General features: G+C 63.0%; 65 protein-coding genes, 2 tRNA genes and 1 pseudogene (1 of these 68 only partly in view). 18 read left to right on the plus strand and 50 right to left on the minus strand.

Translation table 11 applies throughout. The annotated features are described in order from the left end of the window. Positions 1 to 25: 25 nt before the first annotated feature. The 33 genes from ACZ89F_RS16220 to ACZ89F_RS16380 all read right to left on the minus strand — a co-directional run bounded on the left by ACZ89F_RS16220 (position 26) and on the right by ACZ89F_RS16380 (position 23,037). On the minus strand, positions 26 to 361 hold the full coding sequence (locus tag ACZ89F_RS16220; RefSeq protein ID WP_476092943.1) for a hypothetical protein: 336 nt from the start codon (positions 359 to 361) through the stop codon (positions 26 to 28). Between the two features lie 98 nt (positions 362 to 459). Then, on the minus strand, positions 460 to 1,101 hold the full coding sequence (locus ACZ89F_RS16225; RefSeq protein ID WP_476092944.1) for a hypothetical protein: 642 nt from the start codon (positions 1,099 to 1,101) through the stop codon (positions 460 to 462). A 53-nt stretch (positions 1,102 to 1,154) separates the two neighbouring features. After that, positions 1,155 to 1,589 (minus strand): hypothetical protein, encoded by a 435-nt coding sequence (locus tag ACZ89F_RS16230; protein WP_476092945.1) that lies wholly within the window; start codon positions 1,587 to 1,589, stop codon positions 1,155 to 1,157. Further along, a complete protein-coding gene (locus ACZ89F_RS16235) occupies positions 1,586 to 1,915 on the minus strand; it encodes a head-tail joining protein (RefSeq protein ID WP_476092946.1) in 330 nt (109 codons plus the stop codon). The genes ACZ89F_RS16230 and ACZ89F_RS16235 overlap by 4 nt, the downstream gene beginning before the upstream one ends. Before the next feature lie 27 nt (positions 1,916 to 1,942). Beyond that, positions 1,943 to 2,275: a DUF2190 family protein gene (locus ACZ89F_RS16240; protein ID WP_476092947.1), complete on the minus strand. Its 333-nt coding sequence runs from the start codon at positions 2,273 to 2,275 to the stop codon at positions 1,943 to 1,945. Positions 2,276 to 2,347: 72 nt separating this feature from the next. Beyond that, positions 2,348 to 4,417 (minus strand): ClpP-like prohead protease/major capsid protein fusion protein, encoded by a 2,070-nt coding sequence (locus ACZ89F_RS16245; protein ID WP_476092948.1) that lies wholly within the window; start codon positions 4,415 to 4,417, stop codon positions 2,348 to 2,350. A gap of 4 nt (positions 4,418 to 4,421) precedes the next feature. After that, complete coding sequence (locus tag ACZ89F_RS16250) at positions 4,422 to 5,912, minus strand: phage portal protein (RefSeq protein WP_476092949.1); 1,491 nt, start codon at positions 5,910 to 5,912, stop codon at positions 4,422 to 4,424. Next, positions 5,912 to 6,112, minus strand: coding sequence for a phage head-tail joining protein (locus ACZ89F_RS16255; RefSeq protein ID WP_476092950.1), 201 nt, complete (start codon positions 6,110 to 6,112; stop codon positions 5,912 to 5,914). The genes ACZ89F_RS16250 and ACZ89F_RS16255 overlap by 1 nt, the downstream gene beginning before the upstream one ends. Next, entirely contained in the window at positions 6,112 to 8,265 is a 2,154-nt protein-coding gene (locus ACZ89F_RS16260) for a phage terminase large subunit family protein (protein ID WP_476092951.1), read from the minus strand. The genes ACZ89F_RS16255 and ACZ89F_RS16260 overlap by 1 nt, the downstream gene beginning before the upstream one ends. Continuing rightward, positions 8,262 to 8,876: a hypothetical protein gene (locus ACZ89F_RS16265; RefSeq protein ID WP_476092952.1), complete on the minus strand. Its 615-nt coding sequence runs from the start codon at positions 8,874 to 8,876 to the stop codon at positions 8,262 to 8,264. Before ACZ89F_RS16265 ends, ACZ89F_RS16260 begins: the two co-directional genes overlap by 4 nt. Before the next feature lie 173 nt (positions 8,877 to 9,049). Beyond that, a complete protein-coding gene (locus ACZ89F_RS16270) occupies positions 9,050 to 9,814 on the minus strand; it encodes a hypothetical protein (protein ID WP_476092953.1) in 765 nt (254 codons plus the stop codon). Positions 9,815 to 9,885: 71 nt separating this feature from the next. Continuing rightward, positions 9,886 to 10,542, minus strand: coding sequence for a transcription termination/antitermination protein NusG (nusG, locus tag ACZ89F_RS16275; RefSeq protein WP_476092954.1), 657 nt, complete (start codon positions 10,540 to 10,542; stop codon positions 9,886 to 9,888). Continuing rightward, positions 10,511 to 11,644 (minus strand): helix-turn-helix domain-containing protein, encoded by a 1,134-nt coding sequence (locus tag ACZ89F_RS16280; protein ID WP_476092955.1) that lies wholly within the window; start codon positions 11,642 to 11,644, stop codon positions 10,511 to 10,513. The genes nusG and ACZ89F_RS16280 overlap by 32 nt, the downstream gene beginning before the upstream one ends. Next, positions 11,641 to 12,417 (minus strand): deazapurine DNA modification protein DpdA family protein, encoded by a 777-nt coding sequence (locus tag ACZ89F_RS16285; RefSeq protein WP_476092956.1) that lies wholly within the window; start codon positions 12,415 to 12,417, stop codon positions 11,641 to 11,643. The genes ACZ89F_RS16280 and ACZ89F_RS16285 overlap by 4 nt, the downstream gene beginning before the upstream one ends. Further along, entirely contained in the window at positions 12,417 to 13,190 is a 774-nt protein-coding gene (locus ACZ89F_RS16290) for an HNH endonuclease signature motif containing protein (protein ID WP_476092957.1), read from the minus strand. Before ACZ89F_RS16290 ends, ACZ89F_RS16285 begins: the two co-directional genes overlap by 1 nt. Positions 13,191 to 13,249: 59 nt before the next feature. After that, entirely contained in the window at positions 13,250 to 13,891 is a 642-nt protein-coding gene (locus ACZ89F_RS16295; protein ID WP_476092958.1) for an HNH endonuclease, read from the minus strand. Next, positions 13,888 to 14,178: a hypothetical protein gene (locus tag ACZ89F_RS16300; RefSeq protein ID WP_476092959.1), complete on the minus strand. Its 291-nt coding sequence runs from the start codon at positions 14,176 to 14,178 to the stop codon at positions 13,888 to 13,890. Before ACZ89F_RS16300 ends, ACZ89F_RS16295 begins: the two co-directional genes overlap by 4 nt. Beyond that, positions 14,178 to 14,732 carry a hypothetical protein gene (locus ACZ89F_RS16305; protein ID WP_476092960.1) on the minus strand — a complete coding sequence of 185 codons (555 nt, stop codon included), beginning with the start codon at positions 14,730 to 14,732 and terminating at the stop codon, positions 14,178 to 14,180. The genes ACZ89F_RS16300 and ACZ89F_RS16305 overlap by 1 nt, the downstream gene beginning before the upstream one ends. Further along, positions 14,729 to 15,022 (minus strand): hypothetical protein, encoded by a 294-nt coding sequence (locus tag ACZ89F_RS16310; protein ID WP_476092961.1) that lies wholly within the window; start codon positions 15,020 to 15,022, stop codon positions 14,729 to 14,731. The genes ACZ89F_RS16305 and ACZ89F_RS16310 overlap by 4 nt, the downstream gene beginning before the upstream one ends. Beyond that, positions 15,019 to 15,309: a hypothetical protein gene (locus ACZ89F_RS16315; protein WP_476092962.1), complete on the minus strand. Its 291-nt coding sequence runs from the start codon at positions 15,307 to 15,309 to the stop codon at positions 15,019 to 15,021. Before ACZ89F_RS16315 ends, ACZ89F_RS16310 begins: the two co-directional genes overlap by 4 nt. Continuing rightward, entirely contained in the window at positions 15,306 to 15,731 is a 426-nt protein-coding gene (locus ACZ89F_RS16320) for a hypothetical protein (protein WP_476092963.1), read from the minus strand. The genes ACZ89F_RS16315 and ACZ89F_RS16320 overlap by 4 nt, the downstream gene beginning before the upstream one ends. Further along, positions 15,731 to 16,153 (minus strand): hypothetical protein, encoded by a 423-nt coding sequence (locus ACZ89F_RS16325; protein WP_476092964.1) that lies wholly within the window; start codon positions 16,151 to 16,153, stop codon positions 15,731 to 15,733. The genes ACZ89F_RS16320 and ACZ89F_RS16325 overlap by 1 nt, the downstream gene beginning before the upstream one ends. Then, positions 16,150 to 17,037, minus strand: a complete 888-nt coding sequence (locus ACZ89F_RS16330; protein WP_476092965.1) for a DNA adenine methylase — start codon at positions 17,035 to 17,037, stop codon at positions 16,150 to 16,152. The genes ACZ89F_RS16325 and ACZ89F_RS16330 overlap by 4 nt, the downstream gene beginning before the upstream one ends. Continuing rightward, on the minus strand, positions 17,034 to 17,270 hold the full coding sequence (locus tag ACZ89F_RS16335) for a hypothetical protein (RefSeq protein WP_476092966.1): 237 nt from the start codon (positions 17,268 to 17,270) through the stop codon (positions 17,034 to 17,036). Before ACZ89F_RS16335 ends, ACZ89F_RS16330 begins: the two co-directional genes overlap by 4 nt. Further along, entirely contained in the window at positions 17,267 to 17,701 is a 435-nt protein-coding gene (locus ACZ89F_RS16340) for a GNAT family N-acetyltransferase (RefSeq protein ID WP_476092967.1), read from the minus strand. The genes ACZ89F_RS16335 and ACZ89F_RS16340 overlap by 4 nt, the downstream gene beginning before the upstream one ends. Beyond that, a complete protein-coding gene (locus ACZ89F_RS16345) occupies positions 17,698 to 19,356 on the minus strand; it encodes a hypothetical protein (protein ID WP_476092968.1) in 1,659 nt (552 codons plus the stop codon). Before ACZ89F_RS16345 ends, ACZ89F_RS16340 begins: the two co-directional genes overlap by 4 nt. After that, positions 19,356 to 20,276 (minus strand): DUF2303 family protein, encoded by a 921-nt coding sequence (locus ACZ89F_RS16350; protein WP_476092969.1) that lies wholly within the window; start codon positions 20,274 to 20,276, stop codon positions 19,356 to 19,358. The genes ACZ89F_RS16345 and ACZ89F_RS16350 overlap by 1 nt, the downstream gene beginning before the upstream one ends. Before the next feature lie 43 nt (positions 20,277 to 20,319). Continuing rightward, positions 20,320 to 20,679, minus strand: a complete 360-nt coding sequence (locus tag ACZ89F_RS16355; RefSeq protein ID WP_476092970.1) for a hypothetical protein — start codon at positions 20,677 to 20,679, stop codon at positions 20,320 to 20,322. Then, a complete protein-coding gene (locus tag ACZ89F_RS16360; RefSeq protein WP_476092971.1) occupies positions 20,676 to 21,200 on the minus strand; it encodes a hypothetical protein in 525 nt (174 codons plus the stop codon). Before ACZ89F_RS16360 ends, ACZ89F_RS16355 begins: the two co-directional genes overlap by 4 nt. Positions 21,201 to 21,204: 4 nt before the next feature. After that, a complete protein-coding gene (locus ACZ89F_RS16365; RefSeq protein ID WP_476092972.1) occupies positions 21,205 to 21,651 on the minus strand; it encodes a hypothetical protein in 447 nt (148 codons plus the stop codon). Continuing rightward, entirely contained in the window at positions 21,648 to 22,124 is a 477-nt protein-coding gene (locus ACZ89F_RS16370; protein WP_476092973.1) for a phage regulatory CII family protein, read from the minus strand. The genes ACZ89F_RS16365 and ACZ89F_RS16370 overlap by 4 nt, the downstream gene beginning before the upstream one ends. Before the next feature lie 128 nt (positions 22,125 to 22,252). Further along, on the minus strand, positions 22,253 to 22,762 hold the full coding sequence (locus ACZ89F_RS16375; RefSeq protein WP_476092974.1) for a hypothetical protein: 510 nt from the start codon (positions 22,760 to 22,762) through the stop codon (positions 22,253 to 22,255). Then, positions 22,759 to 23,037 carry a helix-turn-helix domain-containing protein gene (locus tag ACZ89F_RS16380; RefSeq protein ID WP_476092975.1) on the minus strand — a complete coding sequence of 93 codons (279 nt, stop codon included), beginning with the start codon at positions 23,035 to 23,037 and terminating at the stop codon, positions 22,759 to 22,761. The genes ACZ89F_RS16375 and ACZ89F_RS16380 overlap by 4 nt, the downstream gene beginning before the upstream one ends. 91 nt (positions 23,038 to 23,128) lie before the next feature. On the opposite strand from ACZ89F_RS16380, the gene ACZ89F_RS16385 reads away from it, so the two are divergent. From ACZ89F_RS16385 to ACZ89F_RS16420, 8 genes are all read left to right on the plus strand, one after another. Beyond that, positions 23,129 to 23,680 carry a LexA family transcriptional regulator gene (locus ACZ89F_RS16385; RefSeq protein WP_476092976.1) on the plus strand — a complete coding sequence of 184 codons (552 nt, stop codon included), beginning with the start codon at positions 23,129 to 23,131 and terminating at the stop codon, positions 23,678 to 23,680. Between the two features lie 79 nt (positions 23,681 to 23,759). After that, a complete protein-coding gene (locus ACZ89F_RS16390) occupies positions 23,760 to 23,990 on the plus strand; it encodes a hypothetical protein (RefSeq protein WP_476092977.1) in 231 nt (76 codons plus the stop codon). Between the two features lie 5 nt (positions 23,991 to 23,995). Continuing rightward, complete coding sequence (locus ACZ89F_RS16395; RefSeq protein ID WP_476092978.1) at positions 23,996 to 24,241, plus strand: hypothetical protein; 246 nt, start codon at positions 23,996 to 23,998, stop codon at positions 24,239 to 24,241. After that, on the plus strand, positions 24,238 to 24,465 hold the full coding sequence (locus tag ACZ89F_RS16400; RefSeq protein WP_476092979.1) for a hypothetical protein: 228 nt from the start codon (positions 24,238 to 24,240) through the stop codon (positions 24,463 to 24,465). The genes ACZ89F_RS16395 and ACZ89F_RS16400 overlap by 4 nt, the downstream gene beginning before the upstream one ends. 95 nt (positions 24,466 to 24,560) lie before the next feature. Continuing rightward, positions 24,561 to 24,941: a hypothetical protein gene (locus tag ACZ89F_RS16405; RefSeq protein ID WP_476092980.1), complete on the plus strand. Its 381-nt coding sequence runs from the start codon at positions 24,561 to 24,563 to the stop codon at positions 24,939 to 24,941. Next, positions 24,934 to 26,151 carry a DUF5131 family protein gene (locus tag ACZ89F_RS16410; RefSeq protein ID WP_476092981.1) on the plus strand — a complete coding sequence of 406 codons (1,218 nt, stop codon included), beginning with the start codon at positions 24,934 to 24,936 and terminating at the stop codon, positions 26,149 to 26,151. The genes ACZ89F_RS16405 and ACZ89F_RS16410 overlap by 8 nt, the downstream gene beginning before the upstream one ends. Beyond that, a complete protein-coding gene (locus tag ACZ89F_RS16415) occupies positions 26,148 to 26,549 on the plus strand; it encodes a hypothetical protein (protein WP_476092982.1) in 402 nt (133 codons plus the stop codon). Before ACZ89F_RS16410 ends, ACZ89F_RS16415 begins: the two co-directional genes overlap by 4 nt. A 169-nt stretch (positions 26,550 to 26,718) precedes the next feature. After that, positions 26,719 to 27,780, plus strand: coding sequence for a site-specific integrase (locus tag ACZ89F_RS16420; protein ID WP_476092983.1), 1,062 nt, complete (start codon positions 26,719 to 26,721; stop codon positions 27,778 to 27,780). 98 nt (positions 27,781 to 27,878) lie between these two features. Here ACZ89F_RS16420 and ACZ89F_RS16425 read toward each other — a convergent pair. Then, positions 27,879 to 27,954: transfer RNA gene (locus tag ACZ89F_RS16425), tRNA-Val, on the minus strand. Positions 27,955 to 28,170: 216 nt separating this feature from the next. Here ACZ89F_RS16425 and ACZ89F_RS16430 point away from each other — a divergent pair. Then, a tRNA-Asp gene (locus ACZ89F_RS16430) sits at positions 28,171 to 28,247 on the plus strand. A gap of 129 nt (positions 28,248 to 28,376) precedes the next feature. On the opposite strand, the gene rbsK is transcribed toward ACZ89F_RS16430, so the two are convergent. The 4 genes and pseudogenes from rbsK to ACZ89F_RS16450 all read right to left on the minus strand — a co-directional run. Next, positions 28,377 to 29,309, minus strand: coding sequence for a ribokinase (gene rbsK / locus ACZ89F_RS16435; protein WP_476092984.1), 933 nt, complete (start codon positions 29,307 to 29,309; stop codon positions 28,377 to 28,379). Positions 29,310 to 29,313: 4 nt separating this feature from the next. Further along, positions 29,314 to 29,766: an RbsD/FucU family protein gene (locus ACZ89F_RS16440; protein WP_476092985.1), complete on the minus strand. Its 453-nt coding sequence runs from the start codon at positions 29,764 to 29,766 to the stop codon at positions 29,314 to 29,316. Between the two features lie 27 nt (positions 29,767 to 29,793). Continuing rightward, on the minus strand, positions 29,794 to 30,603 hold the full coding sequence (locus tag ACZ89F_RS16445) for an ABC transporter ATP-binding protein (RefSeq protein ID WP_476092986.1): 810 nt from the start codon (positions 30,601 to 30,603) through the stop codon (positions 29,794 to 29,796). Continuing rightward, positions 30,563 to 30,853 (minus strand): annotated as a pseudogene (locus tag ACZ89F_RS16450) (ATP-binding cassette domain-containing protein); the annotation flags it as partial. The gene ACZ89F_RS16445 and the pseudogene ACZ89F_RS16450, both read right to left, overlap by 41 nt. Positions 30,854 to 31,147: 294 nt before the next feature. Here ACZ89F_RS16450 and ACZ89F_RS16455 point away from each other — a divergent pair. The 4 genes from ACZ89F_RS16455 (at position 31,148) to ACZ89F_RS16470 (ending at position 35,285) form a co-directional block, all read left to right on the plus strand. Continuing rightward, positions 31,148 to 32,812, plus strand: a complete 1,665-nt coding sequence (locus ACZ89F_RS16455) for a sugar ABC transporter substrate-binding protein (protein WP_476092987.1) — start codon at positions 31,148 to 31,150, stop codon at positions 32,810 to 32,812. Positions 32,813 to 32,901: 89 nt separating this feature from the next. Then, positions 32,902 to 34,008, plus strand: a complete 1,107-nt coding sequence (locus ACZ89F_RS16460) for a carbohydrate ABC transporter permease (protein WP_476092988.1) — start codon at positions 32,902 to 32,904, stop codon at positions 34,006 to 34,008. Between the two features lie 45 nt (positions 34,009 to 34,053). After that, positions 34,054 to 34,971, plus strand: coding sequence for a carbohydrate ABC transporter permease (locus ACZ89F_RS16465; RefSeq protein ID WP_476092989.1), 918 nt, complete (start codon positions 34,054 to 34,056; stop codon positions 34,969 to 34,971). Positions 34,972 to 34,973: 2 nt separating this feature from the next. Further along, the gene (locus tag ACZ89F_RS16470) at positions 34,974 to 35,285 is read left to right on the plus strand and encodes a hypothetical protein (RefSeq protein WP_476092990.1); all 312 of its coding nucleotides are present in this window, start codon (positions 34,974 to 34,976) and stop codon (positions 35,283 to 35,285) included. A gap of 130 nt (positions 35,286 to 35,415) precedes the next feature. Here the strand turns inward: ACZ89F_RS16470 and ACZ89F_RS16475 are convergent, their stop codons facing one another. The 3 genes from ACZ89F_RS16475 to ACZ89F_RS16485 all read right to left on the minus strand — a co-directional run bounded on the left by ACZ89F_RS16475 (position 35,416) and on the right by ACZ89F_RS16485 (position 37,292). After that, positions 35,416 to 35,898 (minus strand): hypothetical protein, encoded by a 483-nt coding sequence (locus ACZ89F_RS16475; RefSeq protein WP_476092991.1) that lies wholly within the window; start codon positions 35,896 to 35,898, stop codon positions 35,416 to 35,418. Positions 35,899 to 35,984: 86 nt separating this feature from the next. After that, the gene (locus tag ACZ89F_RS16480; protein ID WP_476092992.1) at positions 35,985 to 36,722 is read right to left on the minus strand and encodes a creatininase family protein; all 738 of its coding nucleotides are present in this window, start codon (positions 36,720 to 36,722) and stop codon (positions 35,985 to 35,987) included. A gap of 3 nt (positions 36,723 to 36,725) precedes the next feature. Continuing rightward, on the minus strand, positions 36,726 to 37,292 hold the full coding sequence (locus tag ACZ89F_RS16485; protein ID WP_476092993.1) for an SIS domain-containing protein: 567 nt from the start codon (positions 37,290 to 37,292) through the stop codon (positions 36,726 to 36,728). Between the two features lie 176 nt (positions 37,293 to 37,468). On the opposite strand from ACZ89F_RS16485, the gene ACZ89F_RS16490 reads away from it, so the two are divergent. Beyond that, the gene (locus ACZ89F_RS16490) at positions 37,469 to 38,491 is read left to right on the plus strand and encodes an aldo/keto reductase (protein WP_476092994.1); all 1,023 of its coding nucleotides are present in this window, start codon (positions 37,469 to 37,471) and stop codon (positions 38,489 to 38,491) included. Positions 38,492 to 38,635: 144 nt separating this feature from the next. Here ACZ89F_RS16490 and ACZ89F_RS16495 read toward each other — a convergent pair whose 3' ends face one another. From ACZ89F_RS16495 to clpP, 4 genes are all read right to left on the minus strand, one after another. Continuing rightward, complete coding sequence (locus ACZ89F_RS16495; RefSeq protein WP_006201846.1) at positions 38,636 to 38,908, minus strand: HU family DNA-binding protein; 273 nt, start codon at positions 38,906 to 38,908, stop codon at positions 38,636 to 38,638. Between the two features lie 299 nt (positions 38,909 to 39,207). After that, positions 39,208 to 41,619, minus strand: a complete 2,412-nt coding sequence (gene lon, locus ACZ89F_RS16500; RefSeq protein WP_476092995.1) for an endopeptidase La — start codon at positions 41,617 to 41,619, stop codon at positions 39,208 to 39,210. A gap of 306 nt (positions 41,620 to 41,925) precedes the next feature. Then, complete coding sequence (clpX, locus tag ACZ89F_RS16505) at positions 41,926 to 43,200, minus strand: ATP-dependent Clp protease ATP-binding subunit ClpX (RefSeq protein ID WP_023759839.1); 1,275 nt, start codon at positions 43,198 to 43,200, stop codon at positions 41,926 to 41,928. Positions 43,201 to 43,497: 297 nt separating this feature from the next. Beyond that, on the minus strand, positions 43,498 to 44,127 hold the full coding sequence (gene clpP, locus ACZ89F_RS16510; protein WP_476092996.1) for an ATP-dependent Clp endopeptidase proteolytic subunit ClpP: 630 nt from the start codon (positions 44,125 to 44,127) through the stop codon (positions 43,498 to 43,500). Between the two features lie 329 nt (positions 44,128 to 44,456). Here clpP and ACZ89F_RS16515 point away from each other — a divergent pair, with 329 nt between their 5' ends. After that, the gene (locus ACZ89F_RS16515; protein WP_476092997.1) at positions 44,457 to 45,047 is read left to right on the plus strand and encodes a hypothetical protein; all 591 of its coding nucleotides are present in this window, start codon (positions 44,457 to 44,459) and stop codon (positions 45,045 to 45,047) included. Between the two features lie 13 nt (positions 45,048 to 45,060). Here the strand turns inward: ACZ89F_RS16515 and ACZ89F_RS16520 are convergent, their stop codons facing one another. Continuing rightward, positions 45,061 to 46,164: an NAD(P)/FAD-dependent oxidoreductase gene (locus ACZ89F_RS16520; RefSeq protein WP_476092998.1), complete on the minus strand. Its 1,104-nt coding sequence runs from the start codon at positions 46,162 to 46,164 to the stop codon at positions 45,061 to 45,063. A 103-nt stretch (positions 46,165 to 46,267) separates the two neighbouring features. Here ACZ89F_RS16520 and ACZ89F_RS16525 point away from each other — a divergent pair, with 103 nt between their 5' ends. Genes ACZ89F_RS16525 through ACZ89F_RS16535 form a run of 3 tightly spaced genes read left to right on the plus strand, consistent with a single transcriptional unit; the run spans position 46,268 to position 49,348 of the window. Further along, positions 46,268 to 47,518: a cytochrome P450 gene (locus ACZ89F_RS16525; protein ID WP_476097295.1), complete on the plus strand. Its 1,251-nt coding sequence runs from the start codon at positions 46,268 to 46,270 to the stop codon at positions 47,516 to 47,518. A 24-nt stretch (positions 47,519 to 47,542) separates the two neighbouring features. After that, the gene (locus tag ACZ89F_RS16530; protein ID WP_476092999.1) at positions 47,543 to 48,610 is read left to right on the plus strand and encodes a hypothetical protein; all 1,068 of its coding nucleotides are present in this window, start codon (positions 47,543 to 47,545) and stop codon (positions 48,608 to 48,610) included. A gap of 21 nt (positions 48,611 to 48,631) precedes the next feature. Then, positions 48,632 to 49,348 (plus strand): transporter substrate-binding domain-containing protein, encoded by a 717-nt coding sequence (locus ACZ89F_RS16535; RefSeq protein ID WP_476093000.1) that lies wholly within the window; start codon positions 48,632 to 48,634, stop codon positions 49,346 to 49,348. A 14-nt stretch (positions 49,349 to 49,362) separates the two neighbouring features. Here ACZ89F_RS16535 and ACZ89F_RS16540 read toward each other — a convergent pair whose 3' ends face one another. The 4 genes from ACZ89F_RS16540 to ACZ89F_RS16555 all read right to left on the minus strand — a co-directional run. After that, complete coding sequence (locus ACZ89F_RS16540; RefSeq protein ID WP_476093001.1) at positions 49,363 to 49,713, minus strand: cupin domain-containing protein; 351 nt, start codon at positions 49,711 to 49,713, stop codon at positions 49,363 to 49,365. Positions 49,714 to 49,719: 6 nt separating this feature from the next. Beyond that, positions 49,720 to 51,000 carry an O-acetylhomoserine aminocarboxypropyltransferase gene (locus ACZ89F_RS16545; RefSeq protein WP_476093002.1) on the minus strand — a complete coding sequence of 427 codons (1,281 nt, stop codon included), beginning with the start codon at positions 50,998 to 51,000 and terminating at the stop codon, positions 49,720 to 49,722. Between the two features lie 159 nt (positions 51,001 to 51,159). Next, entirely contained in the window at positions 51,160 to 51,681 is a 522-nt protein-coding gene (locus ACZ89F_RS16550) for a CoA-binding protein (protein ID WP_476093003.1), read from the minus strand. Further along, positions 51,668 to 52,383: the 3' portion of a GNAT family N-acetyltransferase gene (locus ACZ89F_RS16555; protein ID WP_476093004.1), read on the minus strand. Its footprint extends 49 nt past the window's final position; 716 of the gene's 765 nt are visible here — the last part of the coding sequence; the start codon falls outside the window, past its right edge — the gene reads right to left on this strand; the stop codon is at positions 51,668 to 51,670. Before ACZ89F_RS16555 ends, ACZ89F_RS16550 begins: the two co-directional genes overlap by 14 nt.

Raw genomic sequence — 52,383 nt, forward strand, 5'->3', positions numbered from 1 at the left:
TAGGCCTCAGGCGTCAGTCGGCCGTCTAGTTCGGAGGGTTTTCTTTTCCCGACCCTCCGACTTGAGGCGGGCGACCACCGTTGGCCAGGATGCCGATGAAAGCGGTGGCGCCGGGAATGAGGCCGACAACACCTGTACGCCAGACAGCATCCTCGACATCGGACGCCTTCTTATCGAGCCCAGCGGCGATGACACCAGTGAGGACATCCACGTCGAGTTCGGAGAGACCCTTCAAGGTCGATACCAGGCCACCGGCCTGGCGTGAGATGGTTTGCGCCGCGCGCAATGTCGGCCGCAGCGTGACGGTTTCGCCATCAAGCTGGATGTCGACATTGCCGGCGCCGAGTGAAGCCTTCGACATCGCCTTACTCGCCGGCCGGCGCGACTGTGACGATGTTCGAGTTGATCTCGATCGTCGAGTTTAATGTCCGCACGGTGTTGGCGGCGCCGCCGGCATTTTCAGCCGACATGACCAGACCGATGAAGTAATTCACCGTGCCGGTCGGCTGCGTCGTGACGGTATGCGTGCCGGATTGCGTCCCTGTGGTGGTGATGGCCGAGCCACCCGCGCGTCGCGGCAAGCGTGAAGGTGTCAGCATCCGGCGCGGTCTTGACATAATAGGTGGTGCCGGCAGTTAGACCGGAGGGCAGCACACCGGTCGTTGAAAGCTTGACGGCGTCGCCGACGGACAGTCCATGATTAACCTTGGTGAAGACGCCAGGCGTGGCGATCGTAACCGTCGCGACAAAGGCACGCTCCGCAGGAGAATCGTCCCATTGGACCTTGAACGGGTAATTGTTCCTGGTGTTGGAGGCGGCGATCAGCGCGAGCTGGCCGTCGTCGCTCGAATTGATGGCAAAATTGTTCTGCATCTGGCCGGCATTGGCCGTGCCCTTCTGCTTCACGGTGCGCCCGCGATTGATGACATCGGTGCTGATCAGAGCGCTGGTGTCGCCGAAGGAACCGCACTGGATCCAGTCGGCGATTTCCGTCCAGGTAACGGCGGAAAAGTCAGCCGCCGCGACATCGGCTTCGGGCCGCGGCATCGCCACGCTGCCCATGAAAATCGAAGCGCCAGCTACGGCAAAGAGATCGGCCATGGTGGCCTCCTATCGTTCGGGGAGCCTTGCCCAAGGGCGTCAGGGCGGATGATTCAGGCGACGGCCTGCGGGTTTTCGCGGCGCGTCAGGACGGTGACATCGAAGCTCATGGCGGCGACGCACATGGGCTGATCGCCATTACCGGAAAAGACGAACTCGGTTGAGCGATACTCATACTGGCGGGCAAGGCCGCCGAAGGTCGGATCGGCGGCGATCGTGATTTCAACGAAGGTGCAAAGTTCGTCGAGCTGGTCCTGCGCCGCCTCGGAATCGCCCCTGGCGGCGGCCAGAACGCGCATGCGAATGATGCGCTGCTGCGCGCCTTTCAACGTAATGTCCTGTGACTGCTCGCTGGCAACTGCCAGATCGAGCGCGCCGGCCAAGCTTTCAGGATAGGGAGTGACGCGACGGATGGTGACGGGCGCGCCGTTCGTGACGGTGAGTGCGCCTTTCAGCCAATGCAGCAGTTGGTTGCGAACATGGGTCATGATTTCATCAGGGTAAAGCGCACCATGCCGCGACCATCCGGGTAGCGCGCGGTGACCTTGTACAATTCAACCGGTGCGGCGGATCCGTGCTGGACCGAGACACCGGCGCCGTCGTCGAGATCAGCGCTGTCAGCCTGCGGGATGTGCAGTTCGGGATTGGTTGTGGCGAAATCCATCTCGTCTACCGACGCAAACGCGCCGGCACGGCGGAAGATCGCGTTGCCGGAGACGTCGCGAGCGCTGCCCCCGACGGGCGTCACGACAACGATATCGTCTTCGTTGAAGGTGCCGGTGAAGATTGCCGGCAGGTCCGAAAACAATCCCATGACCTGCCGGTCCTTTCCGCGAACGGCTTAGAAGCTGCCGGTGTTGAGGCGGACGCAGACGGTCGGGCTGGGATTGGCGGCGACAGACGTCGCGTAGCCGATCAGGGAGTTGCCCGAGGCGGTCTTGTTGACGGCCTTGGCGGTGTTGTCCCAGTAGACCTTGTCGCCGATGGCGATCGCCAGGGCGCTGGTTTTCGGCAGTTCGAATACACCTTCGACGACCAGCGGCACGTCGGCACCGCTCAAGGCGTTGACCTGGGCGACGCCGAAGATCGAGCCGACCAGCGCGCCAGCGCCGGCAAGCAGGTCGGCCGGGGCCGGGACCGTGAGAACACGGCCATCCTGTACATAGTTCTTCATGGAAATGCTCCGTTTCAGGGGTTCAAGGTCGAGGGATGGACGCCGCGATTTCGGCGCGACGTCCTATCGGGCTTACGCGCCAACGTTCTTCTGCAGGCCAACCCAGTCGTTCGGGGCGACGCCGGCGTCGATGCGGACCTTGAATTCGGTCCCATCGATCGACCAGCCGTCCTGCTGCTCCAGCGTCGGCGACTGCTGGCCATCGAGATAAGCGACCTCGATGGTGGATGCCGAGGACGGGTTGGCCGCGAGATACCAGGCCGCGGTGCTGTTGGCATCGAGGCGCGGCTCGTCGATGACCTTGGCCATGTTCTGCACCGGGTTCGGAACGGCATTGGTCTTGGTCGGATCAACCTGGCTGGCGATCAACTGCCGCGCCGTGTCGCCGAGCGCCACCGGCGTCAGGACATAGGCCGGCGTGATGTTCAGCGTGCCCTTGCCGTCCCTCGTCTTTTGCATGCGCATCTTCGCGCGCGCCGCCGACAGACCAGCCAGCGCCATTGCCGAACCGGCGCCGGTGAGCAGGTTGTTGTGGGTGGCATGGAAGAGCGCAACACCATCCGACATGTTCGGGTTGGCGGTGAGGATGGCATAGACCAGATCGCCGATGGTGCGGATGGCAGCGCGACCCATCATCTGCGGAATGCGGGTGAAGGCGTCCATGTCATCGTTGATGATCGCCTGGCGCGAGATGGCGAACAACTCGCCATAGGTGGCCAGCACGATCGGCTCGGCGAAATCGCCGACGGTGATGTACTTGTACTCGGCGCCTTCCGGCACCTTGCGCAGTGACGGGAACACGCCCATGCCGACGCGGCTCGCCACCTTGAAATCGGACAGCGTGCCGGCACGGGTCCACTCCTGGAAAGTCTCGGCAGCCTCTTCGTAGCCGGCCGTCATCGAGCGGTTGGCGATGTTGGCGAGGATGTTGCCGAAATCGGACGTGGTGTGCATGCCGCCCGCCATCGTTGGGACGAAAGCAGCGCCAACCATGGCAAGCTTTCCAAGGCCGCCGCTTTTCAGGCCGCGTACGTCGAGCGACATGCGGGCGAGTTCCGCAAGTGTCAGGCCGGAATACTCGTTGCGCTCGCCGCCTTTGAGATGGGCGCGCATGGTGAGAGCCAAAGTCGCGCCCTGGACGAACTTGTCGCTGGCTTCGGCGGTGACGATCGCCGGGCCGGCATTGGTCTGGTTGGCACCGGCTTCGGTGTTCATCGTCGCGATCTTGTCGACGATCGCCGCCTTGGCTTCCATCAGCGACTTGCCACTGTTGATGAGATCGTCGAGGAAAGCCTGGTCGGTGAGCTTCGCAGCGCGGAAGGTGGCACTGATCTGCTTGACACGGTCGCGCTCGGCAGCAGTCGCCTGCTGCACGATGGCGGTGTTTTCTGCAGTCATGGTGACGGAAGTGGTCGTGTCCGCCGTGGTCAGTTCGGGAGGCATCTTGTTCTCCTGTTTCGGTTTTACGGGAAGCGGGGCGGACATCACCGCCACCATCGGCAGGCCTGATGCCTTCCGATTCTTGGACAGCGTCATCAGCGACGCCGGTGCTTTGTGATAGGTCGAGAAATCGAAGGTCGGATCGGCCACCTTCATCACCGGATCCTTGTCGATCTCAGCGGCGTTCTGGCCGGTGCTTGTCGCAAATCCCTTGGCAACCGCCTCCTCGCCGGAAAGCCAGGTTTCGGCTTTCATCATCGCCGCAATTTCGGCTTCCGGCAGGCCGGTGCGCTTGACATAGACCTGCGCCCAGATCGTGCCGAGCTGCTCAAGCAGGTCGGCCGTCTCGCGGTGGTCGTCGGCATTGCCGAAGGTGATGCCGCTCGGATTGTGGATCATCATCACCGTGCCTTCCGGCATGACGATCTCGTCTCCGGCCATGGCTATGACGGAGGCGGCGGAGGCGGAAATTGCGTCGATAACGATCGTGACCTTGCCGTCATGGTTCTTCAGCAGGTGATAGATCGCGACGCCTTCATAGGCGATGCCGCCGGCTGAATTGATGCGCACGGTGACGTCTCCGCCGAGCTCGGCGAGTGCGCTCATCACCTGTATGGAGGTGAAGCCAGTATCTTCCCAGAAATCGGAAATTCCGACCGGCCCATAGAGGACCAATTCGCCGTTGACGATGAGATTGGGCATCGGGTCAATCCTGTGTGTTTGCCGGGCCGCTCTGCTGGCTCTGGCCGTTGATGGTTACGCGGCGGGGATCGCTGTCGAAGATGAAGCCGGCCATGTCGGCGGCCTTGTTGTCGGCCTCGACCTCGGCATCGATCTCTTCCGGGTCAAAGCCCATTTCGCGGATCTTCCGGCGGCGCGAGGTAAAGCCGGCACGCACTTCCTTGACCATCGCCGGGATCTCCTTGGTCGGATCGACCAGCGGGCGCCGCGGCGGCGTCCAGCCGATCGCGAAAGGCTCTCGGGAGGAGGTCTCCACGAAGGCCGCTTCGGTGAACCACTCGGCGACACGAACGCACAGCTTCGGGATGACGGTCAGCCACCGCCAGGCGTCGACATTGGCATCCATATCGATCCGGCCCATGCGGCCGGAAGTGAAGTTCACATTGGACAGGTTGCCGGTGAGGCTCTCGAAGGTGATGCCGACGCCGACGGCGATGTCGCGGCCCGTGGCGTCGGAATAGGCCGTGAACTCTCCTAGACTGGGCGGGTCCGAAAAGCTGACCGTTTTGCCGACCGGCAATGTCTCGATCATGCCAGGGCCGAGTTCGTCGATCTCGCGTTCCGGCTTGCCTTCACCGCCTTGCGGCTGGGGCGTATCGCCTTCGAAATCCGGATCATGGATGAACGCGGCGAAACACGCGGCGATCTTCTGCCGGACCAGTTGCGCATCCTTGAATTCGGCGAAGTCGTTGAGCGTGACGATGACGGGAGCCAGCCACGGCACGCCGCGCACCTGTCCAGGCCGATCGACGCGAAACAGGTGGATGATATCCTTGGCGTCGATGCGCCGGGATATCGGATTGCGCAGCACCGCCAGCCCGTTCGGATGCTGGTCGAATAGCCAATAGGCGACGCGGCGGCCGATCTGATCGAACTCGACGCCCTGGATGACTGTGTTGCCGCCGGGCAGCGGGCCAGTCTTGCTGTCATCGAGATATTCCGCCTCGAGCACCTGAAGCTGGAACGGCAGCGGAAAGCCATCGGCAGCGAAACGATAGCGGCGGCGGATTATGCAATCGCCGCCTTCGAACATGGCGCCGACGGCAAGCGCCTCAAGGCCGTAGAGATTGGTGTTGCCGTCGGCGTCGATGGCTAGGCCGTCGAAATGGTCGATCAGCAGCCGGTCGATCTGTGTCTTGCGCTGCACACGGCCCGCGGTGACGCCAGGGATGATGCCGGAGCCGACGATGGCGTTGACGACGACGGACTTGGCGCGTGCCGCGAGCGGATTGTTCCGCACCAGGTCGCGGCTGGCATTGCGAAGCCTCGCCAGTTGGCCATTGGCCGCCGCATTGGCATCGGTGGCGGTGCTGCGCCAATTCTTGGTGCGATAGCTCTTCGCCGCGCCCTCGAAATGCATGACGGCATTGAGTGCCATACGGGCGCGGGCGCGCTTCAACGCACGCTGCGGCGAGACCACCGCCAGCATACGGTCGATGATGGGAAGCTTTGCCATCAGAGACCCTTGTCGACCGCGCCGAAGCGACGCTTTGAAGTGGACGTGATCAGGCCAAGGTCGCACTTCATGACGCGCTCGGCTTGGCGCATTTCATCGAGCGACCGGTAGACGACGGTTTCGCCATTATAGGTCACCGACTTCACGCCGCGCGCCATGGCGCGCTGCAGCTGCTCCAGCTCGGCAAGCGTGTAAGCCATCAGAAACCCCACTTCCTTTTGCCTATCCAAGAGCCGCCGCGTCGCTTCACCCGTGGCTGCGCCGGCGCCTCTTCGGGACGCACTTCGGCGGGTAATTCGCTGGCCGGAACCGGATCTGGTTCAGGCGTCGCGCCGGCGATAACGGTGAAGCTGTTTTCCGGCACCGAGCGCGCCCAGTCGGGCGGCATTTGCCAGTTGATCTTTTCGGCGCGCAGCACGATGGCGAGCGCGCGGCCATAGACGGCCAGGTCGAGCGCTTCGTTGCGGACCTGGCCTTCCTTCTTGCGCCAGCCCTTGTCGGTGCGACGCTCAGCGGTGAACTCCTTCAGCACCGCTTCGTCGATCCAGTCTGGGATGTGATAGCTGATCTGGCCCGTTTCATTGCGCGCCAGCGCCGCCATCACTTCATCCTTCAGTACGTCGGTGCCGACATTGACGATCAGCAGGTCACTCGGCGCCTGGCCCTTGCGACGGCGCTGGCCGATGACCTTCTCCGGCGCTTTTTCCAAGGCGCGCGGGCGGTCGAAACCGGGCTGGCCCTTGGCGATGAAGATGCGACGGCGAAAGCCTTCCTTGCGCGCCTTGCGGTAGAAGGCATAGGCGTTCGACGTGACGCCGGCGGCGCCGCCGGAATCGGCGATCAGCGCAACCGGCTGCAGCGCGCATTCCGTGCCGGCCACCGGATAGGACTGTTCAAGCAGCGGGAACAGCGCTTCCCAGTCTTCCGGAAAGCGCGCCGGGTCGATGGCGCGGTCGCTGGCATTCGGCGCGCTATCTGGCGGCGTGTGGATATCGAAGCGGTCTATCATCCAGCGCTCAAGGCCTTCGCCCCATGCCTCGACTTGGACGACGAAGCGGTTTGACTGGACATCGACCGACACGGTGATGAAGCGCGTCTCGGCCGGCGCGGTCTTCTGGATCGCTTCGGCCGCCTTGCCCTTGAGGAAATCGAGAGTGACGTCCGATCCGGAGAGATTTCGCGGCAGATAGGGCAAGCCCTGGTCGACGTTGATCGTCGACTTCAGCGCCTGCTCATCGCCGGTCAGGCGATAGTGCTCGACCGCATTGAGGTAGGTAAGGGTGAGCTGCCGCCAGTCCTGAAACGCCGCCGCCGTGCCCTTCAACCAATAGCTCACCGTGTCGACATCACGATCCATATCGCCGATCGGCAGCAGCTTGCCGCTCTTCCCTTCATGCAGCCAGCGGCCGGCCCGGTTGAGTTCCGTCTTGTGGCGATGCTCATAGACAGCGCCACAATGCGGGCATGCGGCATGCACGGTGGCGGCACGCTCAGCCGGAGACCCTGCTTTGGCAAAATGCAGGGTCGAGAAATCCGGTTCGAATTCCCGGCCGCATTCCTTGCAAGGCCAGTACCAGCGCCCGCGCGTGCCTTCGTTGAAGAGGGCCAGGATGCCGGTGCAGGGTGGCGCCCGATGCGGCTCGCTGGCGCTCGGCTTCCAGTCTTCGTCGAGGATCGGCCGGCCAGGCGAGGATTCTGCGATGACCTTGCCCAGCGAGCCGAAGGTTTGAATACGCTTGCGGCCGAGCGAAAACGGACTGCCTTCGCCGTCGACGTTCTCGGTCATGCGGTCGTAATCGGTGAAGAGCACGTCCGGCAGGTCGCGCGCCGAGAGCTGCCCAATTACCGGGTAGCCGACCGAGAGGCGCATGCCGCCCTGGAAGCGCTTGTCGAAGATGTTGTCGTTCGCCCGTCCAGGCAATTGCCGGCGCGCCACTTCCGGCGTCGCGCGGATCATCGGGCCGAGCTTTTCAAGGCTGAAGTCGCGCGCTTCGTTGCGGCCGATGTGGACGACTAGCATCTTGCGCGGCTGGCAGATCACGCGGTGCACGATGACGTTGAGCACGAGCGCGTCGGTCTTGGCGGTTCGCGCAGGGCCAGCGAAGCCGATGCAGCGGAACCGCCTGGACGTGCTCATGTCCATCGGCTCGACCATGTAGGGCGCCACGTCGTTGCGCCACGGCCCATTATAGGCCTCGTTGCTGATCCGCCGGTACTTTGCCGCCGCTTCAGAGACAACGATGCGGTCTGGCGGCTGCAAGGCCGGCCGTGCCTGCCGGAGCACGGTTGACAGACTGGCATAGCTAAGCTGACCACCGTCGCGACCGAAATCCTTGCGGTGATGGAGGTTCACGTCAGCGCCATCTCCGGCACAGGTTTCTCGGCCTTGGCGAGTTCGTCGGCGAATGTATCGACCGCACGCGCGATCTCCTGGAGGATGTCGTCGCCGGCGCGCACGGCGCGCTCCGTCTGGGCACCGTCAAGGCCGCATTCGCGTGCCATCGTGTCCGGCAACGTCTCGATGCCCTGCCGCATCAGGCCGAAGATCGTTTCGACCAGGTCGAGCACGGCAGAGGCCTCGACCAGTTCGCCGCGGCGCAGCGCAAGTTCCTGCCACTGCGATTCCGCCGCGTAGACCTTCATACGTTCCGAGGGCGGAAGACTGCGCTCGGTGTCGCCTTCCTTGCCACCGATCAGCGCAAGCTGCATCTGGCGAACGATGCGCTCCTGTGCCTCTTCCTGATGGCGAGACGCCTCATCACGCGCCTGCATCCAGGCGAAGCACTGCGAAAGCTGGAAGGCGTAGGCCTTGCCGTTCGACCCCTCATCGAGGACCGGCATGCCTTCCTGCATCCAGCGATCGATTGTCGGCTCTGTCTTCCCGAGCGCGCGCGCCAACTGGCCCTTGTTCAGAACCCCGTCGGCAACGCCTTGCGGCAATGGAAAGCGCGTGCTGTCGCTCATCGCTCCAACAACAAAAACAACAACATCATCCGAACGTGTTTGCCCGCCCCAAAATCGCAAAAGTCCCGGGGTCCGAATTACCCGTGGGCGGTCGACCCCCCGGGAGGACCCAACCTGGCGGGTCCATCGAGCAGGCCAGCAGGTTAGGCCTCATAACTTTTCTAATTTTCGCCCTATCGAGCCGTGCTGATCGCTTGGGTCAGGGCAGCCTGGAACTGGCGCGGGAACGACTTCTCTGCGATGCGCGCCGAGATGTCGAAGAATGAGTAGCGCACGGTGTAGTCAACCGACCTGACGAACACGAACACAGGCTCGACCTTGCCTTTACCAGTCCGCCGCCAGATGCCACGCCTAAGCTTGCTCCCGGCTTTCGGGATGAAGTATCGCGATCGATCGGCACCAGCTCGCTTGCGTGACTTGGCAGTCTCCCACTGCATCGCATCTGGTGATGCTGCAAGCTGTGAGAGGATCTGAGTGATGACGCCAGGCGAGACGTTGCCGTAAGCGTTGGTCCTCAACCCAGCAGCGGGGACGGCATACTCACTGTTCGACATCGCACCCTTGCCGATGAGCCACTTCTCAAAGCCCTTGTGCGGTCGGCTGCCGCCTTCGACCTGTGGCATGAGATAGTGCTTGCGGCTGCGAGTACTCTCTCGAAAGCCAACGACAGCATTGAGCTGCTGCTTGGTTGCAGGCGTTACCTGCAGACTGTTGAGCGTGAACGGCGTTGGCCGGTCGAAGACAAGCGGGAGCAAATCCCTTTGATCCGCCCTCACCTCGTTGGCCGTCGCTGTGAGCGCCTTTGCCGTGGCAAACGGCACCTGCGACGCAAAGCGATCAAGCCCATTTGTCCACGCAGCAATGTTGCTCTCGAGAGAGATGAAACCTGCCATGATGTCTGGAATCTTTTCCATCGCGGTGAAGCTGGGGTGCTTCACCTGGGTCCTGCTGGCGCTGCCACCGTGATCGGCGTGCGACTCTGTCAGGGCGTCCTGGGTGGGATTCGCTACTACCCTTTGTCGATCTGATCAAGACCCAGCGTGATCGGCACGGCACGACCGAACAGCATCACCTCGACCCGTGCGCGACCATCCTCACACAACTCGCTTACGATGCCGTTGTGGGTAGCGAACGGGCCATCGTTCACCCTCACCATCTCACCCACCTTGAGGCCCTTGGCGATCTCGCCGATGGCAATCACGTTGCCTTCAAGGAAAACCCGCAATTGCAAGACTTTCTCGTGCTTTACCGGAAACGGCTTCTCATCAGCACCAAGCACGCCGACGATGCCTTTCACCGTCCGCAACCCTGCCCAAGCCTCCGGCGACGGCACCACGCGAACGAACATGTAGCCAGGCCAGGCAAGCATGCTGACAGCCTCGCGGCAGGCTCTTTTGCGACCGCCACGACGCCGATCAGCCACCTTCATGAACGGCAGCCAGTGCTCGACATTGGCTTTGACCAGAAGGTTATCCACATCCATTTCGGCATGCGCATCGGTTCTGATCACGTACCAGTGCAGCGCCGATTCGCTTTGACCTGCTGCTGCAAGCAGCGCCTGGCTGCGACGAGACATCGAGCGCACCCTGTCAATAGCGGCAGTCTGCCGATCGGTCGGGCCGATCACTTCAGCCTCACTCAGCCGCTTCACGTCCGCCCGCATCATGGTTCCCTCGCAATGCCTGTTCGAATTCCGCCAGTCCTGCCGGCCCGCCAGCCGGGAAGTACGCCACGCGTCCCGGATCCGGCAGCCAGGGCCAGCCCTGCCTTGCGAAGTGGTCGCGCCATTCGATCCATTGCGGCGTGCTGACAGGTACCGCCACCATCAGGCCCTTGAGCGCATGCCAGCGCTCGCTGAAGCGGTAGCCCGTGCCCCTCAGTGCCATTCGGTAGAGCGCATCGAGCTTCGGCCAGCGCTCAGCCTGTGTGGCCCCGCCGGCGTTCTCCGGCCCGCCGATGACGGCAGCGATGACCCATCCCATCCACACCGGCCCGAAAGGCGGCGCATAGTCGTCGGCGCGGCCGGCGACCTCGACCTTCGGCGGCAGCTTCTCCCAGCGCTTTTCCGCCAAGTACACGGCAAAGGTGCAGATCACGGTACGCCCGCCGACCTTGGCGCTGGCGACGTACTCGGCCATGCGATCGGCCGCCATCTCACGCTCGTCGGCGGTCAGTGCCATCGCCGCCGACACCGCTTTCGGTACGCTGTCGCTGATGTAGCTCGGCCAGCCCGGATGCGTTTTCTTCACCCAGCGCTCGACCGCTTTCTGATCATCCTCGCGTCCGCGCTCTCTCTCGACGTTAAGAGGGGTCGTTAGAGAAGTGTCGTTAATAGGTGCCGGTCCTGGACCGGCAGGGGGTGCCGGTTCTGGACCGGCAGGGGGTGCCGATATACCGGCAGGGGTGCCGACTGGTCGGCAGGGTATTTCGGCGGCTGAATCGGCCGGTTCGTCGACATGTTTCACTGCCGCAAGATTAGGGTGCACAGGGTCGAGAATGACCCGATACCAGTGCGCCGCGTCGCGCCCGGACGTCGTCTCCTCGACATGCCGTTCGAGATACCTGGCCTTTACCAGACGCTCGATCGCCTCGAACACGGTCGAGCGCGCGCAGCCCATCTCGTCGGCCATCTTGACCTGGCTGCGCGTGCACCAGCCAAGCTCGTCGGTATGTCTCCCGAGCACACACAGCACCTGCAGGTCGCGCGGCTTCAGCGCCCTGTCCGTGGCGGCGCGCGCCGGGATGATGGAGAGGCGAGGCCCTGTCATGCTGGCACCCGTTCCGGAAGCGGCAGAGACATCTGCCAAGGTGCGGGCGGACGCGCCACTGCGGCGAGAACGGCATCCCGATAGCCAGCAGCTTCAGTCCAACAGTTGGCATTACGCCCCTGCTTCCGCGCCGCATCGCTCCAGGCCATGCTGTCGGAGCTGTAGAGCTGCGCCCGCACGCCAGGATGGCCAAGCGCCGTCAACTTGATGCCGAAGCCGTGCAGGCGCAGATCGAGGCGCACGGCATGAATCGCACTCAGCACGTCGACGATGCGCGCGGGATCGCCATTGCGCTTGCATACCGACCCGACACCGACCCACATGCCGGGCTTGAGTCGGTCGCCGTACATCTCGATATGCCGGACATAGTCGGCTGGCGCATATCCCTGCAGGACCGGGATAATCGGAAACGGCAGGGCCTCGTCTACCAGCGCGTCATAGCGCTCTATGGTGAGGCGCTGATGTTCGAGGATCGTGAGGCCAGTCCGCTCCAGCGCGATCGGTTCGCACATATAATCCTGCGCCACGGCCGCGACGATCGATGCGACGCCATCGGCATGCAGGCGACGCAGTTCGGCAGCATATTCGGCCACACTGCACCGATAGCCGCCATGTTTTACGACTTCAGTGAACGCGCCGCTGTCGATTATCACCTCGGCGCACCCAAGGGGCTTCTTGCGCCTGAGAAGGCGACGCCAGCTGATGCAGGCACGCTCGAAATGAAGTCCGTCAGACGGCTGATGCAGGCCGACGTAGAAGAGAACTTCGCTCATCAGGCAACCTCACGATTTCGCTTGGCCCGAGCCCGATGTTCCAGCTTCGCGATCGCCATGATGACCGGCTTGAGTTCAGCAGGCGCCACGTCGTAGTTGCCGCCGGACTTGCCGTTCAGCCGCGGCAGAAGCCCTTGCGGCACCAGCGCCCAATTCGACGGATCGCTGTTCAATTTGTTGCCGTCCAAGCATTTGAGAACGTGGCCATCAGGCACCGGGCCGTTGGCCTGCTCCCAGAGCCAGCGATGCTTGTGGACCCGCCAGGTTGACGCGCCCGTCCATGGGTTGCGCCTATCGGTGACGATCCAGACATAGCCGTCGTCACCAATCGACTCGTGCCCAGGGCCAATCCGGTTATGCGCAAGCTGTCCCGGCTTGAACTGTGTCGCGCGCGCGTTTGGATGACGACCGCCACGCCCTGGCGGGCATGTCTTGCCTTTGTTGATCGAGACCGAACCTTTCTTGAACTGCCCCGTTCGACCTGTCTTCCAGGCCATCCGCTTGCGCAGGGCATGCAGCGCGGCTTCGGACACGTCTTGTCGCCCGAAGTAGGCGCAGAACGCGCGATGATACTCGCCAATGACCATGGTGCGGTTGTCGCGCAGCCAGTCGATCTCAGCGGTGGAGTAGCGCAGATGTCGGCCCGCGAATCGGCCAGGCGCACGCCCAACCTTCCAGCCTTTGCGCTTGCGCAGCCCATGCAGATTGATGGCCGCGACATCGTCGCGACCGAATTCGGCAACGAACGCCCGGTGATAGTCGCTGATGACCATCGTGCGATTGGCCTCAAGCCAGTCCATCTCGGCGACGCTGTAGTGGATGCGGGCTCCCTTCATGATGCGCGCTGCTCCCGCTCACGTTCCCGGGCAGCATGCTCCAACTCAGATATCGCCAGTATTGTCGGCTTGAGTTCCGAGGGCGCGGCATCATAGCCGCGCCCATAGCGTCCGCCGAGGCGCGCAAGGAGCGCTCGGGGAACTGCCCGCCAATTCGATGGTTCAGTATTCCGACGATTGCCGTCCAGACACTTGAGAGCCGATCCTTCAGGAAGCGGACCATTCAATGCTTCCCAGCGAAGAACATGCACCAGGCGCCAGCGCGACTGGTGCGGCATGCCATCGTGTACCTTGCGCTCAAGGTAGCCGTCCTTGTTGAAGCGCTCGGTTCCGATTGGCTTATACTTTGCAGCCGCCGCCCCCGACATACCGCCCTTTTTGAACTGCGTTTCGGCAGCCCTGCCCCGTGTAGGATGCGGCTTGCCCTTATTGAACGGAGTAGTGCCCCTCTCGAAGCAACCAGTGCGACCGGTAGACCAGCCCTTGCGGGAGCACAGCGCCTTGATCTGCTCGAGTGTCACTTCCGGGCGCCCAAACTCCACGACGAACGCGGCATGAAGCTCACGGCGGCTGAACGCCTGCCGCTCCTCCAGGAAGGAAAGTTCCTCATCGCAATATCGGATTTGCCGGCCTCTCATTGGGCACCCTCAACCTTTTTCTTGAAGTCCAGCGACTGCGCAGGCACATCGGGCGCACCGATCATCGGCAAGTGCTTCATGAAACGGTCACCATGCTTGGCGACAAGCTCGCAGGCCTGGAGGTTCAGACGGGCGTTGTCGACGATCTTGTCGGCCACCTTTACGATGGCCTCGGTGCGGGCTACCTCGCTAGCGATCTGCTCGGCGGTGAGGGTCGCATCGTCGAGCCGCTCCAACTGCATGAAGAGATGATCGTTGAGATCGGATAGTCTGTTCTTCGTAGCCATTATCTGTCCGCCTTCTTCCATGCCGCGAAATCGGCGCGCAGCGCTTTCCATGCGTCGCTGGCCCGTCCGCCGTCGTTGAGTTGTTTTCGTGAGGTGACGCCGAGCAGCGAGCGCACCTTTTGCGCGACGCGCTCCGGCGTCAGCGGGCGTTCAAGCCCGTGCCGTTCTTCGAGGAACACCTTGAACGCCGGTTCGCCGCATTTCATGCCGCACTCGGCGGCGAAATTCTTGACGTCTGTCGCCGCCGGTTCGCCGGCAGGCTGGTTGCGATGCGGCGGCTCGCCCTTCAGGTCGCGTATCGCGGCAAAGGCGTTCGTCACCAGCCGCAGCAGGAACCGCACATTGTCGGCCGCATCGCAGATGAAGCTGATCTCGTCCGTCGTTGCTTCCTCGAAGCGCAGCAGCACGGGCAGTTCGCCCATCTCGCCGCGCGCCTCGAGGAAGGCGCCGGCATCGCCATGCACGCGCGTCCACACCGCCGGCTCGATCGCCGCCAGCGCCGCGCGGATGTCGCGCAGCTTTGTCGCATCGGGCGAGAGCACGGCGGCGTTCATGGCATGCGCCCGTGGCGTTCCATGGCCCGGCGAAGACCGTTCGCCGCATTCTCCAGCGACTTGCGGGCGGCAATCTCGCCAGGTCCGTATTTCGCCTGCGCCAAGCGGTCGGCGGCACTGGCCACCACGCGGCAGGCTTTCATGATGTCGGAATCAGCGGCGCTGGCCTTTGTCTTGGTTGTCGCCGGAATCGACGCCGCTATGCGCTCGACCTCCGCCATCAGCATTTCGCGCACCACTGGTGCCAAGGCACGGGCTAGCGGATCGACCTGTCTGCCGAGCGCGCTCATGTGCCACCCGCGGCGAATTCGGCCATGCCGACCCGAAACTCTTCCGCCATGATTGCCAGTTCCGCCGGCGGCAAGCCGGCGTCGGAGCGAACCGCCAGCGACAGCGACACCCGCACCGCCAGGAACTTCGAGCCGGTCTCGAACCCGGCCCGGCGGCAGGCGGCATCGATGACATCGTGATACTTCAGCATGACGGAATCCGGCATGCGCAGCAGCACGCCGGCGCGCACGCGGTCACCATCGGCATCGTGCAACTGGCGCAGGATGGGCAGCATGGAATCGGTCACGACCGAAGCGCCTCCAGAAGCTCATCGACGCTGATGCAGATTTGATCAGCCAGCAGCGCCATCAGTTCCGGCTCTTCACCGTCTTGCGTGACGATCAGCGTGCGCTTGCCAGCACCAGCCATCCAGCCCAGTTCCAGATGTGCCGAGCGGCCGCAAGGCAGCAGCAGAACGCCGGTGTCGGCCCAGCGCATCGCCGAGAAATCAGCGTTGAAGCCTTGTGCGGCGCGCGGATGCGTGAGGAGCGCGGTGCGATACTCGGCGGCGGTGAACGGCGCCACCAGCGCCACATCCTTCCAGCCGAAGCCGGTTGAATGCGGCGGGTTGCGGAAATCATAGACCTGGTGCCCGGCTTGCCGGAGAAGGTCGACCATGGCGGGCTGGTTTGCGTTGCGCCAGGACGAAGCGAGATAGATACGTGCCATTAGATTGAAACTCCTGTTTCAGTGCTTTTCCCGTGAAACACCAAGCCGCGACGAGGACGCTTGCGCGGCGGCGGCGCGCCGACCGGCGCTCGATAGAAGGCGCGGGCATCGAGCCCGGCCCAGTCGCAGATGGCGAAGACCTTTTGCGCGGCGATGTCCTGCCCGGCCATGACGCGGGACAGGTCGGGCGAGGTGACGCCGATCTCATCGGCCAGCGCGCGCCAGCCACGGCCGTCATATTCCAGCATCGGACGCAGCTTGCGTCCCAGTCCGGCGGTGTCAAAAGCAGCCAGCGTGCCGGCCCGGATTGGCCGGCACGCACGCGCGCGAAGCTCCTCGGCGCGATCGTCGATGCGCATGCGCTTTTCCAGCGCCTTGCGCAGGCGGGACATGGCACGGAGGATGGAGGGATCGGACGTCATGCCGACATCCTCGCGAACAGCGGAGAGCAGGCACCGCCGTGGCGGGCATCAAGAGCTGCTACACATGCCGGGTTTAGCCATAGCACTTCGGTACGAGGCCGAGCGCCGTCGGCCAGTGCTTCGCGCTCAACCCGATGCCAGTCCGGCAGAGCGTCATCATAGAGCGCGCACGGATAGCCGGAAAGCACCACCATGCCAGCCAGACCGCGCAGCGCCTCGAGCAATTCGACATGGTCGGCGTCGTTCAGTTCGTGGCGGTATTGGTGCTTCGGATCGTAGGGGTTGCGGCGGTTGCGCGTCGCATGGACGTAGGGAGGGTCGACATAGTGCAGCGTGTCGGCCCAGTCGTGCGACCGCATTACCTGCAGCGCCGGACGGTTCTCGACTGCGACGCCGCGCATGCGCGCGATGACGGCGGCAAGCGCTTGCGGATAGCTCGACCAATCATGCGCCGGCGTGGTGCCCGAGCGCGACGAGTTCGCCCGAAAACCGGTCGTCTTGTGGCCGCGCCCCATGTCTGAGTGAGCATTCGAGCCGAAGCCCATGAAGGCACGGATGATCAGCCGCCGAGCGCGTTCCACATGGTCGTCAGTAGCATCCCAGCCGAGTTCGAATTCGGCGCGGGCAAAGGGCGTGAGTTCGAGCCTACGCATAAGCTCGCCCCCCCCAATAGGGTCTTGCAGGACGCGGAACAGGTTGACGACGTCACCGTCGAGGTCGTTGTAGACCTCGGCATAGGCGCGGGGTTTGCGCAGCAGCACCGATGCCGCACCGCCGAACGGCTCGACATAGATCCGGTGCGCCGGAAAATGCTCGATGATCCACGGCGCTAGCAGCCACTTGCCGCCATGCCAGCGCAGAACGGGGCGGGTCGGCGCGCTCATGCCGATTCCCCGACCTTGGAGACATCGACGCGCAGGCCGACCTCGGTGACGCGCAGGCGGCGCTTGTTGTTGTAGCGCTCGACGAAACCCATGAGTTCGAGCCGCGACCAGGTCGAGCGCCGCACCGGCGCGCTTTCGCCGGCCGCGACCAGCACCTGGTAGCGATCGAAGACGCCGTCGCCGTTGCGATTGCGCAGCCATTTCAGGGCGGCGAGATGGGCGGCGGCGTTCATGCCGGCACCGCCTTGATGTCGCGCCCGAACTGCACCGCCGTTTGGGCAAAGCCGCATTTTTCAGCCAGCGCAAACATCCGCGTGTTGTGGCAGAGAGCGCCGAAGTCGAGACGCGCTGCGCCCCATGCCGCACCGGCGGCTGCCGTTTGTTCGATCAGCGATGTTGCGATGCCCAGCCCGCGATGCGAAGGCTCGACATAGAGAAGGTCGAGCCAGACCAGGTCGTGACCTTCCGGCTGATAGTAGATCGCCATGCCGACCGGTCTTGACCTTCGGCCCTTGCCTTCAAGCGCAAAGACGCCCCACTCGAATCCGGTCAATTCAGGCCGGCCGGCATCGATCGCCTTTTCCGCGATCATGCTAGTGAAGAAGCGTCGAGTGATCTTCATCCAGTCGGGCGCCAGCGGCACGTTCATGTAGCGGATCGTCATGCCGACACCTCCTTGCGGCCGCGCTTCTTTGGCGGCGGTTCGTCGGCGACTGGCGCGGTCTCAGCCTCGACGATAGGCCGGAGCGCTTCGAGGCGCGCGATCTCGTCGGGATTGAGATCGTCACGCGCCTTCAGCCGCCTGAATTCTGTCCAATCGGACAAGGCGTCGACGAAGCCTCGCTTCTTGTCGCCAACAACATTGACGGCATCGCCATTGGACGCGGCGTCAATCAGTCTTCCCAGTTCGGCGAGACGCTTGCCGCCGCCGACAGACAATTCCTTGCCTGCCCAGATCAGGCCCTGCTCCTTGAGGGTTTCGAACAGCGGCCCGGAAACCTTGATGCCATCGGCAACCGCGCCGAGCATTTTGAATTCGGCGAACTCTGCTGACGTCACCGATGGGCGATCGTCATCCGCTGGCGGGACATTGCCCCCCTCTGGCCGCATCTCCCCCACGGGTGCGGAGATTGGCAGCGGCGGCGTCTCGTCATCGAGCGGCCCGCATGGCTTCGAGTTCTCGAACACTTTCCAGTCGACGCGCAAGATCTGGTGCGGGCCGTCATAGCCTTCACTGCCATCCGGCTGCATGCGCAGTTCCCAGACGAACCAGGCTGTGTTCATCCGGCTCGACGCTTCCGGGCCGTCCCATCCATCGCGGTGCATCATCGGCAGCCGCCGGCTGAAGACGTAGGTCCAAGACGGCGGGCATTCATCCAAGACAAAGCAGCGGTCGGGATCGTCGAAGCCGCACAGGAAATTTAGGTTGAGCAGCAGCGCCATCCGGCGCGGCCGGTGGGCGCGCAGCGCATGCGCAACGAAGGCGTTGAGGTCGACGCCATAGGGCGGATTGGTGACGATATCGGGCCGATCCGAATTGTCGGCACGCGGCACGGTGACCAGGAAATTTTCGGACCGTTGCAGCTCGCCGTGACGATCGACGGTTCCATAGTCGACGAGGTCGGACAGCTCGACCTCATAGCCGGCATCCTCCAGCATGCGTGAGATAGCACCCTTGCCGCAGGCGGGCTCCCAGACCTTGGCCGAGAAGCGCATGAACGACAGCAGCGTGCGCATCGCCTCAGGCGGCGTTTCATAGAGATTGTTGCCGCGCTCGGCTGCCGTGGCGCTGTCAGTGCCTATCGCCGCGCGCAGGTTAGCGGCGCGCTTCAGACCGGCGCGCGTCGGCTCGCTGCCGGCGGCAAGCATCTGGTCGAGCGCGCGGCGCACGATGCCCGGATCCTGTTCGATGACGTCGCGCATCTGCCGCGCCTCGAACACTTCCTTGCGCGTCATGCCGGCGTCTTCGGCTGTTGGAACCTTGTTCGAGGCTGGAACGAGGTCGGTGCGCTGGCCCTTTTTGCCTATCTCACCACGTTGCTGAGCGGCATCGTACTCATCAGCGAGCCGGCGCTTGGCCAGGCTTTCGATTTCGAGCGAATCGGCCTGCACGCGATAGGTCGCGGCGACCAGTTCGTCATGCGCTCCCTTCGCCCTTTTCAGGCGGGCTGAGCGCTTGGCCGCATCGTAGGTCGCCGTCGCCATATCGCGCGCGGCCAATACTTCTGCAGCGCTCTGGGCCCGCGCGAGCGCCGCCGCCGCCTCTTTGACGAGAGACGGCAGCAGCGCGTCGGCAGCTATGGCGAGTGCCCCGGGCATCAGGCTTCCGGCGCGCCTTCGAAGGCCGGCAGGCCGGTCTTTTCGGCGGCTTCCTTGAGGTCGTAGCCGACCTGTTCGCGCAGATAGAATTCCCAGCGGTAAAGTTGGTAGAACCAGACGACCTTTGCCCCGGCGACGCGATAGCGAAGCCGCGCAGGAATGCGCACCGCATCGCCGTCGACGAACGCCGGCACCGACACCATGAACACGCCAGGCACGACGATCGACTCGCCCTTGGCGTTCTGGTGCTCTTCGGAGAACTCGACCACGCGTTCGCCGGTCTGCAGGCGCACACCCTGCTTGGCTCGGGCGGCAACGAACACTTCCAGATGCCGCGACAGGGCAACCACCTCAGAAGGCGTTGCCATCTTCTCGTTGAACAGCCGCTCGTATTCGCTGATCTCGCCTGCGGTCGGCGCCGAGAGTTCCGCCGAGTGCTCTTCGAGGAAGGCCGCGAAGATTTCCTGTTCCATCGGCTTGGCATTGGTCGCGACCCAGGACTTGAACTCTTCGGTCAGCGGGAAGGCGTAGACGATGCGATGTGAGCGGTTGCGCGCCGGCACGCCTTCCTTATCGTAGTCAAGAACGGCGGTCAGCTTCGGATCGGGCCAGACGGTCTTGCCGAACAGCGCCGAGTTTTCATCCTTGTGCCGGTCGACCAGCCCAATGAAGCTGGCCAGCGTCTCGACCGTGGCCGTGCCTTTGCGACGGTCGGGCGCCAGACGATAGTCTTCGATCAACGGCTTCAGCGACTTGAACGCCTGGTTCTTGCGATCGAAGGCGATTGGCACGCTGGTCGGCAGGCCGCCGCCAAGGCCGCTGATGCTGATGGAAACGGTCGAGGCGGATGCGGCTTCGGTCGTCAGGGCTTTGATGAGTTCGATGGCATGCGCGTCGAGAGGCTGATTTGGGTCGGACATGTTGGAAAATCCTCGTTGGGTTGGACGTCAGGTGGAAAAGTGGTCAGGCGGTTTCGCGCTCGTCGTCGTCTCCTTCCGCCTGCTCGCCGCGCTTGCGCTGCGGCGGGAACATGTCGATCTGGTTCGGGTGCTCGACCGAAAGCTGGCCGTCCATCGTCCAAAACGGCGTCTTCATGAACTTGACCGTGTCGGGCAGCTTGCTCTTGGCGTCGGCCTTGATGTCGATGCGGCCAAGCTCATAGTCGAGCGTGATCTTGACGATGATCTCGGCCTTGCACTTGTCGGCCGGGCATTCCTCGACCGCCAGGATGGCTTCGTTCAGCAGCTTGTCGCAGTGGCGCGAGAAATCGCCACGCGACAGAAGGCCAAGCATTTCACGGAAGGTGCGGAGCACGCGGCTCATGGTCCAGTCCTTTCGGGGTTGAGCAGATCGTCGATGGAGGCATCCGGAAGCGGATCGGCAGGCGTAAACCGGATCGGAATCTTGTCGCCGGCGATGCGCGCTTCCAGTCGCGCAATCACGGCTTCAGCCTCTTCAAGCCGCGCATGCATCGAGCGCACCCGCAGGTTCGCTTCATGGGCGCATGCGTTGGCAGTCGACAGGCTCTGGCGCAGGTCGTCGATCTCTCGCGCAGCGACATCCGTCCCGGCGTTTGACAGCCCGGCTTGCGCCAACAGCGAGAGCGTCAAGGCTCCGGCGCTGGTCAGCCGCCATTCGAGGTGCTGTTCGTCATGTTCGAACAGCGGGTCCTTCTCAGGCCGCGCATTGATCGGTTCGATCAGCCCCTTGCGCTCAAGTGAGCCGGTGACGCCAAAAAGACGGCGCTCGCCACCGGCGGCGAAGGCCAGCTCGGAAATCTGGTTGCGTGTCAGGGTGAGGCTGAACGCCCCGCTCGTCACATAGTCGGAGAAGCGCGGGTTCACAGTCTCACCCCACCCTCACCACGCGATATGTCCCGCCGCCGCGTCCGCCTGGGCGCACGATGGTGCGGATCAATTCCGCGTCTACGAGTTCGGCGAAGTAGTCGCTGCCATGGCCGGTGCTGACCTTGGCCGCGGCGGCAAAGTCGCGCACGCCGCCGCTGATCACGCCGGCGCCGTCAGCGCCCAGCCGCATCGCGTTCCACATCCGCGCTGCCTGCCTGGATATCCGGTGCGCGCGCCCGAAGGTGTCGGCGCAAAAGCCGGTGTCATCGGCCGGCTCGTCGAGGATGGTTTCGAAATGCCGCTGCACGAACGTCGTAACGCTGACGCCGGCGGTGCGTGCCGCAGTCTCAAGCCGCGCGTTCATCGTGCGGTCGCATTTGACCGAGAACCGATAAAAGCTGTCGACGCGCTCTTCGGGGTCGCGGCGGGCAAGGCTGACCATCGTCACTCCCCCACCACCTTCAGCCCGCCGGCGGCGCGGATGCCGGCCAGCGCCTGGCGGTATTGCGAAAGCCCGCGCTCCAGTTGGGCGGCGGCGCGGTCGATGGTGGTCGCTTCGTTCGGCGTCACCTTGCCGTCGGCAAAGGCGGCAGCGCCCGCCGCCATCAGTTCTCCGGCCTGGATGATGGCGTCGGCATGGCGCGCCATCACGGTTCCTTGGTTCACCGTCTCCGCATCAGGATCGGACAGCCTCCGCCCGTTCACTTCGGCAAGGGCGCCCGTCACGATCGGCTGGCCGCAATGCGCCTCGAGCGCCATGAGCGCGCCAAGCGGCATCAGCGTCGGGTCGCCGAGATCCGCCCAGCGGCCGACCGTGGAGCGGCCGAAATTGCCGATCTCCGCCGAGCCGTCGAGGCCACCGCACAAGGCGATGAGCTGGTTCTGCGCGGATTTGATGCGAAGCACGCGGGCTGTGGTCATGGCTCAAGTCCTCGAAAAGCAAAATCCGTCCCGCGCCGGGACGAACCGGCGGAAAATCCCGTGGCGGGATCGATGCGAAAGATTCAAAAAGCGGGCGTCAGTTCACGGAGGCCCGCAAGCAGATGCACTCATGGTCCGCCACCTCGAAATCGGTTTGCCGCCAGGCGCGCATGCGCGGGCACCTCGGCGAACTCGTCATCCAGATCGGCCACGGCACGGGCCAACACCCCTGCCCCGATCGCCGTGGCGTATTCAGTCAGCGCCAGCGCAACGGCACGATCATTGGTGCAGCGCTCATAGGCGGCGACCGCGCGCACCAGCACCATCACATGGTCGGGCAGCAGGATAGCGGTGTGGGCGAGCGCGCCGGCCGAAGAGGCATCAACCGCCGGCGCGCTGTCACCCTCGTCGCGTGCCCCCACGGACAAGGATCCGGTGAACTGAAAAGCCGCGCCGCCCAAGGAGGAACCGGACGGCGCGGCAGGCTCTGCGCGGTCAGGCTCTTGGGGAACCGGCGCAGCGGGGAATTCATAATCAACGGCGCCGACCTGGCGCGGCACGAGGCGGTCAGTGAAACCGACGCCGGCAAGGCGCGCGCCACGATCGGCGAGTGCGGGCGAAGACAAGCGCGGGCTCATGCTGCGGCCTCCGTCTCGGGTGTCGGCATAGGTGCACTGAATTTTTCCGGACGGTTTCCCTTCAGCCATGCAAGCCGCACGGCGTGCATGTCGGCTGCCGTCACGTCGCCGCTGGTGACGATAAAAATCCGCTCGCACATGTCGGCATCAGGCTGGCGCTCGCCACTCATCCATTTGCGCACGCCGGAACCCGAGACGCCGCCAAGTTTGTTGGCAAAGTCTTCGGGCGAAAGGTCGTGACCAGTGATCCAGGCAGCGAGCAACATGGCGCGCATACTTCCCCAATCCGGGGAATATTGTCAACCCCAATATGGGGAACGACACGGATATGCGGATCGTGCCACGTTCCCCGATATGGGAAATCGGTTGAAAGAACTGCGAGAAGCGGCTGGTTGGACGCACGAAAAGGCCGCGCAAGAGATGGGTGTCTCGCGCGGCCAGTTCATAAAGCTGGAGCGTGGCGAGCGGCGCATGACGAGCGACTACATGGCACTGGCGGCGAAGGCCTTTGGCGTTCTGCCGTCGGCGATCATGGAAGAGATGACCGCTCCGCTAATGGGATATGTCGGCGCAGGCGCTGCGGCGCACTTCTATGGGGAATCCCAAGGCCATCTCGACGAGGTTCCGATGCCGCCAGGAGGGAATGAAAACACGGTGGCGCTCGAAGTTCGCGGTGATTCGCTCGGTTCATTCTTCAACCAGTGGCTGGTCTACTATGACGAGGTCAGAAATCCAGTCACGATGGACCTGGTCGGCAAGCTCGTCATCTGCGAGACGGTCGATGGACGTGTGCTCGTGAAGAAGCTCATGCGCGGCCCAAGGCCCGGATATTTCAACCTGCATTCTCAAACTGAAAGCCCGATCGAAGACGTCGAGCTAGTATGGGCAGCGCGCGTTACGCACATGTCGCCGAGATAGTTTCCCCATATTGGGGTTGACATATTACCCATAATGGGAAAGATTTGCCGCCAATCGCAATCCTGCGATGGAGGCAGACATGATCACTTTTCAGCATCCGCCCGTTGGCGCGCTTTCAACGCCGCCAAAGTTCGAACGGTCGCTTGTCGAGCGCATGGCCGATCGCGTGCTCGAACTCGGCATGAACGGCACCGCCGTCACCAAGGACGTTCTGGCCGAGCACACCGACTTCACCCGCGCCGAGATCGACCAGTACGCGCCGGACGCCTGCGACCTCGCTAAGTCGCGCGCCGTCCGCCAGCAGAGCTGACGGCAATGAAGAACGTCGCTGAGAGGCTGATCGCGGTGGCTGGCCAGTCGCCCGAGGTGGAAGCCTGGATTTCCCGCCAGCTCATCGCCGGCCAGAAGCCGTCGCAGATCCTGCAGACGCTGGACGGCAACGACAATGCGCTCGACCGCGCATGCCATTTCATTTCGCGGGACCTGCGCACCGACATCGCCCTGACGGCATCGCTGGTCTTCGCCTTTGTGTTCGTCTGCGGCTGGATGCTGCCGGCATGAGCGCGCGTCTCAACCAGGTGCCGCGCAGTCTGGAGCGCATGACCGTGCCGCCCGGCGGCAAGGTGCAGATGGTCTGCCAACGCTGGCCCGACTGCCTGTGCGGCGACGACTGCATCGATCGCGCGCCGGAAGAATCGCCGGCGGCGCGACGGCTTCTCAACGCCATGATGATCGGTGTCGCCGTCATTGGCGCGGGGTTGGTGTGGTGGAGTTTCCGGCCATGACCAATGCTAGATGGGAAAGCGACGTAGACGACCTCGTGCAAAGCATCGCTGAGTGGGACGATAGAACCTCGCCTGACGACTATCCCGGACACCTCTTGATCACGCCGGACGAACTGAAAGAGTTTGCGCGCGAAGTCGCGGCGTTCCAGACGGCAGGAAGAGCGATTGCCGATATCGGGGCCGAGCGGCGACGGCAGATCGACGCCGAAGGCTGGACGCCAGAGCATGACGACGAGCACAAGCAAGGTGAACTTGCTAGGGCTGCCGCCGCGTACGCTGTCCATCTAACCGTGAGCGGCTATCGGGTTTGGTTCGGTGAGAACATCTGGCCGTGGGCCAAGGAGTGGTGGAAGCCAGATCCTGCGCCACGCCGCCGCCGAAACCTCATCAAGGCCGGCGCGCTGATAGCCGCAGAAATCGAACGCATCGATCGCCTCGAACTGATCACCGGCGCTGGGGTGAAATCCAATGGCTGACAAATCCGCCATCGAATGGACGGACGCGACGTGGAATCCCGTCGTCGGCTGCTCCATCGTCTCGCCAGGCTGCACGCACTGCTACGCCATGGGCATGGCCGCGCGCATCGAGGCGATGACGGCATCGCTGCAGGCCAAGGGTCAGACTGGCGCCCCGCACTACAAAGGCACCACGCGCAAGGTGAACGGCAACACCGTCTGGACCGGCAAGCTGGCCATGGCGCCAAATCACATCGTGCTGGAGCCGCTGACCTGGCGCGCCCCGCGCCGCATCTTCGTCAACTCCATGGGCGACCTGTTTCACGAAGACGTGCCCGATTCGTGGATCGACATAGTGTTCGCCGTCATGGCGCTCTGCCCGCAGCACACCTTCCAGGTGCTGACCAAGCGCGCGAGGCGCATGCGAGAGTACCTGTCCAACCCCCTCGCAATCCGCCGCATCTATACGCTCGTTTGCGACCTAACGACTGAGCTTGAGCCGGGCGTGGTGCTGATCGCCGCGCCGGACCACGAGCAGCACGCGCCGCCGGAACCACGCGTGTATCTCGACCAGTGGCCACTGCCGAATGTCTGGCTTGGCGTCTCCGCCGAGCGCCAGCAGGAAGCCGACGAGCGCGTGCCTGATCTTCTGGCGACGCCGGCAGCAGTGCGCTTCGTCTCCGCAGAGCCGCTGCTGGGGCCGATCAATTTCAACTGCATTACGGTCGACGGCGACAGCGAAATGGATGCTGTAAAGCCGGACGATTGGGAGGATGAGGTTTCAAACTGGCGCGACACCGAGCGTGAGTGGGAAGAAGCGTTTCTCGATTGGTATGGGCTGACGGTGATGCCGGCGCCAGGGCCGATGTACCAGGGCCTTGACTGGATCATCGTCGGCGGCGAGAGCGGCCCTGATGCCCGGCCGATGCATCCAGTCTGGCCGCGCGCGATACGCGACCAGTGCCAGGCGGCAGGTGTGCCGTTCTTCTTCAAGCAATGGGGCGCATGGGCGCCGCCTGCCGATCTCGACACCTATGACACGTCGAAAGGCCGTCGAGGCAATCCACCGGCCTTCCTGGTGGCGCAGGACGGCAATGTCCACTGTTTCCTCGACACCGCCGGCGTCGAACCGCACGCGATGCTGATGCGCGGCAAGAAAGCTGCCGGCCGGCTGCTCGACGGCGTCGAGCACAACGCCATGCCCGAGATGCGCGAGGTGCTGGCGCTATGAAAAGCAAACGGCTTGTCATCGCGCCAGATCTTGAGCGCTACCTCTACAATGGCGGCGCCAAAGACTTTTTTGAATGGGCCGACCATTCTGCCAACAAGATCGCCGAGGCGACAAATCCCCGCGAGCGCGCCTGCGCCGAACTGATGCGCGTCTTCTGCGTGGCGGCCGTTGAGACCGGCAACAGGCTGCAAAGCCAAGGCATCGACGAGCGCGACATTTTCCTCCTGATGGCGCGCGTCGCCAACATTGCGACCGCTGCCGCCCTGATCTCCTGCCTGAAGGAGGACACGCCGACCCATCTGCTCAAGGAGTTGATGGTTAGCCAGGCCAGGGAAGCCGTCGACATCATGGCGCCCGGAAAGCTGATAAGAGATACGAGGGGCGAGGCGAGGCCGTGACCGAAGACGACACGCCGATTCGCCTCCAGGAGGCCTGCGACCGCTTCTTCGGTGGTCGGCTGACGCCGAAGGCGCTGCGGGCAGAGGCGCGCAAGGGCAATTTGACAATCGAACAGATTGCCAACAAGGATTTCGTGACCCCGTCTGCCATCAGGGAAATGCGCCTCAAATGCCGCGTCGGAAAAGCCCTCCCCGCCTCGTCCCCCGGCTCGACCGGGACGGCGTCCAGCGGCTCGTCATCCGGGACGGGGCCGTTTACAAGCGAACGGGATGCCTTGTTGGCGAAACTGAAATCGCGGCGGAAAAGCTCGCGGAATACATCGGGCAAAAAAAGCAAAAGCCCGTCGCCGTCGAACGTGGTCCCGATCACATCTCGTGCGCAGCAGCGCTAGAATACTATCTCGCGGCCAAGCAGGCGCGCGACGAGGACACCGGCCCGCTTGAGGGCCGTATTGCTTTCCTCACGACCTTCTGGGGCGACAAGCCGCTAAGCGCAGTTGACGGCGAAACCTGCCGCGACTACGCCGAGACCCGAGCCCGCCAAGCGGCAGCACGGCGAGAGCTCGAGGATCTGCGCGCCGCCGTCTACATGTTCTGCAAGGAAAAGCGGCTCAACTTCCGCCCGTACTTCGACCTACCCGACAAACCGGTGGCGCGCGAACGCTGGCTGACCAGGCAGGAAGCCGCCGAGCTGCTGCGCGGCGCCTTGCGGCTGCGGCGCGCCAGGCCGAAAACCTATGAGTGCCTGCCGCGCTTCATTCTCATTGGCCTCTACACCGGCACCCGCCACGCCGCGATCCTCGACCTCAACTGGAACCGTGGCCCGGCCGGCGGCTGGCCCGACCTTGACGCCGGCGTGCTCTACCGCCGCGGCGAGCGCGTGCGCGAGACCACGAAGCGCCGGCCGCCAATGCGGCTGCCACGCCGCCTGATGGCCCATCTCAGAAGGTGGAGGCTGAAGGATGGCGGCAAGGGTCCGGTCATCCACGCCAAGGGCGGCGAGCCGATCGGCCTGATGCGCAAATCCTTCGATGCCGCGCGCGTCGAAGCCAAGCTCGGCGACGAGGTCACGCCGCACATCCTGCGCCACACCCGCGCCACCTGGTTGATGCAGCGCCGCGTGCCGATCTGGGATGCCGCCGGCTCTCTCGGCATGACGGTAAAACAAATGGAATCGACCTACGGTCACCACCATCCGGACTTCCAGCAGGCCGCCGCAGATGCCTATTAAGCGCCCGAAATCGGTCGTTTCTGGGCGCATAGCTGGGCGCAAAGCGGCGCGCCAGCCTCAGAAGGCCAGCGGACGCCGTTGATTACATTGAGAAAAAGTGGTGGGCGATGACGGGCTCGAACCGCCGACATCTTCGGTGTAAACGAAGCGCTCTACCAACTGAGCTAATCGCCCGCTCCGGGCCGGACCTTTAAGCGGTCAGGGTCGGCTTCGCAAGGCCAAATGAGTGCAGGACGCCCTGGTTGGATGCCGGTTTTGCCAACAAAACGCCGGCTGTCAAAAAACCTTCTCCTGTTTGCTGTTATGCTGTCCTGTCACGCTTGACACCCGGTGGCGAACCCCTTATCCAGCGCCCCAACGACGAACACGGCTGACACGTGTTCGCCATGCGCGGGTGTAGCTCAGTTGGTTAGAGTGCCGGCCTGTCACGCCGGAGGTCGCGGGTTCGAGCCCCGTCACTCGCGCCATTTCTCTCAAGGGATACAAGCCCTTGGCTTCAGAGAAATGTCGACATTGGTTGTCAAAAGTATTGTCTTGCAAGAGACCTGAGGAAGCTCAGGTTCTTCCAGCCTGTGCCTGTGTCTGGCCCCGCAAGATCACCTTCCCGCCAGCAGCGCCTCGACCTCCTGCAGCGTCGGCATCGACGGCGCGGTCCCTGGTCGCGTCACGGAAATGCCGGCGACGGCACAAGCAAAGCGCACGGCTTGCAGCGGCTCCACGCCCCGCGACAGGGCGGCGGCCAGCCCGCCATTGAAGGCATCCCCCGCCCCGGTGGTCTCGACCACCGGTCCCGCACTGATGGCGGGAACATGGTCGGAGCGCTGCTTCGAGTGCAAAAGCGCGCCTTTGTCGCCCAGCGTGACGATGACCGTGCCGACGCCCTTTTCGAGCAGACTGTCCGCAGCGCGCCGCGCGTCGTCGACCGAGGAGACCTTCATCCCGGTCAGTTCCTCCGTCTCGGTCTCATTGGGCGTGAGATAGTCGCACAGCGTGTAGATGCGGTCGGGAAGCTTTGCCGCCGGGGCCGGATTGAGGATCGTCGTCACCCCTGCCCCACGCGCGATCTCCAGCGCCCGCGTCGCTGCATCGATCGGCTGCTCAAGCTGCGTGACGAAGACGCCGGCACTGCTGATCAGCGCGGCATTGGCTTCGATATCGGCAGGCGAGATCAGCATGGCAGCACCTGGGCTGACGATGATGGCGTTGTTGCCGGTGGTCTCCTCGACGAAAATGTAGGCCGCACCGGTGTAGCTTTCCGGTGTGTCGATGACGGCATTCTTGACGCCCGCCTGCGCCCAGGTCTGCCTGGCCATGTCGGCGAAGGGGTCTACGCCGAGGCGGGTGAGGAAGGTGACGTTGGCGCCGAGCTTGCCGGCGGCGACCGCCTGGTTCGAGCCCTTGCCGCCCGGCCCCAGCGTGAAGGATGTACCGAGGATGGTTTCGCCCATGCGCGGCTGCCGCTGCGCCCTGTAGGCGGTGTCGGCGACGAACACACCCAGGATGACGACAGGCTTGCCCGAGGAGGCCATGCCGCTACTCCGCATCCGGCGGCACGACGCCCTTGCGGAAGGCGAAGCAGCCATAGAAGCGGCGTTCGCCGGTCTGGATGACGCAATAGGCTTTTTTGGCGCGCTCGTAGAAGGCGTAGCGCTCGACCGCCACCATCGGCCAGGACTTGCCCTCGGCCGCGTCGACTTCCTTTTGCACTTCCCTCTGAACGGGAGGGATCTCGTCGGGCTTGCCGACAATCTCCATGCGCGCGGCGGAGTCGTCGACGAACGTGTCCAGCGGGTAGAGCGACAGCACCGCCTTTGCCACCTGAGCGGCCGATGCATCGATGCGCAGCAGGCGGCCGAGCGCGGTCTGGCGCGCCACCGAATCGGACGGAAAATTGGTGTCGGCGATGATCAGATCATCGCCATGGCCCATTGCCCGCAATGCCTGCAGCACGTCGGCATTGAGCAGCGGGTTGATGCCTTTGAGCATGATGGTCCTCTTGAAGTCCGGTTGAGATCAGAGACGCTTGCCGGTCTCGGCGTCGAAAAGATGGATCTGGTCGAGCCGCGGCTTCAGGGTCAGCGTGTCGCCCGGCTTGAAGTCGTGGCGCTCGCGAAACAGCGCCACCATCTCGCCGTCGCCGAAGCGCAGGAACACCAGCGTTTCCGAGCCGGTCGGCTCGACCACCGAAATCTTCGCCGGCACGCCATCGGGGTGGATCTCGAGATGTTCCGGGCGCACGCCATAGACGACAGCCTGGCCGTCCTGCGCGGCATTGCCTGGTGCAATCGGGAACAGCGTGCCTGCGATCTCGACACCGGGCTTGTCGCCCTTGCGCATGACGCCCTTGAGCAGGTTCATCGAAGGCGAACCGATGAAGCCGGCGACAAACAGATTGGCCGGCCGGTCGAACAGTTCGAGCGGCGCGCCGACCTGCTCGATTCGGCCATCGCGCATGACGACGATCTTGTCGGCCATGGTCATGGCCTCGATCTGGTCGTGGGTGACGTAGATGGTGGTGGTCTTCAGCCGCTGGTGCAGTTCCTTGATTTCGGTGCGCATCTGCACGCGCAGCTTGGCGTCGAGATTGGAGAGCGGCTCGTCGAACAGGAACACCTGCGGATTGCGCACAATGGCGCGGCCCATGGCCACGCGCTGGCGCTGGCCGCCCGAAAGCTGCCGGGGATAGCGCTTCAGATAGGGATTGAGATCGAGGATGTCGGCGGCGCGCTTGACCCGCTCGGCGACCACGGCCGGATCGGTTTTCCGCAGCTTGAGCGCGAAGGCCATGGTTCTGTTCGACCGTCTTGTGCGGATAGAGCGCATAGTTCTGGAACACCATGGCGATGTCGCGCTTGGCCGGCGGCAGATGATTGACGACACGGTCGCCGATGGCAATCGTGCCAGCGGAGACGGTCTCCAGCCCGGCCACCATCCTGAGCAGCGTGGACTTGCCGCAACCCGAAGGGCCAACCAGCACCACGAACTGTCCATCGGCAATGTCGACGCTGACTTCGTGCAGAACCTTGACCGTTCCGAACGCCTTGGCCACCTTGCTGATTGCGACTTGAGCCATATACTCCCCTTCCGGCTCCACTGGCCGTAGGCGAAGAAGCTAACCAACGCGACCGATCAGGGCAAGTCAGTCTCTTATAGATAAAAACCTGTTCTCGTTGACACGGCGTTTGGTTGTGAGAATAGTGGCGGACGCTGGTCCGAATGCCGGTTACCCGATCCGCAAAATCGGAACTTCAATCGAGCAGGTGGGGTCCTGCGCAGTTCGTTTCCGAGCCGGGAGAATCGTTGGCGCTCCAGCGTCCGACAAGGTTGGTCATATCCATTCACGCTGATGTTCTGGGAGGAATAGTCGATGAGAACAGGTCTTTACGAACAACTGGTCCGTGCCGGTGCCACAAGGCGCGACCTCTTGAAGGGTGCGGCCAGCATGGCCGCGCTCTCGGCAGCATCCAGCGCCGGTCTCGGCGCGTTGACGCGTCCGGCATGGGCCGCCGATGATCTGCGCGCGCAGATCCTGCAGGTCCCGGGTGTTGGCAAGGGTCAGCCAACCGACGCCGATTTCCAGAAGGTCGGCGAGATGTGCCTTGGCGCCACCAAGGCCAGCGTCAAGCAAGGTGAGTTCGCCGGCGTCGAACTCACCTTCATGGGTCTCAACAACCAGAACCTGCACAATGTGCTGTACCGTGGTTTCCTGAAGTCGTGGGAAGACTATACCGGGGCCAAGTTCAACTGGATCGACCTGGCGCAGGCTGATTACGGCGCCCGCCTGCAGCAATCGATCGCCACCGGCACCGTCGACTTCGACGTCATCGAGATGGGTGCGCCGTTCGAAGGCGACGTCTGCGGCAAGGGGTTGGCCTCCGAGATGCCGGACTGGGTCAAGAAGCAAATCGACATGGACGATCTGGTCAACTATCTGAAGCCGCCTGTCGGCACCTGGGATGGCAAGCAGTATCGCGTGACCGTCGATGGCGACGCGCACAACTTCAATTACCGTACGGATGTGTTCGCCGATGCCGACCTTGCCAAGGCGTGGAAAGATGGCGGCGGTGACGGTGAGTGGGGCGTGCCGAAGACCTGGCAGCAGGTGCAGGCCGTAACCAAGTTCCTCAAAGGCAAGAAATTCAAGGGCCAGGACGTTTACGGCTATCTCGATGCGCCAAAGCCCTGGGGCGGGTTCGGCTTCTACTTCCTCGGCAGCCGTGCCACCGCATACGCCAAGCATCCCGACGACAAGGCGTGGCTGTTCGACGCCGACACAATGAAGCCGCGCATCAACAATCCGGCCTGGGTGCGCGCCATCCAGGACGTGATCGACGCGCTGCCCTCGGAACCCGCCGACCAGATCAATGCCGATCCGAACACCACTGCTTTCCAGCAGTTCCTCGCCGGTATCGGTTCGATGATCCCTTGGTGGGGTGACGTCGGCTCGAACGTCAAGACGAACGACACTTCGGTCATCGGCGACGTCACCGGCTTCTCGATCCTGCCGGGCTCGGACGATGTCTACAATTCCAAGACCGGCAAGTGGGACAAGCTTGCCAGTGGGCCGAACTATGCGCCGAACTGCGCCTATCTCGGCTGGGGCGTCTATGTGATGGCCCGCGTCGATGCCGACGAGAAGAAGAAGAAGGCGGCCTGGTCCGCCGCAGCCCATCTCGGCGGCAAGGACCTGTCGCTCTGGTGCGCGGCGTATCCGTCGGGCTTCCAGCCCTACCGCAACAGCCATTTCAACATTCCGGAATGGGTGGCGGCGGGCTATGACGAGGCGTTCATCACCTCGTATCTCAAGTCGGAATCCGACAGCTACAACCATCCGAACGCGGCGATCGAGCCGCGCATCCCCGGCATCTTCCAGTACTACAGCGCCGCCGAGGACATTTTGGCCAACACCTTCGCCGGCAAGATGAAGGCGCAGGAAGGCGCCGACGCCATTGCGGCGGCCTGGGAGAAGCTGACCGACCAGCTTGGCCGCGACAACCAGGTCAAGCTCTACAAGGCCTCGCTCGGCATGTAGGCTGTGTGAACCCGTGGTCCGGCAGCGAAGGCCTGCCGGACCACAAATGACCTGCTTCCTCGCGGGAGCCTCTTGAACGGGCGAGATTTGTGGCTGACCAGACTTCGACCGCAAACCAGTGGCCGGCAGACGCCGCCCCTTACGACCCGATTTCACCGGCCCGTAAGCGGCTTGGCTTTGCATTGATGGCCGCGGCGACGCTTGGCCTGCTGGCGGTGATTGCGTTCGAGATTTTCTACAAGGCTGAAGCCGAAACCTGGCGCCCTGTCGTCTATGCCTATGTTTTGTGGGGCGTGGCGCTCGGCATCGGCCAGGTGCTGACGCGCGGCGAGGACGGCCAGCGTGCCCTGTTCCTGCTGCCGGCGCTGTTGTTCACCATCGCCATGGTGATCTTTCCGACGCTGTTCGGCTTCTACATCGCGCTCACCGACTGGAACCTAAGCTCCTTGAGCGGCCGCAAGTTCAACGGGCTCGCCAATTTCTGGCAGATGCTGGGCGATCCCTACTACCGCAATGCGCTGTTCAACATGGTGCTCTATGTGCTGGCGGTAGCGGTCGAATATGTGATCGCCTTTGGCCTGGCGCTGCTGCTCAACGCCCAGATCCGGGCGCGAAAATTCTTCCGCGTCGTCTTCCTGATGCCGCTGATGCTGTCGCCGGTCGCGGTGTCGTGGATGATCGGCAAATCGCTGATGGAATACAGGTTCGGACCGGCCGCAACGCTGGCGCGCCATCTCGGTTGGGAAAATCCGGCCTTCTTCAGCGACCCGATCACCGCGCGCATCGCGATCATGGTTCTGGATGCCTGGACGTTCATCCCGTTCATGATGATCATGCTGCTGGCCGGGCTGCAGGCGATGTCGCGCGAGGTGCTCGAAGCCGCACGCGTCGACGGCGCCAATGCGTGGCAGACCTTCTGGCAGGTCACCTTCCCGCTGATGCTGCCGGTATCGGTGACGGCGGTGATCCTGCGCATCATCTTCAAGCTGAAGCTTGCCGACATCATCATCACGGTGACCTCGGGCGGTCCGGGCGGCGCCACCGATTCGGTGTCGAGCTTCATCTACCGCGAATATCGCGACCGCTCGAACGTCGGCTACGGAACCATGCTGGCGATGGCCTATCTGGTGATCATCGTCGTGTTCGTCACCTGGCTGCTGAAATTTGCCAACCGCTTCGTGCGCAATGTGAATTGAAGCGGGATGGGTCAATTGAAGCAAGATGGGGTGAATTGAGCCAAGATGAGCGTTCAGACCACTGAATATGTCGCCTCGGAAATCCGCTCGCCGGCGAGCTTCCTCGCCAGCCGTGTCTTCATCTATGGGGCGCTGGCCTTCTGGGCGTTCATCTGCCTGTTCCCGATCTACTGGACGGTGACAACCTCGTTCAAGACCGCGGTCGATGTCACGCAGGGCCATCTCATTCCCTTCGTCGACTTCCAGCCGGACTGGAAGGGCTGGCGCTCGCTCGGCCTGTCGCCGGACTCGATCTTCCAGACCTCGACGGTGCGCGAGGAGTTCCTCAAGCGCTTCATGAACTCGGTGATCACCTCGGTCGGCGCATCGAGCCTCGCCATCGTCATCGGCAGCCTCGCCGCCTACGGGCTCACCCGCTATCGCTACCATTTCGCCTGGTTCAAGAACGAGGACATCTCGTTCTTCTTCCTGTCGCAGCTGATCCTGCCGCCGGTTGTGCTGGCGCTGCCCTTCCTGGTGCTCTACCGCGAAGTGGGCCTGCTCGACACGCGCGTCGGGCTGATCCTGCTCTACACGCTGATGGTGCTGCCGATCGTCATCTGGATCATGCGCGACCAGTTCAACTCGATCCCGGTCGAGCTCGAGGAAGCAGCCCTTGTCGACGGGTTGTCGATCTGGGGCGCCTTCTTCCGCATCGTCATGCCGATCGCGCTGCCGGGCATGGTCGCCGCCTTCATCCTGGCGATGGTGCTGTGTTGGAACGAATATTTCTTCGCCGCCCTTTTGACCTCGACCGACGCCAAGACCATCCCCGTCATGGTGGCGAGTCAAACCGGCTCGCAAGGCATCAACTGGTGGTCGATGGCATCACTCGCGACCGCGGCCATCGCGCCTCTCGCCGTCATCGGCATTGCGCTTGAGCGCTATCTGATCATGGGCATGACCGCGGGAGCGGTGAAGTAGCCATGGCCGGCCAGTACTGGTTCGCCCGCAACATCCGCCACAACTACAGGGGTCATGACCGCTACCGCAAAGGCGCCATGCCGTTGCGCTGGGAGGGCCGCGCCGTCATCGCGGGCTTCGTCACGGCGATGCTGGGAGGCGCCCTCCTCATGGCCCTGCTGGGCTTCTACGGCAGCCTGGCCCTCGGCGTGGTGCTCTACGCTATCCTGGCTACGGCCGGTGCCAGCATCTTCATATGGGCGGTGGTGACCAAGAGCGATCCGGACAAATCGATCGCCGAGTATCGGGCGGAGCGGCAGAGAAAACGCGCCTAGAGCAATTCCAGGAAAAGTCTGAAACGGTTTTCCCGGGAAAAGCGCATAGCGCTTTCCCTTGGGAATTGCGTCAAAACAAAGAGTTAGAGCGGTTTGCCGTTTCCGTGAAACGGTGAACTGCTCAAAGGGATCACGACCCCAGGAGAACGGATTTTATCCGGTCGCGAAACATCTCGGCGGTCTTTGTCGTGCCGAAGTCCCGTGTCTCAAACCGCTCCCCCTTCAGTGTCGTCAGGACGACCGTATAGGTCGGACCGCCACTGTCCCACTCGATCGTGCGCAGGCTGAAATCGGCGACGTCATCCGGCCGCAGACGGTGCCGGCGCAGAAAGACCGGATTGCGCAACACAATGTCGATGCGGCCGCGCCTGACGATCCAGCGCACTGCCGGGCTGAACACGGCGGCATAGACGAGCGGGATGCCGACCGCATAAGCGCCCAGGATGATGAACAGGAAGAATGGACTGAAAATGCTCAACGGCCAAACGCCGCGATAAAGCTCCCACGTCGGCATGACAATGCAGAAGAGGCCGGCAAGTCCGAAGAACAGGCGCTTGGCGATATGCATGGGAATGTCGTGCCGCAACAGGCCGTCGCTGCCGATCTCATCCATGCGCACCCCTCCGACACGACCGTGCGCCTGAAATGTGAAGCCCGCGTAACGATGCAATCTACGATGAGACTTGTCGGTCGTCAGGCTTACAAAATGGCGCGCAGGTGATCCATGATCATAACGACGCCCTTCTGCCCAAGCTCCGCCGAAGCATCCTTGGCGCTCGCCGTATACCAGCCGGTATTGTCAGCAAAGTGATTGGCATCGACAGCCTCCGGGCATAGCGCCAGCATCAGCGAGGTCTCGCCAATGCCGGCATGATCGAACGGGTATTTGCCGTTCATCTCAGCCGGCATCAGCGGATGCACCTGCACCCAATTGAAGAAATTTTCCCCCGCGGCGTGTCCCGAATAGTAGTCGGCCATCGCCTGTGAGCCCCACCAGCCCTCGCCGCGTTCCTTCTCAAGAAAGCGGAAGATCGCCTGGCGACCCGCGGTCTTGAAGGCCAGATCGGTCGGCATGCCGGCGGCAAAGTTCTCGGTCTGGTGGTGGATGATGGCGTGGATGTTGCGAAAGCCGATGCGCAGCAGGCTGTAGAACAGCTCTTCGCCGAAGGACGCCAGCGCGTTGCCGCCGACCTGCACCGAGCCGCTGCCTTCCGGTGGCGCTACGGCGTAGCTTGCCGCGCCGTAGTAAAACGGCGGCAGGATGACGATGTCGGCTTCCTTCTCGAACAGCTCCAGCGTCTTGATGACGGCCAGCGTGTCCATGCCGACGGCCATGTGCTCGCCATGGTATTCCAGCACGCCGAGCGGCAGTGCGACCGGCCAGTTCTCGGCGATCGCCTTGCGGATCTGGTGTGGCAGCATCAGTTCGTAGCGCATGATCTATTCCATGTTGGTGTGGCGGGCGCGCATCGCTTCCGGCGACGCGCCGATCAAATCCTTGAGCTTCAGCACCATTACCTCGAACAGCAGGAACAGTGCGCCTTCGAACACCGAGCCCATCGGCAGCACCGATGTCTTCTGCGCCCCCTGATCGTTGGCCATGGTCTGCGCGGGGATGAGCAGCGTGAAATCGGCGCGCTGTGCGGCATTGCTTTCGGCCTGGGCGGTCAGCAGCAGGTTGGTTGCACCGGCATCGTGCGCGACCTGCATGAGGGTCAGCACGGTCGAGGTTTCTCCTGGCCCGGAGCTGGCCAGGAAGACATCGCCCGGCCCCAGGGGCGGCGTGGTCATGTCGCCGACCACGGAAACCGGCAGGCCCAAATGGTAGAGCCGCATGGCAAAACCCTTGACCTGCAAGGCCTCGCGCCCACAGCCGTAGACGACGATCCGACTGGCGCCGGCCAGTATCTTGCAGGCGGCGTCGATCCGGCTCTCGTCGATGCGCGCCAGCACGCCGCCGAGTTCGTCAAGCGCGGTCTCGAACAGGTTTTTGCTCTTGTCGCTCACCGCGAACCTGCCATTGAAATCATCCTGGGATTTGCCGCCCTTGCCGCCACGAACAGCTTGATTTTGCTCATGCTAGCAACCGCGAAAATGCGAGTCCAACGCGCAGCTACGCTTTTGCCTGATCACAGGCATGATAGTGTCATGTCAGACAAATTAAGCGAGGCAAACGGCAGGATATGAAGACACGGCATTTCGACCGCATCGGCAATGGCGGCATCAGTTTCACCGAACTCGGCTTCGGCACGGCGCCGCTCGGCAACCTCTATCGTGCCGTTTCGGACGAGGACGCCAATGCCACGCTTGAGGCCGCCTGGGCGACCGGCTGCCGTTACTACGATACCGCGCCGCTCTACGGGCTCGGCCTGTCGGAAACGCGGCTCAACCCGTTCCTGCGCGGCAAGAAGCGCGACGACTACGTGCTGTCGAGCAAGGTCGGTCGCATCATGCGCGCCTGCCCGCCGGAAGAGCGCACCGGCATCGGCAAGTTCTTCGACACGCCGTCGCGCCGCGAGGTGTACGACTACAGCTATGACGGCGTCATGCGCTCGTTCGAAGCCTCGCTGGAGCGCCTCGGCGTCGACCGTATCGACATCCTCTTCGTGCATGACGTCGACATCTTCACCCATGGCAGCAAGGAAGCGTCCGACCGGCGCATCGAGGAGTTCATGCGCTCGGGCTATTATGGCTTGCTCTCGCTCCGCGACCAGGGCGTCATCAAGGCGTTCGGTGGCGGCATAAACGAATGGCAGGTTGCGCAGACGCTGGCTGAGCGCGGCGACTTCGACCTGTTCCTGCTCGCCGGGCGCTATACGCTGCTGGAACAGGAGGCGCTGACATCCTTCCTGCCGCTCTGCCAGGCACGCGGCATCGGTATCGTTCTCGGCGGGCCCTACAACTCCGGCATCCTCGCTACAGGGCCGAAGCCAGGCGCCTACTACAACTACTCCGAAGCACCAAAGGACATCCTCGACCGGGTCGCCGGCATCGAGAGCGTCTGCAAGCGCCATGGCGTGCGACTGATCGAGGCCGCCCTGCAATTCCCATTGCTGCATCCGTCGGTCGTCTCGGTGATCCCCGGCGGCCAGCGGCCGAGCGAAGTCGAGAGCAACCGCTCGCTACTCGATGCGAGACTGCCGGCAGCACTTTGGGCCGATCTCAAGAAGGAAGGCCTTATGCACCCTGAAGCGCCGACCGCATAAGCCAGCCGCCATCGCGTCGGCGTCGGGCACAAAAATGAAAAGCCGGGCAAGCCCGGCTTTTCCGGTCGCGTGTCCCTGTATAGGCCACGAAAATGAAAAGCCGGGCAAGCCCGGCTTTTCTGGTCTCTGAAAAGAAAAAGTCGCTTAGTTAACTGCGTCCTTGAGGCCTTTGCCGGCCGAGAACTTCGGCACGGTGCGTGCCGGAATCTTCACTTCGGCGCCAGTCTGAGGATTGCGGCCGGTCGACGCCGCACGCTTTGACACGGTGAAATTGCCAAAGCCGACAAGCCGGACATCGCCGCCCTTCTTCAGTTCGCCGGTGATCACGGAAAATACCGCATCGACCGCCGACTGCGCGTCACCCTTCGAAATGCTCGCGGCGTCGGCGACAGCGGACACCAGTTCGTTCTTGTTCATAAAAATTCCCTTCCATGAGAACACCGGAACTATCGACTCATCCGGCAGGAAACGGACTTTAGAAAGAAGCGTTCCCGCAACCAAGTCGAAAAGGCAGGAAAAAAGCGGAAAAAGCCCGGAAATGCTGGGTTTTTCACATGAAAAAGCCGGGCGCTAGGCCCGGCTCTCTGTTTGTGCACTGCAACCTTGGCGAAAACCGACGCACGGCCCCGAAAACCGTGGCCGGTTTTCGGAAAGGACCATGCGCAAGTCCAAAGCGTTAGAGCGTCCTTTGCGCGTCCAAGTGGACCCGCAGCGCTTTAATGCGCCAGAGGCTTTCCAGCGTCGTCGGCACTGTCTGTCGCGGCCGGCGGATTGACCGGTTCGACCCATTCGATCGGCTCCGGCATACGCACCAGCGCGTGGCGCAACACCTCACCGACCCGTGAGACCGGAATGATCTCCATGCCGTTCTTCACGTTGTCCGGAATCTCCGCCAGGTCCTTGGCGTTGTCTTCCGGGATCAGCACCTTCTTGATGCCACCGCGCAGTGCGGCGAGCAGCTTCTCCTTGAGCCCGCCGATCGGCAAGATGCGGCCGCGAAGCGTTATCTCGCCAGTCATCGCCACATCCGCCCGGACCGGAATACCCGTCAGCACCGACACAATGGCTGTCGCCATGGCAGCACCTGCGGACGGGCCGTCCTTCGGCGTGGCGCCTTCCGGCAAGTGCACGTGGATGTCGCGCTTGTCGAACAGCGGCGGCTCGATGCCGAAATCGACGGCGCGCGAGCGGACATAGGAGGCCGCCGCCGAAATCGATTCCTTCATCACGTCGCGCAGATTGCCGGTCACCGTCATGCGGCCCTTGCCGGGCATCATGACGCCTTCGACCGTCAGCAACTCACCGCCGACTTCCGTCCAGGCAAGCCCGGTAACGACACCGACCTGATCGTCAGCCTCGACCTGGCCGAAGCGGTAACGCTGAACACCGAGGTAATCGGCGAGGTTCGCCGCCGTGATGCTTACCGTCTTCGTCTTCGTCTTCAGGATCTCGGTCACCGCCTTGCGCCCGAGCTTCATCAGCTCGCGCTCCAGGCTCCTGACGCCCGCTTCACGGGTGTAGGTCTGGACGATGGCGCGGATCGCGTCCTCACCGACGGAAAACTCCTTCGGCTGCAGCGCGTGATCGCGGATCACCTTCGGCATCAGGTGCCGCTTGGCGATCTCGATCTTCTCGTCCTCGGTGTAGCCGGCGATACGGATGATCTCCATGCGGTCCATCAGGGGCGCCGGGATGTTCAGCGTGTTCGCCGTCGTCACGAACATCACGCTCGACAGGTCGTATTCGACCTCGAGGTAATGGTCCATGAACGTCGAGTTCTGTTCGGGATCGAGCACCTCGAGCAGCGCCGACGACGGATCACCACGGAAGTCCTGGCCCATCTTGTCGATCTCGTCGAGCAGGAAGAGCGGGTTGGACTTCTTAGCCTTCTTCATCGACTGGATGACCTTGCCGGGCATCGAGCCGATATAGGTGCGCCGGTGGCCACGGATCTCGGCCTCATCGCGCACGCCGCCAAGCGCCATGCGGATGAATTCGCGACCGGTCGCCTTGGCGATCGACTTGCCGAGCGAGGTCTTGCCGACGCCGGGAGGGCCGACGAGGCACAGGATCGGCCCCTTCAGCTTCTTCTGGCGGCTTTGCACGGCGAGATACTCGACGATGCGCTCCTTGACCTTGTCGAGGCCGAAATGATCGGTGTCGAGCACGTTCTGCGCGAAAGCCAGGTCCTGCTTGACCTTGGAGTTCTTGCCCCACGGGATCGACAGGATCCAGTCGAGATAGTTGCGCACGACGGTCGATTCAGCCGACATCGGCGACATCGTCCTGAGCTTCTTCAATTCGGCTTCCGCCTTTTCGCGGGCCTCCTTGGAGAGCTTGGTCTTCTTGATGCGCGCCTCGATCTCGGCGGCTTCGTCGCGGCCGTCCTCGCCCTCGCCGAGCTCCTTCTGGATCGCCTTCATCTGCTCGTTGAGGTAGTATTCGCGCTGCGTCTTCTCCATCTGGCGCTTGACGCGCGAGCGGATGCGCTTCTCCACCTGCAGGACGGAGATTTCGGCTTCCATGAAGCCCATCGCCTTTTCCAGCCGCTCCTTGACAGAGAGCGTGGCCAGCATTTCCTGCTTTTCAGGGATCTTGATGGCGAGATGCGAGGCAACCGTGTCGGCGAGCTTGGAGTAGTCGTCGATCTGGCTGGCTGCACCCACCACTTCGGGCGAGATCTTCTTGTTCAGCTTGACGTAGTTCTCGAAGTCGGTAACGACCGAACGGGCCAGCGCCTCGACCTCGACCTCTTCCTCCTCCGGCTCGACCAGCGCCGCGGCGCGAGCCTCGTGGAAGTCGGGACGGTCGGTGAACGCGACGATTTTCGCACGCGAGGCGCCCTCGACCAGAACCTTGACGGTGCCGTCGGGCAGCTTCAGCAATTGCAGCACGTTGGCGAGCGTGCCGATGTCAAAGATGGCATCGGGCTCGGGATCGTCGTCGGCGGCATTCATCTGGGTGGCAAGCAGGATCTGCTTTTCCTGACCCATCACCTCTTCCAGCGCCTTGATCGACTTCTCACGCCCGACGAAGAGCGGAACGATCATGTGCGGAAACACCACGATGTCGCGCAGTGGGAGGACTGCGAAGACGCCGTCGCTGGGTGCCTTGGATACTTTGGCCATTGTCCAACCTTTCATGTCGCGGCCGCCAATCAGCCAACCGCGAATCCTATATTAACGACCGGGGATCGTTCCGCCTACCACCGTTTGTGACGGGAGTTTTACAGCACAGAAATCGGGCACCACGGCCTTCTCCAATTAGTTGGATGCACGATCCACAAAGATCAAGGGGCGAGCACAAATCCGCACCTCCAACCTGCCCTGAAGTGACACATTTGCGACGCCAGGACCGGACCCGCCCGCAAAATCCCGGGCGACAGCAAAACGGCGCCTTGCGGCGCCGTTTCAGAATTTCGCTGCGGGCTCATGTCAGGCGCTGACATTGCCCTTCTTTTCCTTCTGCTCGGAGTAGATGTAGAGCGGCCGGGCACTGCCGGTCACCACCTCCTCAGAAATCACCACTTCGCGCACGCCTTCAAGCGCGGGAAGTTCGAACATCGTGTCGAGCAGGATCGCTTCCATGATCGAACGCAGGCCACGGGCGCCGGTCTTGCGCTCGATGGCGCGCTTGGCGATGGCCGAAAGGGCGTTCTCGTGGAAGGTCAGGTCGACATTCTCCATCTCGAACAGCCGCTGGTACTGCTTGACCAGAGCGTTCTTCGGCTCGGTCAGGATCTGGATCAGCGCCGGCTCGTCGAGATCCTCCAGCGTCGCCAGAACCGGCAGACGGCCGACGAACTCGGGGATAAGACCGAACTTCAACAAATCCTCGGGCTCGACCAGGCGGAACACGTCACCGGTGCGGCGATCCTCCGGCGAAGCGACGATGGCGCCGAAGCCGATCGAGGTCTTGCGGCCGCGATCCGAGATGATCTTGTCCAGCCCGGCGAACGCGCCGCCACAGATGAACAGGATGTTGGCGGTGTCGACCTGCAGGAATTCCTGCTGCGGATGCTTCCTGCCGCCCTGCGGCGGCACGGAGGCAACCGTGCCTTCCATGATCTTCAGCAAAGCCTGCTGCACACCCTCGCCCGAGACGTCGCGGGTGATCGAGGGATTGTCGGACTTGCGCGAAATCTTGTCGATTTCGTCGATGTAGACGATGCCGCGCTGGGCCCGCTCGACATTGTAGTCGGCCGACTGCAACAGCTTCAGGATGATGTTTTCGACGTCCTCGCCGACATAGCCGGCTTCGGTCAGCGTCGTGGCATCAGCCATGGTGAAGGGCACGTCGATGATGCGGGCCAGCGTCTGCGCAAGCAGCGTCTTGCCGCAACCGGTCGGGCCGATCAGCAGGATGTTGGACTTCGCCAGCTCGACATCGTTGTTCTTGCCGGCATGCGCGAGGCGCTTGTAGTGGTTGTGGACCGCCACCGACAGCACGCGCTTGGCGTAGGGCTGGCCGATGACGTAATCGTCGAGAACCTTGAGGATCTCCTGCGGTGTCGGCACGCCCTCGCGCGACTTCACCATCGAGGTCTTGTTCTCCTCACGGATGATGTCCATGCAGAGCTCGACGCACTCGTCGCAGATGAAGACCGTCGGACCGGCGATCAGCTTGCGCACTTCGTGCTGGCTTTTGCCGCAAAACGAGCAGTAAAGCGTGTTCTTGGAATCGCCGCTGTTGTTGCCGACCTTGCTCATTTTCATGTCCTTTCATGGCCGCCCGCCGATGGTCTGGCTGAAAGGGCGCATACTCTATCTATCGCGGGAATCCGCCGCCGCCAGTGTGTCCCGGCTCCCGCAACGCATTCCGTACGAAACACAAATCAGAAAACGTGGCAATGATTCGCGACAACCCCGCATAAAGCTAAGCCGCCGAAACTCAACATAGCCTTAACGTAGGCAATCCTGTCCCCCGAGGGAACAGCCAATTGTGGCCGAAATGCCGCAAGACGCACCAAAAGCGCGTGATGCCGCCATCCAACTGCCAACAAGCCCTTATGCCACGACACCTTCAGCCGGCTCGCGCGACGAAATGACCTTGTCGATGAGGCCGAAATCCCTGGCTTCGTCGGCGGTCATGAAATGGTCGCGGTCGAGCGTCTTCTCGATCTCTTCGTAGCTCTTGCCGGTGTGCTTGACGTAGACCTCGTTGAGGCGACGCTTCAGCTTGATGATGTCCTGGGCATGGCGCTCGATATCGGACGCCTGGCCCTGGAAGCCGCCGGAAGGCTGGTGAACCATGATGCGGGCGTTCGGCGTGGCAAAGCGCATGTCCTTGTGGCCCGCAGTCAAGAGCAGCGAACCCATCGAGGCCGCCTGGCCGATGCAGAGCGTCGATACCGCCGGCTTGATGAACTGCATGGTGTCGTAGATCGCCATGCCCGAGGTGACGACGCCGCCCGGCGAATTGATGTAGAGGTTGATTTCCTTCTTCGGATTCTCGGCTTCGAGGAACAGCAGCTGCGCGCAGACCAGCGTCGCCATGCCGTCCTCGACCGGACCGGTGATGAAAATGATGCGCTCCTTGAGGAGGCGCGAGAAAATGTCGTAGGCCCGCTCGCCGCGATTGGTCTGTTCGACCACCATCGGAACGAGGTTCATGTAGGTTTCGACGGGGTTCTTCATCAGTTATCTCTTATCTCGCGGTGGGATTCCGGCGCCGGGAAGGCTGGCAGATCGGGCAGAATCGGTTCTGGATCGTTGTTCCGTAAATAGGATGCCGGCTCATCCTTGTGCAAGGCCGACCCCTCCTAGCCATCTGGGTAAGTCGAATCAAGGTTACATTTCACGGGATTCATCGACCTGTGCCGTGATCGTTCGGCGGCGTCGTCACCACCGTAGCAATTTCTTAACCGCATCGCTTAACGAAATGCGCCGAAATCGCTTTTCTCCGAGGCGGCTTCCCCTACAATTCAGCGTTGAACCTATGCGTAGAGTTCAACAGGGGGAGTGTCATGTCTGGGAAAACCGCATGCTTCGCCATTGCCGGGCTGGCCATGCTCGGCACGATTTCGCAGACGGCGGCCGGCGGCCGCGCCGTCGAATGCTATGAACCCGTCCGAACGCCTGATGTCTACGACACGGTCTATGAAGACGTGCTGGTCAGTCCGCCCGGCCAGCAGGTCGATTATACCCCCGCCATCTACGGCACCCGCGAACGCGTGGTGATGACCGTTCCGGCACAGGTGACCTACGAGGTCGTGCCCGCCGTCACCCGCACCGTCTACCGTACGGTCCGGGTCGATGGCGGCGGCTATTCCTGGGAATGGCGCGTCATCCATGGCCGCAAGGTGCTGTGCAAGATCTGGCACAAGGCGCGCTATGAACGCGTCGCCGAAACCGTGGTGATCCAGCCGGAGCGGACGCGCCGTATCGTCATTCCCGCACAGTATGACAAGATCGCCCAAGAGGTGCTGGTGCAGCCGGAACAGAGACGCGTCATCGATGTACCCGCCTCATATCAGACCGTCGCGCGCCGCGTGCTGGTCCGTGAAGGGTCTTCAGGCTGGCGGCGCGTGCATATTCCGAGGCACTGCCAGGATTAGGCCCGGAAAGCGCTCAGGCCTCTTCCGCCCGCAGCCATGCTTTCAGGCCGGCGATATCGCCGTCGCCGACGGCGGCGGCAACGCGCCGGCCGACCGCCGCGCCGAACTTGTAGCCATGGCCGGAGCAGGCCGAGACGATCAGGCACTTGCCCTTAACGTGCGCCATGAATTTCTCGTCGGCGGTGAAAGTGTAGGCGCAGGTGACGACCTCGATCACCTTGTACTCCTCGATCCGCGCGATCGGCGGCGAAAACAGGTTGCGGATCGCCTCGCCTTCGCCCGCCACCGGGTCACGGTTCCAGTCGGCGTCGCTGGTCGGCACCCTGTGCAGCCCGGAACCGAATTTCATGCCGGCGCCACCCGAGGGCGGGATCACATAGCCATCGACCGCGCCGCCGACATCGAGGACGACCGGTGAAGCCTGCCAGGCGGCCTCGAGGTCGGCCGGCGGTTCGACATAAGCCAGTGCGGTTCGATAGGTCTTCAACTCGCCGTCCAGCTCCGGGAACAGTTTCAGCACCCAGGCGCCGGCGGTGACGACGATGCGGTCGGCCTGCATGGTCTCGCCGCTTTCGAGCACGATATGGCCGGCCTCGGAGTCGATCGCGGTGACCTTGCTGTGTTCGTAGACATTGGCGCCGTTGGCGCGCAGCCACTTTGCCAGCCCCGCCGCGATCTTGCGGCAATGCAGTGCGCCACCTTCAGTCGAAAAATAGGCATAGCGGAACGAACCGGCTTCGAGAAACGGCCAGCGCTCCACGGCTGCATCCGGTTCCAGCAATTCGAACGGAAAATTGCCCGCTTCCAGGCCCTCGCGATATTCCTCGGCCTCGTCGCCCGGCTCGCGCGAAATGCAGACAAATCCGCGCGCATCGAGGTGGCTTTCGCCAAGATCGGCCCACATCTCGTCCCAGGCCTGATAGGCTTCGGTGATCAGCCGGCCATAGCCGGTCCCGGCCCGATAGGCGCGGCGGATGATGCGATGGTGGTCGCCCGACGCTGCCAGCGGATTGGGGATCGGCCCCTGTTCGACGATCGAAACGCTGTGGCCGGTCTTGACCAGCGACCACGCCGTGGAAAGACCAGCAATGCCCGCGCCGACAACGATCACATTCATCAAGTCAGACTTTCCGCAGCCGGTCGGCTGGCTCAACGCATCGGGTTGCGGCCCCCAACATACGGTCTGGAAACAGGCTGGCAAGCCGCGCTATTGGTCTGGCATGAGCAAATTGACGCCACCCGCCCTGGCCTTTGATCCAGCCACTCGCCGCCTGCAGCTGGACCCGCACGAGCCGGCCTTTTTTCAAAATCCTTATGAGGCCTATGCCTTTCTGCACGGCGCATCGAACGCCTTCTTCTGGGAGGAATTCGGCTTCTGGTGCTTTGGCGGCTTCGACGACGTCAACCGGCTGCTGCGCGACCGCCGTTTCGGCCGCCAGAACCCGGCCGGCATTCCGGACAGCCGCGGCATCGGCCAGGATCGCAGCCATCTCAGCGCTTTCGACGGCATCGAAGCCAATTCTATGCTGGAGCTGGAGCCGCCGGTGCACACGCGGCTCAGAACGCTGGTCAACCGCGCCTTCGTCTCCCGCCAGGTCGAACGGCTGCGGCCGCGTGTCGAAGCGCTCGCCAACGAACTGATCGACCGTTTCGAACCGGGCAGGGCCGTCGACCTGCTGCCGGCCTTCGCGGCGCCGCTGCCGATCACCATCATTGCCGAAATGCTTGGCGTGCCGGTCGCGATGGGACCTCAACTGCTCGACTGGTCACACCAGATGGTCGCCATGTACATCCACGGCCGCACCCGCGAAACCGAGGAAACCGCCAATCGCGCGGCGAGCGAATTTGCCGATTTCCTGCGTTTCCATGTCACCGAGCGGCGCAAGAACCCCGGCGACGACCTGCTGTCGCTGCTGATCGCGGCGCAGGAGGACGGCCAGAAACTGTCGGAGGACGAGATGGTGTCCTCGGCGATCCTGTTGCTCAATGCCGGTCATGAAGCGACGGTGCATCAGACCGGCAACGCTGTCCGCTCCATCCTTATGCAAGGCGGCGATGTCAGCCGCTTCTTCGGTTCACCCGAAGCGGCCGCGGCAACGGTCGAGGAATGCCTGCGCTTCGACGCGCCGCTGCATATGTTCACGCGCTACGCTTATCAGGAGATCGAAGTCGCGCCCGGCATCGTCGTGCGGCCGGGCCAGACGATCGGGCTGCTGCTCGGCATGGCCAATCATGATCCACGCGCCTTCGCCGAACCGCAAGCCTTCCAGCCCGGCCGTGCGGACCAGAAGAATGTATCCTTCGGCGCCGGCATCCATTTCTGCATCGGTGCGCCGCTGGCCCGGCTCGAATTGCAGGTGTCGCTGAAAACCCTGTTCGAGCGCCACCCAAAGCTGCATCTTGCCGAAAGCCCAAGCTTCCGCGACACTTACCACTTCCATGGGCTGGAAACGCTCGCCGTCGCCTTCTGACGATCGCGGGCCTGGGGCTGCGATATGAGACTGTTTTCGATACGGGCGATAGTGTTCGCCCTGGTGCTGGCGTGCGCATTCCCTGACATGGCGGCCGCCCAGCAGCAGCCGGAAAACATCCCATGGGAAAACAGCATGGCCATCGCCCAGAAAATGGCGACGGTTCTGCTGGAGCGGCAGACCGGGTCGAAGGGCCTGCCGCTAACATCGTTTGCCATCGAGGTCGATCTCAACCTTGACGGTTTTCCGGAGATTTTCGCCTATCGCTATGCACCGGGCTGCGACGGCGTCAGCTGTGGCAACTTCCTGTTCGTGCTGGAAGGCGACAGCTATCAGGAGGTTCTCGGCGACATTCCGGGCGCAAGGCTGGTGCCGCAGGACAAGATCGGGCTCAGCGCCTTCAAACGAAACGGTTTTCTCGACATCCAGTCCGACCAGATGACGATCGGCTGGGACGGCAAGCGCTATGTCGACGCCTCCACATTTCCGGCCTCGTCGCTCGACGGCGCGGCCTTCCTGGCGGCTTGCCAGAAAAGCAAATCCAACGAGCAAGCCGAGGAGGGCGAGGCGGAACGCGTAGCCGCTGAATGCCAATGCCAGTTCAACCGCTTTCAGGTGACCAGCTTCACGCAGGCCGATCTCGACATGTACACCGCGTCGCTGGGCGAGACTTTCGACTATCCGGCGGGCGGGAAGGAGATTGCCTGGCAGGCGCTTCTGAAAAATGCCGAGGATGCCGGCACCGGCTGCAATGTCGCCAGCGGCAAGAGCCAATGGCCGCCGGCCTATTTCAATCATGGCGACCAGCCGCAACAGAGGCTGAATTTCGACGGCTTCCTCGATGCCTGTCCGGCACAGGCCTTCATCCTCACCAACCACAAGGTCGGCTCACCGGACCGTGCGCTCAGCCTTTGCGGCTGCCTTGCCCGCGAAGTGCCTACCCAGGGCATCGGACAGGAAGGGCTCGATCTGCTGACACAGTATTATCGCGACGAGATCTCCGACGCGGATATCGAGGCGCAGGACGCCGACGTGCTGACCTTCCACGACAAGGCGTCGGATGCCTGCCTTAGCCAGTTTCCGGCAAAATAGGACGGCGACACTTTGCCTGACATGACCGAGTTGAAATTCGCCTTCCTGGAAGAGCCGCCATTCTGCTTCACCGGCGCATCGGGCGAGGTTTCCGGCTGTGACGTCGAGCTTGCGCGCCGCCTCGGTGACATGCTCGGATTGGCGGGCTTCAGCCCGATCGAAACCGAATTCGCTGAACTGCTGCCGGGGCTGGTCGCGGGCCGCTGGACCATGACGACCGGCCTGTTCGTCTCCGAAGAGCGCAGGCAGCTTGTCGACTTCACGCGGCCGATCTGGGCGTTGCAGGACGGGTTGCTGGTCGCGAAAGACAATCCGCGCGGCTTTCGCGGCTACCAATCCATCGCCGAGGACCGAAGAGCGTTGATCGGCATCATAACCGGTCAGATTCAGCATCTTACGGCGTTGCACAACGGAATCGCGCCTGAGCAGGTCAGGATGTTTGCAACGCAGGCGGACGCGGCACAGGCTGTCGCCGATGGCACGGTGCACGCCTATGCCAGCGTCGCGATGGCGCATCGAGGTTATCTGACCCAGCGGCCCGAAATGCCGCTTGGACTTGTCGAGGTTCCCTCGGTTGAAAAACTGCCATCGGCCGGCGCCTTCGCGATCGCCAAGGGCAACAGCGCCTTGCTCCGGCGCATCGATTCCTGCCTCGGCGAATTGCTGGGCAGCGACTGGCACCGGCAGATGATGGTCCGATACGGATTTTCGGACAGCGATATCGATCGCGTCGTCTGATCCGTTCCCGATGCCTACAACCTGATTACATATTCCTTGCGGGTCGTTTCAAGCACTTCCCAGCTTCCCCTAAAGCCGGGCCTCAGCACGAAGCTGTCGCCCGCCTTGACGGTGCGCGCTTGCCCGCCGTCCTCCGCGATCACCGAAACGCCGGACAGGATGTGGCAGAACTCCCACTCGTCATAGACGATGCGCCACTTGCCGGGAGTCGATTCCCAGATGCCGGCGTAAAGGCCGCCCTCCCGCTCCTCGACATTCCAGGTGCGGAATTTCGGATCACCCGAGATCAGCCGGTCCGGCGCCGGCGCGCCCTGTTCGGCGTCGACAGTGTCGACGCCGACGGCAAGAAATTTTGGCTCGCTCATGATCGGTCAGACCTTGGCGAGCGCCTGTTCGAGGTCGGCGACGATGTCGTTGACGTCCTCGATGCCGATCGACAGCCGCACCGTGTCCGGTCCTGCACCGGCCTTGATCTTCTGCTCGTCGGAAAGCTGGCGGTGCGTGGTCGAGGCCGGGTGGATGACCAGCGACTTGGTGTCGCCGACATTGGCGAGGTGCGAGAACAGCTCGAGCGCCTCGACGAATTTCACGCCGGCGTCATAGCCGCCCTTGAGAGCGAAGGTGAACACGGCGCCGGCGCCAAGCGGCGAGTACTTCTTCTGCAGCGCATTGTTCTTGTCGCTGGGCAGGCCAGGATAATTCACCGACGCGACCTTGGGGTGATTGGACAGCCAGGCGGCAACCGTGACCGCGTTGTCGCAGTGGCGCTGCATGCGCAGCGGCAAGGTTTCCAGGCCGGTCAGGATGAGGAAGGCGTTGAACGGCGAGATCGCCGGGCCGAGATCGCGCAGGCCGAGCACGCGCGCGGCAATGGCAAAAGCGAAATTGCCGAAGGTTTCGTGCAGGACGAGGCCGCCATATTCGGGGCGCGGTTCCGACAGCATCGGATATTTGCCCGATTTCGACCAGTCGAAGGTGCCGCCATCGACGATGGCGCCGCCGATCGAATTGCCATGGCCGCCGATGAACTTGGTCAGCGAATGGACGACGATGTCGGCGCCATGCTCGATCGGCCTGATCAGGTAGGGCGAGGCCAGCGTGTTGTCGACGATCAGCGGCAGGCCGTGCCTGCGTGCGATGTCGCCGATCTTCTCGATGTCGACGAAGGTGCCGCCGGGATTGGCGAGGCTCTCGATGAAGATCGCCTTGGTCCTGTCGTCGATCTGGCTTTCGAAGGTCGAAATGTCGTTGGTGTCGGCCCAGCGCACCTCCCAGCCATAATTCTTGAAGGCGTGGCCGAACTGGTTGATCGAACCGCCATAGAGCTTGTTGGCGGCGACGAAATTGTCACCCGGCTGCATCAGATTGTGGAACACGATCACCTGCGCGGCGTGGCCGGAGGCGACCGCAAGGGCCGCCGTGCCGCCTTCGAGGGCCGCCATGCGCTCTTCCAGCACCGCCTGCGTCGGGTTCATGATGCGGGTGTAGATGTTGCCGAAAGCCTTCAGCCCGAACAGCGAGGCGGCATGGTCGGCATCGTCGAAGACGAAGGAGGTCGTCTGGTAGATCGGCGTGGCGCGTGCGCCGGTCGCCGGATCGGGCTTGGCGCCGGCATGGACGGCGAGCGTGTTGAAACCTGGCGTGCGGGTCACTGAAAACCTCCCTGAAAAACCTTCTGAAATTCGCCGGGCATTCTTGGCGAAGCCCGGCCTCGAATGCAAAGAAGAAAATACCCTTCCGTGCAGGACCTTCTATCAAGCAGTAGGAAAATACGGCGTTTGCCGGAATAATTTTGCGCTTTTGCCCCTCGCCTATTTCTGGCGGACGCCGAAACTCTGGAATCCCGACCGCATCAGCGGCTTCTTCGACGACAGCACACCGGAGTTGACGCCGGTCCAGCCGATCTCACCGGACAGCTTGCCGTATTCGATCTTGGGGCAGCGGTTCATCACCACCTTGATGCCGGCAGCCTCGGCGCGCGCGGCGGCCTCGTCATGGCGCACGCCAAGCTGCATCCAGATCACTTTCGGCAAGGGATCGAGCCGCAACGCCTCGTCGACGATGCCGGGTACTGCCGCCGGCGCACGAAAAATGTCGACCATGTCGATCGGCTCCGGAATATCGGCCAACCTGGAATAGGTCATCCGGCCAAGAATTTCCTTGCCGGCCTGGCCGGGGTTGATTGGGAACACCGAAAACCCCTTGGCCAGCAGATATTTCAGCACGAAATAGCTCGGTCGCACATCGTTGGCGGATGCGCCGACCATGGCGATGGTCTTCACCGAATTGAGGATGCCGGCGATGTAGGTGTTGTCGTAGCTATCGTGGTTCATGCGGCTTCCTGCGGTAGTGGTATCGGTAAAGTTCACGGCTGAACCCAAGCGAGGCGTAGAGTGCGCGAGCCGGCGTGTTGTCGGCCACCACCTGCAAGCATGCCGCCGACGCCCCTGCCCGCCGCGCCCAGTCGATGAGGCGGCCGACGGTCTTGCGGCCCAGGCCTTGCTGCCTGAAACGGCCGTCCGTTTCAACTGATTCCACCACAAGCAGGCCGTTGCGGATGACACCATAGGCCAAGGCGGCAATTTCGCTGTCTCGTTTGCAGGAGACAAACGCCCGGTCACCGACAATCAGCCCGGTCATATACCGAAAGATGCGGCGCTCGGCGTCGTCAAAGGCCCCCATGCGGAACCGAGCCGCGAGCCAGTCCTCGTCCGGCACCTTCAAAACAGTGATCTGCTCGTCGCGGACTTCAGCCAGATCGCCGATCCCGGCATGGAGATGGATCGTTCCGCCTTCCGGCTGGTAGCCGCGATGGTCGAGTACGGCTTCGAGCTCGCGAGCGATGTCGGGAACCCGAAACAAGGGCGTCTGGCCATGGCCGATGTAGAAGGACTCGGCGGCGTCAATGACTGCATCAGGCGCGCCACGCTTGCCGCGCAAGGGATTGGCCGAATTGGTGCGCCGGATGCGTCCGCCCGATCGCCGCAGAAGCCAGCCATCAACCACCGTCTCGGTCGCCGCGGGCCAGCCTTCGC

It is taken from the genome of Mesorhizobium sp. USDA 3734, from assembly GCF_056279665.1.

Excerpts from the sequence above, each read along its gene's own strand:
- ACZ89F_RS16220 (WP_476092943.1), bottom strand. The coding sequence starts at position 361 with ATGTCGAAGGCTTCACTCGGCGCCGGCAATGTCGACATCCAGCTTGAT.
- ACZ89F_RS16225 (WP_476092944.1), bottom strand. The coding sequence starts at position 1,101 with ATGGCCGATCTCTTTGCCGTAGCTGGCGCTTCGATTTTCATGGGCAGC.
- ACZ89F_RS16230 (WP_476092945.1), bottom strand. The coding sequence starts at position 1,589 with ATGACCCATGTTCGCAACCAACTGCTGCATTGGCTGAAAGGCGCACTC.
- ACZ89F_RS16235 (WP_476092946.1), bottom strand. The coding sequence starts at position 1,915 with ATGGGATTGTTTTCGGACCTGCCGGCAATCTTCACCGGCACCTTCAAC.
- ACZ89F_RS16240 (WP_476092947.1), bottom strand. The coding sequence starts at position 2,275 with ATGAAGAACTATGTACAGGATGGCCGTGTTCTCACGGTCCCGGCCCCG.
- ACZ89F_RS16245 (WP_476092948.1), bottom strand. The coding sequence starts at position 4,417 with ATGCCCAATCTCATCGTCAACGGCGAATTGGTCCTCTATGGGCCGGTC.
- ACZ89F_RS16250 (WP_476092949.1), bottom strand. The coding sequence starts at position 5,912 with ATGGCAAAGCTTCCCATCATCGACCGTATGCTGGCGGTGGTCTCGCCG.
- ACZ89F_RS16255 (WP_476092950.1), bottom strand. The coding sequence starts at position 6,112 with ATGGCTTACACGCTTGCCGAGCTGGAGCAGCTGCAGCGCGCCATGGCG.
- ACZ89F_RS16265 (WP_476092952.1), bottom strand. The coding sequence starts at position 8,876 with ATGAGCGACAGCACGCGCTTTCCATTGCCGCAAGGCGTTGCCGACGGG.
- nusG (WP_476092954.1), bottom strand. The coding sequence starts at position 10,542 with ATGATGCGGGCGGACGTGAAGCGGCTGAGTGAGGCTGAAGTGATCGGC.
- ACZ89F_RS16280 (WP_476092955.1), bottom strand. The coding sequence starts at position 11,644 with ATGACAGGGCCTCGCCTCTCCATCATCCCGGCGCGCGCCGCCACGGAC.
- ACZ89F_RS16285 (WP_476092956.1), bottom strand. The coding sequence starts at position 12,417 with ATGAGCGAAGTTCTCTTCTACGTCGGCCTGCATCAGCCGTCTGACGGA.
- ACZ89F_RS16290 (WP_476092957.1), bottom strand. The coding sequence starts at position 13,190 with ATGGTCATCAGCGACTATCACCGGGCGTTCGTTGCCGAATTCGGTCGC.
- ACZ89F_RS16295 (WP_476092958.1), bottom strand. The coding sequence starts at position 13,891 with ATGAGAGGCCGGCAAATCCGATATTGCGATGAGGAACTTTCCTTCCTG.
- ACZ89F_RS16300 (WP_476092959.1), bottom strand. The coding sequence starts at position 14,178 with ATGGCTACGAAGAACAGACTATCCGATCTCAACGATCATCTCTTCATG.
- ACZ89F_RS16305 (WP_476092960.1), bottom strand. The coding sequence starts at position 14,732 with ATGAACGCCGCCGTGCTCTCGCCCGATGCGACAAAGCTGCGCGACATC.
- ACZ89F_RS16310 (WP_476092961.1), bottom strand. The coding sequence starts at position 15,022 with ATGAGCGCGCTCGGCAGACAGGTCGATCCGCTAGCCCGTGCCTTGGCA.
- ACZ89F_RS16320 (WP_476092963.1), bottom strand. The coding sequence starts at position 15,731 with ATGGCACGTATCTATCTCGCTTCGTCCTGGCGCAACGCAAACCAGCCC.
- ACZ89F_RS16325 (WP_476092964.1), bottom strand. The coding sequence starts at position 16,153 with ATGACGTCCGATCCCTCCATCCTCCGTGCCATGTCCCGCCTGCGCAAG.
- ACZ89F_RS16330 (WP_476092965.1), bottom strand. The coding sequence starts at position 17,037 with ATGAGCGCGCCGACCCGCCCCGTTCTGCGCTGGCATGGCGGCAAGTGG.
- ACZ89F_RS16335 (WP_476092966.1), bottom strand. The coding sequence starts at position 17,270 with ATGAACGCCGCCGCCCATCTCGCCGCCCTGAAATGGCTGCGCAATCGC.
- ACZ89F_RS16340 (WP_476092967.1), bottom strand. The coding sequence starts at position 17,701 with ATGACGATCCGCTACATGAACGTGCCGCTGGCGCCCGACTGGATGAAG.
- ACZ89F_RS16345 (WP_476092968.1), bottom strand. The coding sequence starts at position 19,356 with ATGCCCGGGGCACTCGCCATAGCTGCCGACGCGCTGCTGCCGTCTCTC.
- ACZ89F_RS16350 (WP_476092969.1), bottom strand. The coding sequence starts at position 20,276 with ATGTCCGACCCAAATCAGCCTCTCGACGCGCATGCCATCGAACTCATC.
- ACZ89F_RS16355 (WP_476092970.1), bottom strand. The coding sequence starts at position 20,679 with ATGAGCCGCGTGCTCCGCACCTTCCGTGAAATGCTTGGCCTTCTGTCG.
- ACZ89F_RS16370 (WP_476092973.1), bottom strand. The coding sequence starts at position 22,124 with ATGACCACAGCCCGCGTGCTTCGCATCAAATCCGCGCAGAACCAGCTC.
- ACZ89F_RS16375 (WP_476092974.1), bottom strand. The coding sequence starts at position 22,762 with ATGAGCCCGCGCTTGTCTTCGCCCGCACTCGCCGATCGTGGCGCGCGC.
- ACZ89F_RS16380 (WP_476092975.1), bottom strand. The coding sequence starts at position 23,037 with ATGCGCGCCATGTTGCTCGCTGCCTGGATCACTGGTCACGACCTTTCG.
- ACZ89F_RS16390 (WP_476092977.1), top strand. The coding sequence starts at position 23,760 with ATGATCACTTTTCAGCATCCGCCCGTTGGCGCGCTTTCAACGCCGCCA.
- ACZ89F_RS16395 (WP_476092978.1), top strand. The coding sequence starts at position 23,996 with ATGAAGAACGTCGCTGAGAGGCTGATCGCGGTGGCTGGCCAGTCGCCC.
- ACZ89F_RS16400 (WP_476092979.1), top strand. The coding sequence starts at position 24,238 with ATGAGCGCGCGTCTCAACCAGGTGCCGCGCAGTCTGGAGCGCATGACC.
- ACZ89F_RS16410 (WP_476092981.1), top strand. The coding sequence starts at position 24,934 with ATGGCTGACAAATCCGCCATCGAATGGACGGACGCGACGTGGAATCCC.
- ACZ89F_RS16415 (WP_476092982.1), top strand. The coding sequence starts at position 26,148 with ATGAAAAGCAAACGGCTTGTCATCGCGCCAGATCTTGAGCGCTACCTC.
- ACZ89F_RS16420 (WP_476092983.1), top strand. The coding sequence starts at position 26,719 with ATGCCGCGTCGGAAAAGCCCTCCCCGCCTCGTCCCCCGGCTCGACCGG.
- rbsK (WP_476092984.1), bottom strand. The coding sequence starts at position 29,309 with ATGGCCTCCTCGGGCAAGCCTGTCGTCATCCTGGGTGTGTTCGTCGCC.
- ACZ89F_RS16440 (WP_476092985.1), bottom strand. The coding sequence starts at position 29,766 with ATGCTCAAAGGCATCAACCCGCTGCTCAATGCCGACGTGCTGCAGGCA.
- ACZ89F_RS16445 (WP_476092986.1), bottom strand. The coding sequence starts at position 30,603 with ATGCGCTCTATCCGCACAAGACGGTCGAACAGAACCATGGCCTTCGCG.
- ACZ89F_RS16455 (WP_476092987.1), top strand. The coding sequence starts at position 31,148 with ATGAGAACAGGTCTTTACGAACAACTGGTCCGTGCCGGTGCCACAAGG.
- ACZ89F_RS16465 (WP_476092989.1), top strand. The coding sequence starts at position 34,054 with ATGAGCGTTCAGACCACTGAATATGTCGCCTCGGAAATCCGCTCGCCG.
- ACZ89F_RS16470 (WP_476092990.1), top strand. The coding sequence starts at position 34,974 with ATGGCCGGCCAGTACTGGTTCGCCCGCAACATCCGCCACAACTACAGG.
- ACZ89F_RS16475 (WP_476092991.1), bottom strand. The coding sequence starts at position 35,898 with ATGGATGAGATCGGCAGCGACGGCCTGTTGCGGCACGACATTCCCATG.
- ACZ89F_RS16480 (WP_476092992.1), bottom strand. The coding sequence starts at position 36,722 with ATGCGCTACGAACTGATGCTGCCACACCAGATCCGCAAGGCGATCGCC.
- ACZ89F_RS16490 (WP_476092994.1), top strand. The coding sequence starts at position 37,469 with ATGAAGACACGGCATTTCGACCGCATCGGCAATGGCGGCATCAGTTTC.
- ACZ89F_RS16495 (WP_006201846.1), bottom strand. The coding sequence starts at position 38,908 with ATGAACAAGAACGAACTGGTGTCCGCTGTCGCCGACGCCGCGAGCATT.
- lon (WP_476092995.1), bottom strand. The coding sequence starts at position 41,619 with ATGGCCAAAGTATCCAAGGCACCCAGCGACGGCGTCTTCGCAGTCCTC.
- clpX (WP_023759839.1), bottom strand. The coding sequence starts at position 43,200 with ATGAGCAAGGTCGGCAACAACAGCGGCGATTCCAAGAACACGCTTTAC.
- clpP (WP_476092996.1), bottom strand. The coding sequence starts at position 44,127 with ATGAAGAACCCCGTCGAAACCTACATGAACCTCGTTCCGATGGTGGTC.
- ACZ89F_RS16515 (WP_476092997.1), top strand. The coding sequence starts at position 44,457 with ATGTCTGGGAAAACCGCATGCTTCGCCATTGCCGGGCTGGCCATGCTC.
- ACZ89F_RS16520 (WP_476092998.1), bottom strand. The coding sequence starts at position 46,164 with ATGAATGTGATCGTTGTCGGCGCGGGCATTGCTGGTCTTTCCACGGCG.
- ACZ89F_RS16525 (WP_476097295.1), top strand. The coding sequence starts at position 46,268 with ATGAGCAAATTGACGCCACCCGCCCTGGCCTTTGATCCAGCCACTCGC.
- ACZ89F_RS16530 (WP_476092999.1), top strand. The coding sequence starts at position 47,543 with ATGAGACTGTTTTCGATACGGGCGATAGTGTTCGCCCTGGTGCTGGCG.
- ACZ89F_RS16535 (WP_476093000.1), top strand. The coding sequence starts at position 48,632 with ATGACCGAGTTGAAATTCGCCTTCCTGGAAGAGCCGCCATTCTGCTTC.
- ACZ89F_RS16540 (WP_476093001.1), bottom strand. The coding sequence starts at position 49,713 with ATGAGCGAGCCAAAATTTCTTGCCGTCGGCGTCGACACTGTCGACGCC.
- ACZ89F_RS16550 (WP_476093003.1), bottom strand. The coding sequence starts at position 51,681 with ATGAACCACGATAGCTACGACAACACCTACATCGCCGGCATCCTCAAT.